Genomic DNA, 56,353 nt, shown 5'->3' on the forward strand with positions numbered 1-56,353 from the left:
GCGCCCGCGCCGCTTGTCAGGCATCAGACATGACATCCGTTGCCCCCCCGCACCCAAACCCCTTGCGACAGGAGAAGAACCACCGATGCGCATAGCCATGCTGCAGCTCAATTCCCGCCACGACAAACCGGCCAATATCGCCGCTATCGAAACATTGTTCGCAGAGCGGATCGCCGGGAGCGGGGTCGATCTGGTCGTCGCACCGGAATACGCGACCTTCCTTGGCGGCACGGTCCAGCAGCAACACGCCGCCGCCGAACAATTCCCCGAGGGCGAAGCCTACCGCGCAATGCAGAGCCTGGCACGGCGATATGCCGTCGCCTTTCACATAGGCTCGATGATCGAAAGCGATGGCGGTGCCTATTATAATACCGCCGTCGCCTTCGGTCCCGACGGGGCCGAACTATGCCGGTATCGCAAGATACATCTGTTCGATGTCGAAACCCCGTCGGGCCATGTCTTTCGCGAATCCGACGTCATTGAACGCGGAAACGAGATCGTCGATTACCCGCTTGGCAGGCACCGCATCGGTTGCGCCATCTGCTATGACCTGCGTTTTCCCGAGCTGTTCCTCGCCCATATGAAGGCAGGTTGCGACATCATCACGATACCCGCGGCGTTCAACCTGGAGACCGGCAAGGATCACTGGGAAGTCATGATCCGCACGCGGGCCATTGAAACCCAATGCTATGTCATCGCCCCGGGACAAATCGGCTTGCACGAGGAACCCGGCGGAGCGCGCGCCTGCTACGGAAACTCCATGGTCGCCGATCCATGGGGCACGGTCATCGCGCGCGCCCCGGCCCAACCCGGCGTCACCTTCGCCGAACTGGACTTCGCCTATCTCGAACATGTTCGCGGTAAACTTCCCTCCAACTCTCACCACGTGATCTCATGATGCTTGATAAATACGCTTTCTGGATGAGCACGCCAAATCTCGATTTCCTGGAAATCGCCGTGAATGCCGGGTTTCGCCGGGTCATACTGGATATCGAGCACAACAGCTTCACCCCCGACCGGCGCGAGGCCTTGGTCGTCGCCGCACGAGCCATGGGAGTGATGGTTTGCGCCAAGATCGAGGCACCGGAATCCGTTTGGGTGCAGCGCGCGGTGGATCTGGGCGTCGATGCTGTAATCCTTCCGCATGTGGAACGATTGCGAGATGTCCATGCTGCACTCTCGACGACGAAATTCCCGCCTCAAGGCACGCGCAGCTATGCCGCTGGCAGATCTGCTGGCTTCGCGGCCCCGGACAACGACTATTTCGCCCGGCAGAACCGTGAAATCCTTTGCCTGCCGATGATCGAAACCGCCGCCGCATTCGACGATCTGGACGCCATACTGGCCAGCCCGCTGGTCGATGGCCTGTTCGTCGGTCCCTTCGACTTGGCTCTCTCAAGGGGGCGCGACAATTACCTTTTCCAAGCGGCGGATCGTGCCGATATCGCTTATATAGCCACACGGGCAAGGGCCGCCGGAAAGCCCTGGTGGATGCCGGCCTGGGGCCCTGCAGAGCAGGTATTCGCGCGCGAGAACGGTGCTATGGTGCAAATTGTCGGTGCCGAGCATCAAGTTCTGGCGGCAGGTATGGCGACGGTGATCTCGGGCATCGCCACGGGCCGAGCCAAGGCCGACGCGCCTTAGTCGCGATCGCGCCGCAGATGATCATACAGGATATCAGCGGCGCTCACGTAATCTCTTGCGGCGATCGCGGCCAGGATATCCAGATGATCCCGTGACGCCTTCTTAACCCGTGTTTCGGTCAGGCTGGTGAACTCGGCGACCTCGGTCATCTGCCGCAGTTTGTTCTGGCGCTCGATCGCTTCGCTCAAAAAGCGGTTCCGGGCCCAGGACACGACAGTCGCATGAAAATGGGCGTTGGCATCGAACCATGCCGCGCCGGAAATTCCGGCAAGCGGCGCCTCCAGCAGTCGTGCCTGCTGTTCGCGCAGCGCATCCAGCTGTTCGGGAACGGGGTTGAAGCCGGGATCTCGCAGGGCACCGCATTCAATGATGATGCGAAAGGCATAGCTTTCGTTAATGGCGGTCCGGTTGTCGAGCGTCTCGGCGAACTGCCAACCATGCCCGGTGCGGCGTTCGGCCAGGCCGGAATTGGCAAAGCGCATCAGCGTGCGCCTGATCGCACCCCGGGTCACACCGAAATGTTGCGCCAACTCGGTTTCCGAGACCTCGCGGCCGATATGGCCGCTGGCCCGAGCGATCATGATCTTCTGGTAAAGCTCCTCGATCTCTGAACGGGGAAGCAATGCTTCGAGTTCCAGGCCCGTCGATGGCGGTGCCTTGAACCGAAAGCCGGCATTCGGAATCCTGGTGAACACCCCGAGTTCTTCCATGAACTGCAGGACATGACGGACCGGCGAGCGCGAGGTTCCGAGTTGGCCGGCAAGCCGCAATTCCGAAACATGCTCACCTTTCTGCCAATGGCCGCTTTGGGCCAAGGCAATGATCTTGCGCGCGAGTTCAACCTGCAAGTCGCTCAACGAACACTGCGTGACCAAGCTTTACTCCATCTCCAATCTACCGGAATCGTCATTGGAACAGCATATCGAAAATCGAGAACCGGAACCGGTTCTCGCGGGAACCCCGCTTCGGTATCACCTATGTTGCGGCATAGAAAGACACGGCGTGGAATGAAGCGCCGACAAGCCCCCCATCTAGGCCATCATATCCCAAGCCATCCGGCCACGGACAGCCTCGGAGATGGCGCGAAGATGCGTATCAGCACGCCGTGGATGCGGAAACGTCATTCTGGTCCGGGATGAATGGCTGCCACCGGAAAATATAAGGGCCCGCCCGTTTCAAGGCGAGCCCTCCGCTTTCCCTCAGGCGGAACGGATCTGTGGCTTGCCCCCGGACAAACGCCGAACGGCCCAATCAAGCGCCAGCATCGCCAGCAGAGACGCACCCACCAGCGGAAATAACAGGCCACCAAGGATCAGGATCGCCATCAGCCCGCGAAACACGCGCGGGTCCGAGGGCACGGGCGGCACACCCAGGCGACGCGCCGGTCGGCGTTTCCACCACATCACCGCCGCCGAGACGGACATGGCGACGATGGCCAGACAGGCGGCGAACAACAGCAGCTGGTTTGCCAGCCCGAATTGCTGGCCCATATGGGTGTTGATGCCGAACTCCAGCCATTTTCCCGCCGGGCCGTAATCGTCATAGCCCATATCCACAAGCGCCGCGCCCGAATACTGGTCCAGGTGCACGACCCGCTGCTGGTGCAGGTCGTCAGGATAGACCGGGCCGGTATAGACGCCGCTTGGCGAGCGGGGCAGGCTGATCACGTAGCCGTCATGCAGCCCAAGGCGGTCGAATGCCGCAGCGGCGGCGTCGATGCCGATCGCCTGTGCCGCACCATCGGCTGCGACGCTTTCGGGAACTCGCGCCTGCTCCAGCACCCATGATGTCTTGAAGGTATCGTTCAGCTTCTGGTCCGACATGGGCACATCCACGCGCACCCCGGAGGGATAGCCGAAATTCGAACCATTCGCCCATTCATTCACCTTGCCGCCCCAGACATTCGACCAGGGCATTCCGGTGATTGCCAGGAATACGATGACCCCACCAACGAAAAGACCCGTCACCGCATGCAGATCCCGCCAGAACACCCGGCGGCGCGGCGTTGCCCGGACCGAGACCACCCCGCCTTTCCTGCCGCGTGGCCACCACAGGAAGATGCCGGTTCCGACCAGCAGGATCGACCATCCGCCGGCGATCTCGATCAAGGCCCGCGCGAATGGTCCGAAATAGCGCAGGCTGTGCAGGTATCGCACCGTCCACATGACCGTCCCCCGATCCGGCAATGCCCCCAGAACCTGCCCGTCATAGGGATCGACATAGACGGTGACTCGCTCATTACCGGCAGTTGTCAAGGTGATCTCGGCCGAGGCGTCGGGGCGCGGAGGATCGGTGAATTTCACCGCCTGGCCCGGCTGCGCGTCAAGCGCCGCAGCAATCATCTGCGAGGGCGCCACGGTTTCGGCATGCTGAATGGCGACGCGCTTCAGATCGGCATGAACGAAGCTGTCGATCTCGTCGCGGAACAGATATAACGCGCCGGTGATCGACAGGGTGATCAGGAAGGGCAGGACAAGAAGTCCCGCATAGAAATGCCAGCGCCAGACGGCGCGGTAAAAGTCGGATTGGCCCGTTCCGGATACGGTGCCTTGCCCGGTGCTTGCCGGATTGGTCATTATGTTGCCCTCGTAAACTGGCCGCCATGATGCGGCGAACCGGCGCCCACAATTGCGGCAGGCGCTCCGATCATTGGAGAAAACCGATTGCGCGAATGCCCCTCCTGACGTGGAGCCGGGATGCGGAGGTTTCGCGAGGCAGATCAGGCCAGTATCGGCGGTCCCCGTGCCGAGGGGGCAAGCACATCGATCCGCCGGGCATGCAGCGGGCGGTCGATCCAAAGACGGTTTGCGAACAGGACCGGCTCGAATGGCGGAAGGGCGGCGGGCTCGGCAGAAATGGCGTTCTGTGCCACCAGGTTCCAATCGCACGGGCCAGGCACGTCATGATCCCCTAGCGGAGCCTCGTCGAGCGGCACCAGGCTGCCATCCTGTGCCCAGACCATCTCGACCTGATCACCGCCGGTGCACAAAACCACGACGACCCGATCATCTCCGGTCTTGGCCAGCATGGTTCCGTCGCCAAGCAATGACACCAGCAGGAACGGCAGGAACAGAACCATGACTGCAAGGCGGCGGAACGACTGCATCATTCCGGCGCCACGTCGGCGATACCGGCCTGCATGGTCAATGATCGTTCGATCGGGCACGATTTTTCCGCTGGCCAGCATGTTTCCGTTGCGCCGGATATTGACAAAGATCACGTTCCTGTCAAATGCCACATTTTGCCGCAGGAGATGGAGAGGAGAATGGCCGATCCTTCATGACTGCAAAGCCGGAAAGTCTCAGATCCATTCCTGGCCCGTTCTCCGGCAGGAGACAATGCAGGGACTGTTCTTACCGCTCGGACGACGCGGCAATCTCAATGCCCACATGCCCGCAAGCGCTGCCAGACAGCAATTCGAGAGGACGCACCATGGGCGGTAAGGCGGTTTCGTCACCCGCAATCAGATACCAGTCGCGTTCCAACGGCATGCCGCCGCCGGGACCGATCATGCCGATCTCACCGCCCGGGCGGACAGGTTCGGCGGATCGGCGGCGAGCGCCTGCTAATATCCCGCAACCACGCTACGCAGCGGCGTTGATGGAGAGGCCATCGTCGTCAACCGGCGAAGGATCAAATCTCGTGCAGATGGTGCCAGAAGCTGTCTCCGGAATATTTTTTGCGAAACAATCCCAGATCGGCGAGCGCGGGAGCCAGTTCCTCCAGCACCATATCAAGGCAAGCAGGAGAGCCTCCAGGGGTCGCTATGAAACCGTCGATAGCTCCGGCATCGACCCAATTGCGAATTTCGTCCACGGCATCGCCGATCGTGCCTATCACCCGCCAATGCGCGGACCCCACCACCTCGGGACGCGCCAGCAATTGCGCCCGGGTCGGCTCATCGCGCAAAATGGCGCGGCGCAGCAACCCGGCATGGGTGCGGCTACGCGGGCTGGCGGGCGGTTCGGGTAAATCCGCCGCACGAATGCGGCGATCTTCGGGCCAGCCGGTCAGATCCAGCCCCGTCGCTTCCAGAATCGTGGCGATCTTGCGAGCCGGATCGGTGCGGGAATGAGTGAAGGCGAACAATTCCTGCGCCTCTGCCCGCGTCGGGGCAAGCCACAGGCTGAAGCCGGGCATCAGCCGGATATCGTTCGGCTCGCGCCCCACCCCCTCGGCCCGGTGACGAAGATCGCGGCGCAGTTCTGCCGCAACCTCCATATCGGGTGTCGAGGCGAATATCCCCTGCGCGACCGAGGCTGCAAATTGCCTGCCTTCGGGCGAAGCTCCTGCCTGGAACAGCGGGATCGGCGGGCCATCGAAGCGGGGCAGGTTCAGCGGGCCATCGACCGAGAAATACCGCCCCCGGTGATCGATGGGCCGGGTCAACGCCGGATCGGCGAAACGCCCCTTTTCGCGGTCGCGCAGCAATGCCTCTGCCGGAAAGCTGTCCCACAACTCGCGGACGACTTGCGTGAACTCCGCCGCGCGCTCATATCGCTCCGCCGCCGGTGGCATTTCCGACAGGCCGAAATTCCCGTTGCCGTCCAAAGCAGTGACAATGTTCCATCCCGCCCGTCCCCGGCTGAGCCAGTGCAGTGACTGGAGCTGACGCGCCACCGTATACGGGGTCCGGAAAGTGGTCGACGCCGTGGTCAGGAGGCCGATAGCCGAGGTCCGCCCGGCAATGGACGCCAGCAGCATCGTCGGATCGAGGCTGGCAAAGCCGCCGCCACTTTCAAGCGCCGGGCGGTTCAACATCTGCACATCCGGCAAAAAGGCGAAATCCAGATGAGCCGCCTCGCCCCGCCGAGCGATATCGGCAAAGAAATCCGCAGAGTAGATATTCTCGATGCCGCTATCCGGCCTGCGCCATCCCTCGCCGCTATGCCAGGTCGGTGCGAGCGATATCCCGATTTTCAGCTTGCGGCCCATAGACGCCCCCTTGAATTCATGACTTTTTTACTATGGATTAAGAGCGACGCAGGCAAGGAGCGATTTGTGCTGGAAGCAACCGGGTTGGAGGCCGCTTATGGCAAGCAGAAAGTGCTGCATGGCCTGTCGCTGCGAATCGCAGCCGGGCGACTGACCGCATTGGTCGGGCCAAATGGCTGCGGCAAATCAACATTTCTGCGGGCAATCATGGGTTTCGTTCCGCTGACCGCCGGACAGGTGACGCTGGACGGTAAGCCCCTGCCGCGCGACCGGCGCGCATTGGCGCGGCGCATCGCCTATCTGCCGCAAGAGGCGCATTGCCCCGATTACCTGACCTTGGGCGAATTGGTCGAGCTGGCCGGTTTCGCCCGCTATGCCACCTTTGCCGGTCCGACCGAACGCGACAGGGAGCTGTTTCGCTCTGCGCTGCGGACGGTGGGGTTGATCGACCTTGCGCATCGCCCGGTCAACTCGCTTTCGGGCGGGCAGCGACAGCGGGCATGGATCGCGATGGTGCTGGCCCAGGATGCCGAGATCATCCTGATGGACGAGCCGGTGAACCATCTGGACATGAAATATCAATATGCCACCCTTGGTCTTGTCCAACGCCTGACTCGCGAGCATGGCAAGACGGTCGTCGCGGTGCTGCATGACCTGAATCTGACCGCCGCCTTTGCCGACGAGGTCGCGATGCTGGCGGATGGCCGGCTGGTCGCGCATGGCCCGGTAGAGCACACCGTGACCGAGTCCAATATCGCCCGCGTGTTCGACCTTGGCGCAGATGTCATCACCCATGCGGGAAGGCGCATCTGCATGCCGCATCTGAAAATACCGGCATGAGATTCATGGCACTCTTCGTCGGTCTCGGGTTATGCCTCTTCCTGCATCTCTGGCTCGGATCCGGCATGCCCCCTGCTGCCATGGCCAAGACATTCCTCGATTTCGATCCCGATGATTACGGCCATTACGTCATCCTCTATCAGCGCCTGCCCCGCGCCCTGATCGCGCTGCATGTCGGCGCGGTGCTGGCCTGTTCGGGTGCAGTGCTGCAGGGTCTGGTTCGCAACCCCTTGGCCGCGCCTTCGACATTGGGCATCAGCGGCGGAGCGATGGTTTTCGTGGTTGCCGGGGCGGTGCTGGGGCTGGGAACTGCCGCGCAGGGTATCGCCGCGCTGGCCGGGGGCGCGGCAGGCGCGGGCGCGGCCATGTGGGTGGCACGGCTTGCCGGGCTGGGTCTTGATCCGCGCGGCATGGTGCTGATCCTCGCCGGAGCATTGGTGACGATGCTGTGCATGGGCGTGGCCAATGCGCTGCTACTGTCCGACCCGGCACTGCGGACGGCTTACCTGGGTTGGATCTCGGGGGATATCAACCATGTCTATGCCGATCGGCTGACACAGTTCTGGTGGATCGGCTGGCTGGCCATCGGGGTCCTGATGGTGCTGGCAAAGCCGCTGACATTGATAATGCTGGGGACCGAAAAGGCCGCCTCGGCGGGGGTCGATGTCCGAAGAGTCAGCCTGCTAGGGCTGGGCGCCTCGGTAATCGCCGCCTCCTCGGCAACGGCAATCTGTGGACCGGTGGGTTTTGTCGGACTGGTCGTGCCGCATCTGGTCCGCCCCTTCACCGGCCCGGCCCTGTGGCGACTGATGCCGGTCTCGGCCGTCGCCGGAGGGCTGGCCTGCCTGATCGCCGATCTGATCGCACGCGAGGCGTTCTCGCCCTACAGCCTGCATAGCGGGGTCGTGCTGGATCTGGCCGGAGGTCTGGTCTTTGCCCTTCTGATCCGCCGCCACTACCTGGGAGCGCAGGCATGAAGCCCGCGCGCGCGACCGATGGGCAAGAGCTGGTCCATTTCGGCCACCTGCAATTTCGCGCGCGGCATCTGCGGGCGGGCCTTTTGCTGTTGGGCGTTGCCGCAGCCCTGTCACTGGTCTCGACGATGATCGGCGTGACCCGGATCGGGGGAAGCGATATCACCGCGCTGCTGCGGGGCGGCCTTGTCGATGACGCCGGCTTTGCCCTGCGCGAGGTTCGCCTGCCCCGGATTGCGGCGGGATTCATGGCTGGCTGGTGCGTCGCCCTGACTGGCGCGATGCTGCAATCGCTGGCACGCAATCCGCTGGCCGATCCGGGGCTTCTGGGGCTCAGCCAGGGCTCCATGGTGATGATCCTGCTCTTGATCCTGTTCGCCCCGGCGGCACCGCCGATGCTGCTGCCATTCGCGGCGATGACCGGGGCGCTGGCCGTGGCCCTTGCCCTCGTGCTTCTGGTCGGGCGCGGGGGGGCGGGCGGTCTGGCGCTGCTGCTGATGGGGATCGCGGTAGAGACGATGCTGTCCTCGGTCACGCAGATCCTGATCCTATATTCCCCGCCAGACATGTCCTATGCGCTGTCGAACTGGCTGGCGGGTTCGCTTTCGGGTGCGGACCCGGCGGCGGTGCTGGCGTTGCTGCCATGGTTCCTGTTCAGCCTTGGCATGGCCGTCTGGCTGGGCCGCAGCCTCTCGACCTACGACCTGGGCCAGGACCTTGCCATGTCATTGGGCGAGAATGTGAACCGCTCGCGTCCTCTGATCCTGGTGGTCTCGGTTCTGCTCAGCTCTGCGGCGGTGACCGCGGCGGGGCCGCTGGCGTTTCTGGGCGTCATGGCACCGCATCTGGCAGGATTCCTGTCTCCGGCATCGGGGCGGCCACGGCTGATCCTGTCAGGGCTGATGGGCGCGGTTCTGGTGATCGCCGCCGATATGCTGACCCGCTCGGTCTCGGGCGAACTTGCGCTGCCCCTGGGGCTGTCACTGACACTGGTCGGCGTGCCGCTCTTCGTGATCTCGCTGCGCCTGCGGGCGCTGAAAACCTTGTCCAACCGCTGAAAGGCCGATCATGCGACTGCTGTTCCTGCTTCCCCCTCTGCTTGCCTCTCATGCCACGCTCGCCGAAACCGTAACCGACGCCATGGGCCGCGGCGTGGAGATCCCCGACGATCCGTCGCGGATCGTAGTGCTGCACGAACCGCTTCTGGGCGTGCCACTGGCCGATTTCGGCGTCGATCCGGTCGGCAGCTATGGCCGCGCCGATGATGGCAGCAGCCTGATGGCCGCCGATTTCTATGCCTCGATCCTCGGCGATGACGCCCCGGACCCGGCCCCGCGCGGCATCGGAGCGGTCGGCGATATCGACCTTGAACGCCTGCGCGCCCTGTCACCCGACCTGATCATCGGCACCGAGCTCGATGCGGACAAGGCCGATCAGTTGACAGCCATCGCGCCGGTCTACTTGCAGGCCAGTTCGTCAGGCAAGGTGCGCGGCTTCGAGACCGAGAAACAGCTTGCCGCGCTGCTGGACCGCACCGACGCATTCGAGGATCGCCGCGCCGAATATCAGGAAAAACTCGACCGCCTCAAACCGATCATCCCACCGGGACAGAGCTATCTTGCGGTGATCGTGCATGACAAGATCAACCTCGTCGGAGAGATGTCCGGAGCAATCCAGGCGATCGAGGATCTGGGCTATAACCGTCTGCCCCTGAAAGCCGATGGCCCGGATAACGCCCTCGGCTCGACTTTCGCCGTGCCGATCAGCAGCGAGGCTTTCGGTCGCATGAATCCCGATCTTCTGGTAATCCTGAGCAGCTATGCCGGCGCCTCCCATGACGAGGCGGGAACCCGCGCCCAGCTGGACCGGGTCATGCCGGGATGGGAACGTTTCCTGAAACCGGCCCGCGAAGGCCGGATCGTCTGGATGGATTCCACCAAGGTCGCCACCCCCTCTATCGCCAGTGCCGAACACGCGCTGGATGCCATCGAGGCATGGAGCGCCCAGGCAAGCAAGAACTGACCGCACCGGAGGGATTCCGGCGCGGCTTAAGCCCTTCTTCTTTATCCAAATACCCCACGGGGGTCGCCGGTTGGAACGCCACTGGTTCGAGAACCAGCCGGCGACGGGGTGTGCCCCCCGTCCTCGCGGGACGCACCCCCATCAGAACCGCAGATCGAGCCCCAGCCCAACTTCGCGCGGCTTGGTCATCGATGCGATGATGCCGCCAATTTGTCGGTCATCGTATTTATAGGTCGGCGCGCGCTCGTCGAATATGTTCTCGACATAGGCATAGAGGTTGACCTTGTCGTTCAGCGCGTGATCGACGCGGGCGTTGGCGATGGTATAGCTGTCGACCTCATAGCTGGCACGGTTCCAGTCGGTCGAGTAATATCCGCCGATATGGCTGACATCGGCCGCGACGGTCGTCTTGTCCGTGACCTGCCATTCCATGCCAAGGCTGATCGTATGGTCGGGCGTCCGGCCGAACTTGTTCCCTTCATAGTTGACACCCGCGGCATCGGTGAATTCGCCGATCTCCGAATGCAGCAGACCAAGCCCCGCCTTTACACGCAGCGTATCGTTGACGGCATAATCCATCGTCAGATCAAGCCCGTAAGCCTTGGCGTCATCCGCGTTCACGACGATATTGCCGCGCGGAAGACCGTCGAGATACTCGGGCAGGACCCGCTGCGAGTCACTGAACCGGGTATAGAACAGGTTACCAGTCAGGCGCATGCGCCCGTCGATCAGATCGGCCCGTCCGAACAATTCGTAATTCGTCGCGCGTTCTGCGTCGAAATTGAAATATCTACCTTGAACAAAGGAAAGGTTGACGCCGCCGGGGTTATATCCCTTGCTGACCAGTGCCCCGACGGTCACGTCGGGCGACACGTCATAGGCGACCGAAATTTTCGGCAGCCACGCATCAAAACTCCTGTCATAATCCAGTTCCTCGCGGGCAAGGCTGGATGTGCCGCTGCGCTCGATGCTGTCGCGCTGATAGCGCAGCCCGGCGCTGACCGTCCAGCGGTCGTCCGGACGCCAGGTCAGTTCGGAGAATACGCCCAGGTTTTCCTTGGTATCCTCGAATTCCGAAACGCCCCGGGTATAGAGCAATTCGTCGGATTCTGTCTTGGCGTAGAACAACCCGACAACGCCACTGAAGCGGCTGTCCTCACCGCCGAAAGTCAGGCGGGTTTCGTTCGAGATCTCCTTGGAGTCGATAAAGGCTTCGCCATTCTCCGCCGGTGCAGCAAGGCGATGGATGGACTGATCACTGAACTGTGTCTGGTTGGACAGTTGCATGCCATTGCTGAACTCATAGCTGACATCGGCAATGGTCGTATTGACCCTCTGATCCCAGCTTGGCATCCCGAGGCTGGTGCTTTCCAGATCGTCGTAAGGCAAGCCCGCCGCCTCGGATGTGGGACGATTGCTCTGCTTGTGCGAGAATGTCAGCATTGCCTCCAGCCCCGGTGCCGCCTGTGGCTGCCACAACAGCTTGAACCGCGCCTCCGACGCTGCGAAATCTTGGTCGGTCTCGCCCTTCTGGAAACCGGGATTCACGTAATCGATGAACCCGTCGCGCCCGGCATGATCCAGCGAGATCCGCGCGGCGAGATCCTGCCCCAGCGGCGCAGAATAGGCCACCGATGCGCGGCGGGAACCGCCGGTGCCGTATTGCAGCCGGGCCGCGCCTTCGGGCGTGAAGCTGGGATCCTTGGTATTCACGATGATCGCGCCGGCGATGCTGTTGGCGCCCTGTGCGATGGTCTGCGGACCACGGAATACCTCGATCGCATCCACATCCCAGATCGACGCCACACCAAACACGGTCTCGTTATAGCTGAGATAATGTCCGTCGACGTTGGTCTTGGCCCGCGGCACGGTACCGCCGAAGAACGCTCCGGCGCCCGAATTCGGACCCTGCGTGTCCTGTCCGCGAATGATCGGCGCGCTCACCGTGTCGGGAAAGACCACATTGGGCATACCGTTGATCGCCTCGGCCACGGAACTCGCACCGACATCACTGGCGATATCCTCGGCCGATAAAGCCGAGACCGAAGACGCGGTGTCCGAGATGCTGCGCAACAGCTTTTCACCCTCGAGGATGATCGGCTCCAGCACGATGACATCCTGTTGCGCCTGTGCCGCAAACGGAGTGATCAGGGCGACACTGCCAAGCAGCATACCCGCAAACGAACGCGTTCTCATGTTCAGTCCCCACCATTTAAGTTGCGTGGCTGGCAGGAACTGCTGGCGTTGATCGCAGTGAGCTATCGCAGAAACGGACCGGCCCATCAAGTATTGTTGAATATTTCCGTCGAGATTTGTCCGCAGGGTTGACAGTGCGCAACACAAGGCTTTGACTGCACCCGTTCCTGATGCCCCAGCCCGATCCGCAAGGCGTGTCATGTAGCCACTCCGGTGGCGCGGTCGGGCAAGGTTACCTCCTTTCCCTCTGCGCAATCCGGCTGGCCACTGACCTTCGGGCCCCATGAACCGCCATTCCGGAAGACAGACATGCCAGACAGTTTCCCCGACATTTCCATCGCGCAGGCCCCTTCGTCCCGCCCTCCTGCAATCCCGATCACCGAAAGGCAGGAACATGCCTGGCTGCGGCAGCAACAGGACCCCGACACGGTGCTGGCCGCCCTGCTAGGGTTTCGACTGACGGGTGGGCTGGATGCGGCGCGCATGATCCGCGCGCTGCATGAGCTTCCCGCCGTGGTGCCGCAACTCTCCCACTGCCTGAAGATGACCGATGATGGCGAGCTGTGCGCCCTACCCGTCCGCGCATCCGTCCGGCTGCACAACACCGCCTCGGAGGCCGAGGCAACCGCATTGCTGCGCGAATTGCAGACCGCCCCATGGGATCCGGAATCCGAGGCGCCGTTCCGCTGTGCCCTGGTTCTGCTACCCGAAGGGGCAATGTTGGGGCTTGCCTTCCACACGCTTGCCGGAGGGCCGGACGTGGCCAATGCAAGCCTGCGCGCATTGGCCGGTATCTACAATGGCAACCCGCCACCGCACCCCGTCAAGATCGCACCTATATCGCCACGGAATACGCCGCGCCCCGGCCTCGATCCGCTGGCAGGGTTGCGCTCCGACACACATGCGACGATTTCGCAGCCGATCCGGCTGGCCCTGGAAACCACCGCCTCGACCGGTGAACTGGCTTGCCAACTCGCCGCCGCGATCACCGAGGTCACCGGCGCTCCCGCCCCCGACATCGCGACGATCGAGCCGGTGCTCCCCGATCTTGCCCTTGCCCTGCCACTGGACCCCCTGGTCTCGGTCGCGCGGCTGATCCAGCCGTCGCTCGTGCTGGACGGAATCTCGACCGCGCGGCTCCCCCTGGACACTGCATGCACCGGATCAGGGCTGCTGGTGGGGCTACGCGAGGGCGAAGGGTTGGAGATGATCGCCGGACCGGATATCTCGCCGATGGCAGCTGGGCTGGTGCTGGAGCGTTGCGCCGCGCGGCTGAAATCGGGGGCGACCGATGTTCCGGCCGTTGCCGCACCCGCTCCCGCCATGCCCGACACCGCGTCCGATCTGCAACGGATCATCCTGAAGGAATTCCGCGCTGCCCTCCGCGACGACACCTTGGGACCAGAGGATGACTTCTTCGATTTTGGCGGTCATTCCCTGACGGCAACCCGGGTCATCGGACGGCTTCTGGACCAGCATGGCATCGAGATCCACCTGTCCGACCTGTTCAGCCATTCGACCGCCGCGGCACTTGCGAAGCTGGCCAATCAAATCGGGCCGGAAGCAAGTGGAGAACCCGCTACCCAGCCAGTCGGTGACCCTCGCCACTCCGCACCGCTGTCGCTGGCGCAGGCTTCGCTGTGGCGCGCCTATGCGGCTTTCGGCTACGGCGATATCTTCAATATTCCCTTCGGCCTCCGCTTCCTCGATCCCCTGGACGAGGCTGTATTCGGGCTCGCCTTCCGCGATATGCTGGAACGTCATCCGATCTTGCGCAGCCTGTTTTCGGAGAATGGCGGCGAAGTCCGCCAGACTGTCGTGCCGATGGCCGAACTGGACCGCTACCGCTGGTTCTGGCAATCGACCGAAGCCGGTGGGGCGAGCCGCAGCAGCGAGGCCGCGCATGTTTTTGACCTTGCCCGCGAATTGCCGCTGCGCCTGCGTTTCTTCATCGAAGATGGCCAGCAGGTCCTGTCGATGCTGTTCCATCATGTCGTGCTGGACGAATGGTCCGTAGGTCTGCTGATGGAGGATCTGGCACGCGCCTATGCCAGCCGCGCGGCCGGATCGGTGCCGGTCTGGACCGACAACCCCGCCCCCTTCCACGAATTCGCCGCTCGTCAGGCCGCAGCCGGGCCGAACGAGGCGCATCTGTCCTTCTGGGCCGATATGCTCGACGGCGCACCAGGAGCCGCACCGCTGTTCGGAGGAACCGCCGGAAACGGTTCTCCGGCGGGAGGCTGGGTCGAGTTGCACGTGGAACCGGAGATTGCCGAAGGGCTTTACGCATTGGCCAAGACCGAGAACGCGTCCCCCTTCAACGTAGTCTATGCGGGAATCGCGGCAACGCTCCACTGGTTGGGCGGCATCGATGATCTGCTGATCGGCACCTCCGCTTCGGGCCGGCTGGAAGCCGAGTTCTTCGATACGATAGGTTATTTCACCACCATGGTCGCCCATCGCACCCTCTTTGCCGAAGGACTCACCGCCCGTTCTCTGGTGGGGCAGGTTCGCGACATGATCAACGGCTCGATGCCCCGGGCCGATATCCCGCTGGACCTTGTCAGCGAAAGGCTGACCGGGCAACCGCAGCCAATGGATCACATCTTTGAGGCATTTATCCAGATCCATGCCCGCAACCCGATGAATGGCCAGTTCGACTTGCCCGATGGAGGCAAGGTCCGATTCCGCCAGATCGACCCGGAAAAGACCGAATCGATCCTTGGCCTGCAATTCGAGGTCGTCGAGGATGTCATTGGCCACGAGCGCAGCCTGCGCGTGATGATGAGCTATCGCTCGGACCGCTATGACGAAGACAAAGTGAAGCGGATCACATCGACGGTCGGCGAAACCTTCCGGCTGCTGGCCGATCCGGCGCAAGCTGGGTTACCGCTGACCGAGCTGCGAAAACGCGCGATGCGGTGATGGGTACAGAAGTTCATGCGCCGCCGGCGGGTCTTTCGTATCCGCGCCCCGGATCGGCGGCGTTTCCCCATGAGCTATCCGACGATGTTGCTTGCGGGACCGCCAGGTCAGGCTGACAACAACAGTCCCTGCCAGAGCCGAGGGCGGCCCATGCGCGGTCAATCACACCCGCCGCCATCTCCTCCCCAGCAACCACCTCTGGAGAATTCGCCTGCGGCGCCACATTGCTCGTTTTCCGCCGCCGATCTTGCTTTCGTCCCTGCCAAAAGAAGAACGCGATTACTCCTGCCACGGTGAACAGGAACAGTTCTTCGACGGTCATGCGGTCCTTCGTTGCCATAGTCCCGTCCTATCAGGCTGCCCGCGCGCGACAACTGACCACAGGCAATATCATTGATGACCGCAGGTCCGATTCCCATCTCTGAATTACTCCCTGCACTGGCCCGCGCCGGCTCTCTTCCTGCCGTGGCGCGGGCTTTCTCATATCCGACCCGTTTCGCCTACCAGCCATCGCAATGGCTTCTGGCGGGTTTTGTCAGGATGCCGGGCAGGAGCAATTCATTCAGAGCCCCTTCAGTCGCAACTCGATTGCAGGGCCCCATCGGCGAGTCCAGAGCCCTTGTTTCGAGCTCGCCGCTCCCACAGGATCCGAAATCATCCGACGCGATCCGCACCTCATCTTTTTAACGGTGTAAGGACGAGGCTTGCGCAGATTATGCCCAATGCACTGAAAATATTTTATAATTTTGCGTCACTCGACTGGGCATTGTTGCACAAACCTGACGATGGAGGATTCACTTCGCGAATCCATGCGGTTAGACGCACTCCATGAGCAAACCATCTCCCGCCCGCTATCGTATGACGAACTGGTCCAGCTCCAATTCATCGCTGCCGAAGCGGGGATCCCTGCTGATCTGGGCCGACAAGGGCATGGCCTGGCGCGCGCCGCATGACGGCCGGCCCCGACCTCCGCCGGTCTTTTCCGATGCGGCCATCCAGTTCTGCCTGTCCATCAAAGTGCCGTTCAAGCTTCCCTTGCGGCAGACCGTCGGGATGGTGGCGAGCCTGCTGAAGCTGGTGGGGCTGGACTGGCCCGTGTCCGACTTTTCTACCCTGTGCCGCAGGCAAAAGACCCTGGCCGTTCAGGTCGCTTATCGCCGCGCGGATGGCCCGCCGAACCTGCTCGGGGACAGTCCCGGGATCAAGTTCCCCGGCGACGGCGAATGGCAGGCGCGCAAACATGGGGTGCAGGGCCGCCGCCAGTGGCGCAAGGCGCATCTCTCGCCATGGACCCGGCCACATCCGACATCCGTGCCGTGGAATTCACGCCAAGCCGGGATGGCGACAGCCCCGTACTGCCGGAGCTCCTCGGCCAGATCCCAGAGGGCGAGCAGGTCGCGCCGTGACTGCCGACGGCGCCTGTGACACGCGCCGCTGCCACAAGGCCATCCTCGTGCGTGAGGCCACTCCGATCATTCCGGTCCGGAAAAACGGCCGCCTGTGGAAAGACGATTGCCCGGCGGCACGCGCCCGCAACGAGACTCTGCGCGCCACCCGTCATTACGGCAGGGCGTTCCGGAAGCGCTGGACCGGATACCACGCCCGCAGCCGGATCGCGGCAAAAATGTCCTCGCAGGTTCCCTTGAACCGGTGGCGTTCACCTGCTCGACCTGAAATCCTTCGGCGAACGCATCATGGCGAGAGACCCGGACCGACAGACCGCCGAGGTCCACATCCGTATCGCACTCATGAACCGCTTCAACGCCCTCGGCACCGCCGAGATCGTCCGCGTGGCATAACGTCCGCGGGGGAAGGGGGAAGTCACGCCTCAGGCGCGAGTCGCGCAACAACGCCCATGGAAATCAGAGAGATATTTGCCCACAACTTAAGAGCGCTACGGAAAACCAAGGGGCTGTCGCAGGAAGAGTTGGCGCATGAGGCCGGTCTGGATCGCACCTACATCAGTTCGCTAGAGCGGCAGATTTATGGAGCGAGCATCGATGTCGTAGATCGAATCGCCAAGGGGCTTGCGGTCGAGGCAGCGGACCTGTTGCGATGTCCAGAGGCCGAGGCAACGAAATGATGATCTGAGCCCTCGAACAGCCGGTCAAGATGCGCATCCAGCGACAGCAGCCTGCCATTGACCAGCCGCAATCCCTCCCACACGCCGTCGCCCAGCACGAAACCCGCGTCGAAGACCGAGACCATGGCGCGGTCGCGATGGACGAAATCGCCGTTCACATAGATCAGCGCATCATCGTTGCGTGGATCGCCGTCATAGCTTTGTGCGCTGGTAGGGGCCATTTCCGTCGCTTTCCTTCTTTCGCGTTTCCGACCGGGCCATCTTACGAAATCCGGACAGCCAATCCAGTGCATCGAAACCGGGAGGAGGTAAAGCCGCGTAGAGCTGCCGGTCGAGTTCGGAAAACCCCCGGACAGGCAGGCCCAGCCAGCGCAGATGCCGCTCTGCCGCGGCGCGCAGGGAGGCCAGGTCGTTGCGCCTCGCGGCCTGTTGCATCATGCGCATATGCGGAGAGGGCAGGTAGCGGCGCAGGCGCATGAGCAGCGCATGCCGGTGCATCGGCGCGCGTCGCCAGAGCATCAGTGACAGGCCGCAGACAAGGGACAGCAGCAGCACGGCGGCGGCGACAGCCCTGTTACCTGAGCCAGCCTCGTCCACCGTCCCGAAATTCGACCCGAAGCCCGCGAAGCCGAAGGGTATGGGATCGAGCGGGGCGATCTCGATCCGGCGATTCGCGGTGTCGAACCACGGAAAGCCCGTGCCGGGCAGGATGGCGGGTTCGCCCGTATGTGGCCGCAATTGCCATTCCCAGACAACGCGGGCCAGCGGTCCCCGATCGGTCATCACCGTTTCGCGCTGCTCGGGGGCGGTAAAGCTGATCATCCATGGCTGGCGCAGGTCGGGGCGCGGAGGCAGGTAATGCGCCAGCGTGCCCTGTGCCTCGATGGTGACGCGGCGGGTCAGGACCTCGTTCTGCTTCAACTGCCCGGGGCTGGCGGACAATTCATCCGTCAGGATCAGCTTGCGCGCTGACAAGGGGCGGTAATCGCCGGGGAACGGCCTGACGTTCAGCGTGACGGCAGGGGCGGTGACCTCGGTTTCCGCACGCTTTCCATCCCCGGTGACATAGGTCAGGCGATGCGTGACCGGGCCGATCTCGACCGGCCCGTCGCGGCTTGGAAAGACCGCCACCTTGCGCTCGAATATCTGCAGCAGACGGCCGTTCACGCGCTCCTTGTGCCAGTCGTCACGGGCGATCTGGATCCAGTCGTAATCGGGGGAGTTGGGGAAGATCATCTCTTCCAGCGAGACGGTCAGGTCATATTCGCCGCGGATCGTCAGTTCGACCATCTCCGAGACGACCGGATTGCCGTGATCATGCAGGACCCGCAGCTTCGTGTCGCCCTGCGCGCCAGCAAGGCCGGTCAAGGCCAGCCAGAGGATCAGCGGCAGCAGAAAACGGCTCACCATGGGTCGGCCTCCTTCGGGCGGATCAGGCCAAGCTGGGCGCGGCGCTCGTATTCGGCGCGGATGCGCAGGCGCAGGAATTCGCCCGGATCGTCTGAAATGGTTTCCAGCCACTCGTCGGTTGCGGCGATTCCCTTGCGGTCCAGCTGCCGATCCCATTTCGGCCCCGAGGCATTGGCCTGCAACCTGGTCTCGACCGGCTCGTCCGACATCCGGCCCCCGGTCCCGGCGAGCCGACCCGGTGCGACACTGTCACCACGCGGAGGTGGAAACATCGAGGCCACGAGGTCGCGATTGGCGCGGGCCTGGGCATCGGCCGAATTGGCGAAAAGCATGGCATCGAAATAGGCCACCGACAGCGGGTAATCCCCGGTCGCGGCAAGGCTGAGCCCGCGATTATAGGTCTGCGACCGCCCGGCCTCGGCAAAGGCCTCGTCGGCGGCGGCATGATCGCCGATGCGATACAGCGCCACCCCTCGCGCGGCTGGATCGGACAAAAGGCGTGCGGCCATGCCATCCCATCCCGCGCGCAGCGCCAACCGCCCCATCGCCTCGGGCCCCGCCACGGCCAGCGCCGCCAATGCGGCGGCAAGGACGATCAGCGGCGCCTTCATTTCCGCCTCCGCAGCATGATCAGCAGCGGCACAAGGGCGAAAGCGGCAAGCAACGGGCCGAGATCGCGATATTGCAGGGCCACCAGCACCGGATCGCGGACCGCCGCTCCGGGCCGGTCCAGCCCTGCCGCCAGCCGGGTCATCTGCTCAGTTGGCAACGCCTTGCCACCGCCCCGGACAAGCCGCTCCAATGCATCATCGGGCGCGGGTGGTGCTTCGGGCGCTGTCGCCGATATGCGCAATGCCGAGATACGCACCCCCTGATCGGCCAGCCGAGAGGCCTCTGCCTCGGCTTGCGCATCCACGCCGCCACCATCCGAGATCAGGATCAGGTCGGCCCGGCGCATCTTGTCGAGCAGTTTTCCGGCCAGGCCGAGTGCATCGGCGGGCCTGCTCCCGGGATTGGGCAGGGTGTCGGGTTCCAGCACGGCGATCTGCGTCTCCAGCGTGGCAAGATCGGCCGTGGGGGCGGCGACGGTATAGGCTTCGCCACCATAGAGGATCATTCCCACAGGACGCCCCGCCAGCGCCTGCAGCAGCCCCGCCGCCGCGACCTGCGCCTCGGCAAGACCGGGGCCTTTTGCGACGGACGGGGACAGGTCGATGGCGATGATGACCGCATCGGTCTGTGCCAGTACCGGCGCATCGCGGCGCGGCAGCGCGGGGCCGGTCAGTCCCAGTATCAGAGCGAATATGGCAAAGGGCGCCAGCATCCGTTGCCAGACCGGCTGCCGTCCGCCCAGGGCTTCGAGCGCGATCATCGCCCGCAGCATCTGGCGCGGCATGACCCGCTGCCAGCCCCCCGCATCGGGCGCGCGCCGAAGGCTCCACAGCATCAGCGCCGACAGGGGCAGGAGGGCCAGCAACCACCAGGGCCGCAACAGGATCAGCCCGCCCATCCCCGCCTCCTGACGGCAAGAAGGGTCAGGCAAGCCAGTGCCAGCGCGGCGGGCCAAATCCAGAGCGATTTCCAATAGCGCATCGGCGGGCGCGAGGACGGGTTCGGCTCCAGCCGGTCCAGCGTGGCGGCCATCCGCTGCAGGTCCCCGGTGGTCCGGACGCGGAAGTTTTCGCCCCCGGCGGCGGCGGCGATGTCGCGCAGGGTCGCCACGTCGACGGCATCGCGAGCGGCGGGCTGGTTCTCCAGATCCTCGGGGCCGAGCGCGATCGAGTGAACCCGGATGCCGTGACTGGCGGCAAGCTTGGCTGCCTCGATGGCGGGCACGTTTCCCGAGGTGTCCACCCCGTCCGACAGCAGCACGATCACCCGTGTCGGCGCCTCGCTGCGGGCCAGCCGCCTGGTTGCCAGCCCCAGCCCGTCCGAAATCGCGGTGCCGCGCCCGGATATGCCGATCTGCGCCTCTTCGATGGCGCGGGCGACGGCATCCACGTCAAAGGTCAGGGGCGAGGCGAAATAGGCCCGTTCGCCAAAGATCACCAGCCCGATCCGGTCACCCCGCCGTGCCGCCACGAAGGCCGAGGCGGTGCGCTTGACGGCCTCGAGCCGCGAGACCGGCTGATCGTCCAGCCGGAAATCCTCTTTCATCATGCTGCCCGACAGGTCCAGCGCCAGCACGATATCGCGCCCCGATGCGGGAATGATGTCACTGATTGCCTCGGTCCGCGGTCCGGCCATGGCGACCACCAGCATCACCCATGCCAGCGCAACCAACCAAGGCCCCTGCCTGATGCGGGGATTTCCCACGTTACGGGCGGCCCGGTCCAGATGGGCGGGCAGGATAAGGGCGGCGCGCCGGATGGCCAGCGGCGGACTCAGCCAACGGATCGCCAGCGGCAGCGGCAGCAGGATCAGCAGCCATGGGACGGCGAAGCTCATCTCCGCCTCCGGCCATGCAGGGCGATGTGTTCGATCTCGGCATCCGCCGGGGCGGGGGCTTCGCCATAGGCGGCGGGGCGCAGGCGCTTGGGCAGGTGGCCGAGGATTCGGGCGATGCTCAGGATACGCTCTTGCGCGGGCAGGCCTCTCGTCGCCCGGATGCGCGCCCGGCGCGAGGGACGGCGCGCAAGCCATGGCGACAGCAGCGCATAGAGGATCAGAGCCGCCAGCAGGCCAAGCCCCGCCAGCCCCAGGGCTTCGCGCCAGCCCAGTATCGCCATGTCGGCGGGCAGGCGGGACGGGGCAAGGGCGGCGAGCATTTCCTCATGCGTCACGGCTGCACCTCTGCGGGGATCGCGCCAAGGACGCGCAGCCGGTCGCTGTCGTCGGACAGGTCGGGAACCGACAGCCGGGCAAGGCGGCTGGCGCGGCCATCGCTGACCGCCAGAACGCCGCTTGGCGCAACGCATTCGATCTCGTCCAGGATCAGCGCGACGGTGAGCTTGCGGCGGCGGGCAAGGCGCGACAATGCGGCCTCTGCCGATTGCCACCCGCCCGGAGCGGTTGCCAGCAGAATCCGCCCGCCCGCAGGGGCGAGACGGGCCGCATGGGCCAGCGCCTCGGTCAGTGAAGGCGTGCCGGGTTCCGCCAATGCGCGGTCATGCTGATGGGCCAGCAGCCGGGAAACGCTGGCCATATGCGCGTCGCCGGTGGCCGGAGCCAGTTCCGCCAGCCCGGCGCCCGAAACGGTCAGCCCCGCCACCGAGCCCCCGCGCAGCGCCGCCTGCCATCCCATCCGCGCGAGATGCCGGGCCGCCCGGACGGATCGCAGCGCCGTCCCGGTGCCCCACAGCATCGGGGCGCGGAAATCGGCGATCAGCAGGGTGGTGTCGTCGCGATCCTCGTGCAGGCTGCGGATATGCGGCTGGCCGGTGCGGGCCGTGGCGGCGGGGTCCAGCCGCCTCGGATCGTCGCCCGCGACATAGGCGCGGATCTCGCGCAGATCCATGCCCGATCCCTCCAGCCGCGCCGGAGCCACGCCCGGACGGCGCGTGGCAGGGCGATGGCGGCCCGGTCCCCGTATCTCGTCACGCAGCGCCAGCAACTCCTCTGCCGTCAACCGGATTCCCGGGGCATCCGGCAGAGCGGCCAGAGTCACCAAGGCCGCACCTCGCGCAGGATGTCGGCGACGAGCGATCGTCCACTGCGCCCCTCGCTGACGGCCTGCCATGCGGGAACCATGCGATGCGCAAGGGCGTCGGCCGCCAGCGCCTCGGCATCCTCGGGCAGGCCGTGATCGCGGCCATGCAGCCAAGCCCGCGCCCGCACGCCCGCCGCCAGCGCCAGTGATCCGCGCGGCGAGACCGGATGCTCGATCCATTCGGCCACCGCGCCGCCCGGGCGCGTGGCCATCACCAGCCGCACGATGAAATCCTTAAGCGCCGGGGCCAGATGCACCTGCGCCACCTCGGCCTGCGCCTGTGACAGTTCCTCTGGCGTCACCGCCGTTGCCGCGACAGGGGGCGATTGCCCTTCGGCCTCGACCAAATCGAGGATGGCGCGTTCGGCCTCGGCCCCCGGCAGGTCAAGTCGCAGATGCAGAAGGAAGCGGTCAAGCTGCGCCTCGGGCAGCGGGAAGGTTCCCTCGTGCTCGATCGGGTTTTGGGTGGCCACGACCATGAAGGGATCGGGCAGGGGGCGGGTGGTGCCGCCTGTCGTCACCTGCCGCTCGGCCATCGCCTCCAGCAGCGCCGATTGCACCTTGGGCGGGGCGCGGTTGATCTCGTCCACCAGCACGAGGCTGTGAAAGATCGGACCGGCCATGAAATCGAAACCGCCGGTCTCGGGCCGGAACACCTGCGTGCCGGTCAGATCCGAGGGCAGCAGGTCGGGCGTGCACTGAATGCGCGCATGACTGCCGGGCAGATGCGCGGCCAGTTGCTTGACGGCGCGGGTCTTGGCGATGCCGGGCGGTCCCTCGATCAGCACATGCCCGCCGGACAGCAGCGCGATCAGCAGCCGTTCGACAAGGATTTCATGGCCGATCAGCGTTGCGCCGACCTCGGCCCCCAATCGCGCGACGGCGTGGGCTTTATGCGATAATTCGTTCATCGCCTCCTCCCAGGGGTGAACATGCACAGTCTGCAAGGAGTCGCGTCGCGGCGCCACCCCGTCTAAAGTAGGAGATGGAAACCGCCCCTGTCGCGCAAAATTTCCACAATGCGCGTTCCAGGTCTTACGAACTCATAGCCCCCGCCGACATTGGTGCTGGCATCGATGTTCACCGCTACCGTCGGCGCCTTACCATCGCCCATCAGAAGCTCGATCAGCTTGAGCTTTACCCTGTCGTCGGTCTTCTCATCGTTCAGCATTTCGGCCGCGACATCGAAAACACGGGCCCGCAATACTGCCCGCTTGCTCTCGACGTCCGTGACAAAGCGCGCCTGGGTATCAGCCAGCAACTCCGCGACCGCAGGCCGCTTGAGCGCCTTCGACAGACCGTAGCGAGACATGCCCACCTCTTCGGCTGCCGCGGTGATTGATTAACCCTTGCGGACACGCGCATCAACAGCAGCGCGGACCTTGGAGGAAAGCTGTGGCTGCGCATCCTTGGCCAGACCCATTGGCAATATAACGAGCTTCCCTTCTGGGTGCTCATGAAGGATCGGGAGCAGATCAGGGAGGCGTTCCCGGTCTTGCAGAAGCTGCTGCGCCCTCTGCAAGACGTTTGTGCCGCCAAGGCAAACATCACGGTCGCCTTCATTACCTTCGAAGGCGATCAGAGATGCAGTCATGGTATGTTCAAAGGGGAGGAGTTTTTCGAAGAGAACGCCATCAGTGATCTCTATGAAGAACCCGGATGCCGTCCTCGAGAGTCGAGTGTTTTCGATGATGCCTATCCCAACGACCCTTGGGCGATGAAGTCGACACATGACGATCCCTGGATCGTGTAGGAACAGGTCTGCGAACCTCACGTCACCTGCGGCAGGGACGGATCGTCCTCATCGACCCGCCTGCATGGCGGTCAAACGGTTAGGAGGCGACGGCCACAACGATCGCCCATAAAAGAAGGCCCGCGCTTTGCGCGGGCCTTGGCTGTACAGATTTCCGGGTTTAGGTCAGATGGTGATTGTGGCCCGTTTCTTTTCCCATATCTCGAAGATTTTCTGGGGTTCAAACAGCTTTTCATAGCTGTCGATCGAGAAGGGGGAATAACCCTCCCGTAATCCTGTTCGTCGAGTGAAGGCCAAGCAGAAATGCTGTAGATCCGGCTCGGCCGCCTTCTGATCCAAGGCGAGAACGAAAGCATCGATCAGGAGTTCGATGACCAAACCCCATCGATTGGCACAGGCACAGGTGAGGCGTTCGTAGAAATCACGCGAGTTCAGGCGGGAAAAATCCAGTCCGGCTTTATCGGCATAGGCATGGCAGAGACTGGCCAATTCGGTAAGATCTGCTGTACGGTGCAAGACGATCTCGGAAAACGAGACCGGTCGCATGAGATAGGCGAGCTGTTCCTCGCTGGTAACGTGAAGAACGAGAGTTTCTACGCCCGAGAGGATCAGCATCAGCGGCCATTCCGGCTGCTTGAGCAGCGATTTGAAACTGTCGAGGATCATTGCCCGCGCCTCTCCAGTCTTCTTTGGGAAGATATGCTGGCATTCGTCATAGTGAATGCCGATCACTCCCTGCTCGCGAGCCTGGGTGATGACCCGATCCCAGACCTCGCGTTGCGTCAGACGACCCTCGGCGGGATAACCCAGACCTTCGCGCAAGGTGTGAATACCCAGGTCTTTCCAACTCAGAAGGCCCTTCAAGACGACCGAAGCGAAACGAGCCGCCCGGCCGTCGGGCATCATGGTGTCGCCATCGTTCAGTGCCTCGAGTTGCTTGCGGATCTCCGTGGTCTTGCCGACGCGCGAAGGGCCGGTAACGAGCAAGCCCCGTGCCTCGAAGGGCCGACGCAGAGCAGATTTGGCATAATAATCGGTGACCATCCATTCCATCCCCTCCCGCAGACGCGTAGCCCGCGGGAAGCTGTAATGCGCTCCCTTAAACGTCGTGATATGTCCGGCGGAGGTGAGGTTGACAAAGCTCATAACAATTTACCCGTCGTGTCCGGCCTGGGCAACAGATTCGAAGCTTTGTCCGTCTCATCATTCGTGTGCTGGACCTGTCCTTCGATGGGAGGCTGAAAACCCGGGCCAATCTTGCGTACGCCTGTGGCACCGGTTTCGCTCGCGACGCTACCGGGTTGCGCCGTTCCGGGAAGCGGCGCTCGACGTGGCGAATGCTGGCCTGCGGTCACAATTTCGGCCTTCTTCTGTGCTTCGGCGATGGTCATATAGCTGCGGGCCAGTTTGTGTTCGACCGCGATGAAATGCATTCGGTCGAAACGTGCGCGGCGAACCCGCGCCAATCGGGCCTCGAAATTCGCGGTTTCCTCCGGATCTTCGGCCCGCGCTGCCTCGGCAATCTCCAGAAATTCGGGGATGGTCAGATCCTTCATCGCGGTCCAAGAGAGATCAGCAAGGATCGGATCGGGGTGACCCTTGATCAGGACGGTTACGTGATTGGTGCTGTCGGGGTCGGAGAAGACGGAAACCTTACCCTCGACGTAATCCCTGACCGCCTGCAATTCCGGCGAGCTATAGGGCAGTCCATAAACCTTAACGCCCTCATCGGTGATCGTGACATCGCTTTTCCAGCCCAGATGGATGCGTCGGTCATGCGGACTCGGCGGTGTGAGCGCACCATAATTCAAATCAATGAATTCCTTCATCTTGATCGGGCGGCGTCCCATCATCGTGACACCGTAATGCCGCTCCGAGGGATATTCATCGACCAAGTAGCGGGTAATCAGCCATAAAGTTCCTCGCAGCTAAGCACACCATTCTTGATCGGATCATAGCCGGGCAAGGCACCGGCCTTGCGACCGGTGTAACCGTGAATCAGATTGATCAGGATGCTCTCCAGGGAGCCAAACATTCTTTCGAGGAAGGGCTTGTCAACACCGTGATAGGTGCGGGCGTCATGACTTTGGCCGCCAATCCCGAGCGTGGCGGCTTTTACCGCGGCGTTCCGGATGCCGTAACCATTGTCGCCCTTGAGACTGCCAATACCCACCGGTGGCATTGGATCGCATTCGCAGCCATACATGACCTTTTCGCGGGTCTTATCTCGCGTTACCATGCGCAGGGCTTCAAGGGTCGCTTCCTTCGACGGATTGCAGGTCAATACCCAGGCCAGCGGCATGCGTGTCGCGACATCGAGCGCCAAAACCAGCCAGAGTCGGGTGCGAATAATTTCCTCGATCTCCTCCAGTGCAGCTTGATCTTTACTGCTCAATCGCTCCCACCAGCCTTTTTTCTTGGCCACGGTGATGAGTGACAATTTGCATTCATCGATTTCGATGAACTCGCCGATCATCAGCGCCCGCGTATCGGTTATGCCGCGAGAGCGGTTATTGGCCACGGCACGCTCACCATCCCGGGCGATGGCGAGGGCAGTTGACCCGATCATCTTGATATGATCGGCCATAGTCTTGTGGGTGACCGGTTTCAGCGGCTTTAGACCGTTCAGCTTGCGCTTCGCATTTTCTTCCGCGGTCAGGGTACGCAGTTGTCTAAGCACGGCCGAGACATTAGGCTTTTTCAGATCGAGATGGATCTGTTCGATGGCCTCGGTCATCAGCTCGCGCATCTTTGTCAGGATGCGCGAAGACCGGTTGCCGCGAAGCCAAGCCTGATCGACGAGCGCCATCTCATCGTGGCCGGACTCGATATAGCGCTGCCGATATTTCAGAATGGTTCGACCATGCGGCATGAACGCAACCAGCCTGGTCGATCCACCGCGCGGTGCCAGATTGATGGGCCGGACCTTGTAAAGCTGACCTGCGACCTCGCGAATGATCCTACGGTTGGAATTCTTGTTGAGTGCAGCTGCTGTGACCTTCAGGCCGGTCTCCACTAGATAATCGACTCCGGCAATAATCGCCTTCCGCAAGTCGATCTGATCCTGCAGTTCCTCCGACAATTGCTGCCGGTAGTGCAGGCCACCTTGTCGAATACGCGCTGCGGCAGGAGAATCGGTGAGCCTGTCGATTGTCGATGTGCCGGGCAGCTTCAGAAGACCCAATAACTCTTTGTAACTCAGGATTTCGACCGATCCGGTTTCAACATGCTCGGCGCGATAACTGCCGTCGCCGTTGGGATAGACGGTGCGGGTGTTGCCCGCAGTTTTAATACGCTGACCAGCGGGAATAATGTAATTCATCTTCATAGCTCTGTTTTCCATATACGGGAGTGTTGACAGATGACGGCGTTCATATCGGCGTTGAGTTTCTTGGCCGCGATCAAGCGCAAGCAGGATCGAAAGATCCGCGCTGGCTGCAGGTCGAGATGCGGGGCGAGATCGGAGATCCGCCACAGCGTTTTGAGGTTGTGGACAGCCTCCTCAACCAGCCGATCCGAAACCGGATCAGGCGGCTCGAAAGCCATCAACCGGTGCATGCGGTGCAGGTTTTCGCGACGCGAACGGGAATAGGCGTCCGCTTCGACTTGTACGAATTCATGGGCTTCGTGATGCGGCACAGCATCTGCGATTGCATCGATCTCTTCTTGAACCCATGGTTTCTTAAGGCTTTCGGCGTTTCGTACGAAAACGAAGCGCGTACGCCCCGATCTGTAGATGAAACGGAGATCAATCGTATGCAGCGCGGTCGTGCCGCATAAGCGCCGATAAGGAAACTGCAACGGCTGGAATTCGACATCGATAATGTCGGGATCGATCAGTGCTTCCTCGGCAACCGCGAGTTCGGCACCACTCTCGGCCAGACCAACCTTCGGCTGCCAGTGATTGATTTCGGTCTTGTAGGTCAGGCTGACCTTGTGCGAAGTATTGCTCGCCGTGATCGGGTTGCGAACGCCTGCGAATGGCAGGACACCATGGATATCTGGCAGTGTGATCTTGCCCGCTGAACGCAGCCTGGGCTGGCCATAATTCCAGGTGTCGTGATCGATTTCCATGAAGGATTCGCTCATGCTGCACCTCCGGCGTCGATGTTGTCGGGAATATTGGGCTCGGCTTCTAGCGGTCGGGCAAAACGTGTATCCTCCACCCCCAGAAGCCGCGCCAATTGTTCTCCGCCAGGTAGTCGGGAGATCCGCTCGATGGCGTGACGTTCAAAAACCGGCTTCACGCCGCGCTCGGCCAGAAGTGGGAATACGCCTTGCTCCTCGATGAAGGCGAGGGTGGTGATATACTGCGCCTTGCGGGTTCCCGAGAGCGCCCGAACGACGACATGGTTTCTGGCGAAGCGCTCGAGATCTGCCCGGGAGATCAAACGCAACGGACGATTGGCAAGCCGGGAGTCAACACTGCGCGATGCGAGATGCCCTGACGTGATCAATGCCTTGACCGTTGGCACATCGGCCGCCAGCAACCTGGCGGCTTCGGTCATGTTCACCATATCCAGCGGGATGGCGTCCAGCAGTTCCTTGATCTCGGAAACCGATACGAGGAACTCCGCGAGTAGAAACGGATCCGGTTGAGAGGAAACCAGCTCTAGGTTGCCCGCGAAGACCTGCTGGATGACCCAGGCTGTGGAGCAATGACAGTTTGCCGCCACCTTAGTGATCGGTTTCCATCGCCGTCCGGGCCGCAGCACATGATGTGTTGCAGCCTGCAGGTTGCGAATGAACCTCATCACCTCATCTTGGTGAAACATCGGCATGCCGCCATCGACAGGGAAGTAGTTTCTGAGCAGTTTCAACTCGCGGAGCCGATCCATGACAAATCGATCGGCTCCGATCACGGCACGGGTTACGCTCATCGATGACAGCTTGCGGAGCTCGGCGGCGATCTTCTCCATATTGTCGCGCCTGAACAGCAGGTTTCGATCAGTATCGTTATTATGCTGCGGATTTGTCAGCAGGCCTTCCATGCGTAGCTTTCGGGTCAGTTGCGAAATCGGGACGTTAAAATGCCGGCTTGCCGTCAGCACCGTGAACATCCGTGTTTCATTGCAAATCTCGCCCAGGATCGAGGTGCCCGGGGCGATCCTGAAATTGTCGAGGATGAATTCGCGGACGATGCAGCGAATTTCGTCGAATTCGGGATCCCTGCGGCGTTCGCGCAAGCAAGTGAGTACCGGCCCGTAAATCTTGCCGTAGCTACCACGATCGGAACCGGCCTGATCGCGTATATCCCCAAGCAGACTCAGTAATGCTTGGGGACCGGATTTGAGGATTTCGAAACCCACATGCCCGGCTGCAATTAAAGCCGCTGCATCCTGGTCGGGGATCCTTGCTTTCGGCCCCTTGGTCAGCAGGATGCCTAAGGCCTCTGAGAACAGCCAGGCGACGTGAAACGCTTGACGATCGATCCATTCACTGCTGATGCCTTTCTGAATCCTGGAAAGGAGGTAATCCTCAAGGGCGTGGCGGTCATTTTGAGCTCTGGTTATCTCACTCGGAGCCCAGGATCTTACAATGGCAGTGAAATCCAGCGATTCTGAATGCCGGCCCGGATATTTGGGCCGTTCCAATACGAGGTCATGTTTTCGGCAGCGGCGGAACGCAGCTACCTGCCATGTATAACGCTGCCATGGACCGAAATGTGGCTCATCCGCCTCATCTTCGGCGACACACAACGGGCAAATCTGTCCGCCTCCGCGCAGGAGGGCGGTGAATTTCAACCGTTCGCGACCGAGCTGGAACCAGTCATGCTCGATCAGCCGTGGTGTGTGAAATAGGATCGGCGCGGAATCACAACCAATCAAATCTGTCACCTGCACAACGGCTTGAGGCACGCCGTGGCATACATCGGCATAGGGAATTGCCATGTCGCGGCACAATGCCCGCATGCTGACGCCATTGCGGAGCGCAATCCGCGACGCAAGCGAGGTGCCGGTCTCGCCTTCTGTTGTTTTAACGGTAAGTGCGAGTTTTCCTCGATCCCGAGGGCGGGATATTTCGGGATGAGTGCCGTCGTTCACCGTCTTGCAACGGTGCTCTACATCAATCTTTATCATGTTTTCTTGGACCTACTGACAGGCCAGAAGAAGCTGGCGAGTCAGTAGGCACTTCTCCATTGTACTGAAAATCGGAGCCCGGCGCCGGTCAGTACGGCGCACATGCTTGACTTTTGAGGCAATTCGGAGGAAGCTCAACTCGTCGGAGGTTCGAATTTCGACAAGCAAGCGACCTCATAAGCAACGCTTTAGGGGTCGTTTCGCTTTTTATGAAATCATCGTTCACCTCTTTCCATGGTGGGATAGCGCTCGGGCCAGATTTCCTCTGGTCTTTTAAGCAACTTGGATGCGATAGCTTCCTCGACCCGCCGTGAGCGCGAGTAACCCGCGCAAGCAGAACCAACGCTGGCATGCGAGATGCCGAGTTCCCGTCCGACCTGTGCCAACGAGGAGCCGGCTATCCGCAATTCCGCTTTCACGAGTTCGTGAGTGCGCATATTTATTAGGCGAGCCATTATATTATGCCATCTGATCGTGCCTTCCAACTAAGGCTTTCACATCCGCCGGTGATTTGGCAACACAAATGATTCGGCGGCTGAATTTTAACTTGGCAGCAGAGTCAATCGTGAAAATCTGGCTTTTGAACTGTGTAGGCGTTTGGTTGTAAAATCGGTATTTGAATAGCGCTGCACGACCTAAGATGTTGATCAAACGCAACCCTCTGATTGCACGCCAAAGCTCCCAAGTTCTGATAAGAAATATTCCGGCAGTTTATTGATTATAAAAAGTGTTTTACATTCGCACATCGAAAAGACGTGCGCCGCTTTGGCAAAGTGAGTGGTCATTCTCCATGTCTGAATATCACGAAAAAGTGATAGCTCCACGGTAAGGCACCCACGAATTGCGTGGCATATGTTTCCTATTTGTTCTAATATTGATACAAGCATCAAGGAACTATCCGGGGAGTCCGGACATATGGAAAAATGGTATTGGCTTCACCCATGGGCGTGAAAGACGGGCGAAAGTTTTCGCCAATAGCGGGTGAAAATTGTCCAAACCTGCAGCAACGTTTGCGATATGCCAGAAGGGTTGCGCGGCACACCCCTACAGAGTTCGTCGTCAATAAGATTGTGGAGTTGGGCGACCAGCCTGTCATGGTCATGAGAGTTGTTGCCGATTTACGCGAAAGAGGAATAGGACTGCGTGCAATTGCCGACGGAATAGATACGATGCAGTCGACGGAGGTCATTGTGCCGCGCCTTTTGTTTATCCTTTCGGAGATGGAGCGGGTGGAGACCAGAATGCGAACAAGTGAAGCCGTCCGACATGCACAATCCGAGGGGATCGTTTGTGGGCGACCATTTACGATGACACCAGAGCGGCAGGCCATTGCAGTCCGAATGCTGGCGCAAGGTAAGTCTGGACGTGAGGTGCTCGATGTTGTCAAAGCGATCCGCGGCCCGAACATTAGCCGGTCGGCGTATTACTTGTGGCAGAAGCGCCGGATGATCGATCAGCAATCACCGGGAGCACGACCAAGTGTTGCATCTTCGTCGTCGTCGACCACGGAAAGCCGCTGCTCCGAATGCAAGTCAAGCCGAAAGTGACATAGGATGCGGGGCGAACGGAGGACCGGGCACCCATCGACGCGAGATGCTTCAGCTGTAATATCCCCATACCTAAGCAGGGATTCTCAGAATGACAGACAAGCAACCCGCCTCACAAGACGTGCTCACCCAAAGGCGTGCTCACCTCGCCACCATCAATGACGTCTTGTCTATTGTCAGCAAGCTGTCTTTCACTGGTGGCTTCCTTGCCGTCGTCTGGTACTGTTGCTTCGCCGAGGGTATCGGCTTTCCGATCAACAGTTTGTCGCAAGCTGTCAGCACTTTTGCGGTCGCTTTTGTCCTGGTGCTGCTGCTTGGCCTGCTGATTGGCGTCAGCTACCTAGTCATTCAGCCTGCTCTATTCCTTCGCGCCGGTTTCAAACGACATTCAAATGGCGAGCAGTTTTGGGCCGCAAGCGTGGATGCGTGGCTACTGCTTGTTATGGGTTCGTCCTTCGCCATCGTTCTGGCAATCCCAATCTCAATGGGTTGGAAAGCAATTGGCATTCCAAACTTGCTCCTTGGCGCAACAGCCGTCTGCGGCTCAGGCCTGCTCCTGCATCGCCTTACTGCACCCCGAGACACGTCTCTCCCACTCGATTTCATGCTGATTGCACCGGGGATCATACTTTCTTTGTTGCTGATGACTTTTGGAGGTCAGCTTATCCCCGCCGCGATGACCGCTCTCGGGATCCGCTCGAAGCCCGGTCAATTGGTTACCATTGCTTCAGATTCTCATGAGCGGGTTCAGGCGCTGGCCAAGGCCGAGGCGCTAACACTTGAGGCCGAGCAGATCGGTAAAGACCAGTGGCTCTACCCAAAAGCGACTGTGCTCTGGAGCGGACTTGGTGGGCCAGCCACGGTCAAGTTCACCGACGAACGCCACGATCTGCGCATTACCCTGCCAGAAGAAGACGTGCACGTCTCTTCTATTGAGACGCGCAGGCCGATGCGCGTAACGGTGCCTCCGGCGAAAGCCGCCGAAGCTACTCCGCAAGCGGTGCAAAGACCCCATGCTTCAATAAAACAATGACTTAGGGATACTGCTGCCACCTGATAATGGAGGTGGTGATGCTCGATGGAGCAGCCAAAGGCCTCCTCGATCCGCTTGCGCTGTTTCAAGGACAGGGCATAGCCCTTGTGCCGGGTGGTGCGGCGATCGATTGCTGAATAACGCGCCTTTCGTGCGACATGCGGTGTGACGCAGGCCTGACGCAGATCGGCGACGAACCCGGCGGCATCAAAGCCCTTGTCTCCCCCAAGTGTCAGTCGCCGGGTCGATCCCGGAGATTGGAGATGGATCATGTCGAGAGCGGCCCGACGCTCGGCTTCGGGTCAGGTCGCCCTCCACGACCAGACCATTTCGGTTCTCCATCAGTGCATGGCCCATGTAGCACAGCATCACCCCGGTGCCGGGGGATTTCTTGTAGAGCCGCGCATCCGGGTCGGTGGTCGAGGCATGGGTGGCGTTGGAACGCTTCTCGCCCCGGAAGTTGACTTCGGCATTGCGGCTCTGGTGATTGCTGCGGGGCATCGGGGCGGTCTCGGGTTCGTTCGGTTCGCCGCCCGCTTGTACGAATTTCGGCACTCGATCGCATGAAGATTCGACAGTTGATCCGGTCAACAAAGTTGGAACCCAAACGGTAGCGAAGGCGAGAAGCGCGTAGACATCAAGTATAGCAGCGCTACTTGCCTTCGCGGTTATTGATCTTGCTGCTCAGAGCCGTGCTCAAGGTGAGTCCAAAGAGTCAGAGTCGATCGCGATGATAAGATCTTCCCGTTTTGGGAAATTCTGCATTGACTTTGCCGCCGTCCTCCCCCATATTCCCAATTCGGGAACACGGAGGGCAGATGCGGATCATTGCTCGCAGCAACATCACCAGGTTCGGCGCAAGGAACCCGATGGCGCGCGCTTCGCTGGAGCATTGGTATCGCATTACTGCCGCATCTTCGTGGAATACGGCAGCCGAGGTGCAGGCGTCATTCACGAAAGCCAAGGTGCTGAACGCCGAGCGCGTTCGGTTCGAGATTAGCGGCGGTGATTTCCGCCTGATTTGTGCGTTCGACTTTCGTCGTCAGGTGGCCTTTGTGAAATTCATCGGCACGCATGCCGAGTATGATAAGATCGACGCGCTGACTGTGGCGCAATACTGAGAGGAACGGAGCTATGGATATTCGCCCCATCCGTACCGATGAGGACCACAAGAAGGCTCTTGAGCGCATTGATGCACTCTGGGGTGCCGAAACCGGCACACCGGAAGGTGACGAACTGGACCTGCTCTTTGACCTCGTGGAACACTATGAAGAACATCACTTCCCGATCGAGCCTGTGGAACCTATCGAACTCCTGACGGCCCATATGGAAGCAACGGGCCGCACTCAGGCCGATCTGGCTGCCGTTATCGGCTCGCGGCCTCGCGCGTCTGAGATCCTCAATAAACGGCGCGCTCTGACCGTAGACATGATCCACAAGATCAATGTTGCGTGGGCCATCCCCGCCGATTGTCTCGTGCGGCCCTATCATCTGGAACCGGCATGACAGTGGTCACCAGCGTCTAGCAGGTCCGTATTCAACCTGTACCCTAAGTACGTTTTCGCCCCACCTTCATCTTCATTGGGTTGCATAGACTTACGTTGAACCATCATAAAGGAACGGTCGGCCCCTCCTGGGCTTGACGACATTGCGCAGAAATTGGGGTGGAGAAAAATGTATACTGCCGAGATCAGCCGGACCAATCCAACGGCATTCTTATTTGTCATCGACCAATCCGGCTCCATGGATGAAATTATGGAAACGGAGCAAACCAAGGCACGGTTTGTCGCTGATGTCCTGAACAAAACGCTTTACCAACTCATCATTCGTTGCACTCGCGCGGAAGGGGTCAGAGACTATTTCGACGTTGGCGTTATCGCATATGGCGACTCAATCCGCTCGGGCTTTGCCGGTGCGCTTGCGGGCAAGATTCTGCATCCCCTTTCTGACGTCGAAGCCAATCCCTTGCGTATCGAAGAGCGGGTGAAGCGCGTCTCGGACGGAGCCGGCGGGCTGGTCGATCAGCCGACTAAATTTCCCGTGTGGTTCGATCCTACCAGTTCGGGCGGAACCCCTATGACCGCTGCCATGCGAACGGCGGCGGAGGCCATTGCTGAATGGTGTGATTCACATCAAAACTCCTATCCACCGACGATCATCCATGTCACCGATGGGGCTTCAACAGATGGCGACCCGTCCGAGATTGTGACTGCACTCAAGCAGATGTCTACCAATGACGGCGAATGTCTGCTTTTTAATCTTCATATTTCCACCGCTGGTGGTCAGCCCTCCGTCTTTCCGTCATCCGAAAGCGGACTCGATGAACATGGGCGGCTTTTATTCCGGCTTTCGAGCGGATTTCCCGAGCATCTGGTGCAGGCGGCGCGGGAAAAGGAGTACGACAGCGTGAGCAGCGAATCTCGCTTCTTCGGTTACAAAGCCGGTTATGAGGCCATAGTTGACTTCTTCGACATAGGCACCCGGGCCAGCAACCTCCGGTGATGTTATGCGCCTTCTGAATCGTTGGACGGTCGGGAAGCAGTTAACCGAGCCCCACCTGAACGAAGATGCGGCTAAGGCCGATAGCCCAAAAGGCATTTTCGTTATCAGTGACGGAGCATCAGAATCGTTCGCATCACGTCGGTGGGCTCGCGTACTCGTTAAGCATTATGCCCGGCGTCCAGTCATAGATGCAGATTGGCTGACTCAGGCTATTGGCGAATATGCGGCCGTCTTCGACCGGGAGTCGATGTCCTGGAGCGCGCAGGCGGCTTATGATAGAGGGAGTTTCGCGACTCTCTTGGGCGTCCAGTTCGATCCTGACGGTGTGTTAATCTTGGGTGTGGGAGATTCTCTGGCCGTGCTAGACGATGGCGTGGAAATCCGCGCAACTTTTCCGTATTGTGAACCAAGACAATTCAGAACCAATCCGCTATTGCTTTCAACGATCCCGGACCGCAATGCCGTGATCCTCGGGGCCGACAATTCGACACGCTGGAACGTGGAGGGGGTAGAGGCTCCCAAGATCTACTGCATGACCGACGCGATAGGCGCTTGGCTATTGTCCGCGCGCGTCGAGCGTATGAACCGCTTGCGGATGTTACAGAATCGGAGAGAGTTCGTCGCCCTAGTTGAAACAGCCAGGGCCGACGGAACAATGCGGCGGGATGACACGACGTTACTCGTGATCGGCTAGGGGGTCACCATGTCTGCATATCCGACCATGGATCAATACAACGACGCGGTTCAGCACCCAAAAGTCGCGTTCAGTGATCCAGTTCTGCAGGTTGCCAAAATCGCGACTAATGGGATGGGATTGCCGATTGCGTTGGGCGGGGGCTTTGCGCTCACCTACACGGCGACATCTCAGGGACGGAAATATGCAGTTCGATGTTTCCATAAGGAAGCGAAAGGCCTAGAAGCCCGATACGGTTATGTTGACAAGGGCCTCCGTGCAGCGGGGGAAACCTACTTCGTTGGTTTCGAGTATCAGCCCACCGGCGTATTGATAAACGGGAAGCGTTTCCCGATAGTCAAAATGGATTGGGTAGAGGGTGACACCCTCGGATCCTTCCTGGAAGATAACTACAGCAACAGGGACCGTATAGATAGGCTGCGCGTGCAGTTTGGAGACCTTGAGCGTTTCCTGCGATCCAAGGGGCTAGCCCACGGCGACCTTCAAAACGGCAATGTGCTGGTGAAGTCGGACCTGAAGCTAATCGACTACGACGGTATTTATGTTCCGAACATGCCCCTTGGGCAAGGTGCAGAGCTTGGACACAAGCATTTCCAACACCCAATGCGAGCGGCGTCCGGCTTTGGCCCCGAAATGGATCGGTTTTCGTTTATTGTGATCGATCTGAGTCTTCGGGCAATTTCCCAAGATCCTGAACTTTTTTCCAAGTATTCCAATGGAGAAAACATCGTCTTTACGGCAAACGACTTCTTTGATCCGAGAAGATCGGCTGCTTTTGCCGATTTGAAGGCAATTCCAGCCCTTGCCCGCGATGCGAGTAACTTCGCAAGTATCTGTGCAGCACCGTTGAAGGGCGTCCCTACTCTTGAAGAATTCCTCGCAGGGCGGAGCATCCCTGCCGCGCCGTTTATCATCCGCTCCCCTGCCGGACCTGAGTATTCCAAGCGATCGACGGCCTATATCGGTGCTTATGATGTGGTAGACGCCACAAGTTTTGCAGCCGTGTCCAAGCAGGTAGGCAACCGCATTGAGCTGGTTGGTCGGGTTAAAAAAGTGCTCACTGCAAAGACGAAATATGGAAAACCCTACTGCTTTCTCTTCTTCGACAACTCCCGCCAGAGCGTTAAGCTGAATATCTGGAGTGAAGGGTTAGCGAAGTTGTCCCAAACCCCTTCACAGACGTGGGTCGGAGCATGGCTAAGCGTACAGGGACTGGTCGATCCAGCATATACCGGAAAGCACGGAACATCGTTGTCGATCACGATCACAGCCAATAGTCAAGTTCGTAAAATCACCGAAACGGAGGCGCGTCACCGGCTTAGAGCCCCTGCCAGTTCAAGATCGCGCGGCAGAGACAACCGATCAATTCTGGATGATATTTCCTCACCATCCGCACCGCGCAGCACTCTTGCAAGAGGCACGGCAGGTATAAGTAGAAGGCCAGCCCCAAATACTCTCGTCACCCCTATGAGTAAGAATCAAGGCCTGCTGAAGAAAATCGGCTCTGCACCCAGTACTTCACCGCGACACCAATCAATATCCACCCGTACTCCCGTTGGTAGCTCTCCGCCAGCAAAGGGTGGATTGCCCTGGTGGGTTTGGGCGATAGGCGGAATTCTCTTGTTTCTCTGGCTTTCTGGATGATGGTCGAAGCGATTTGCATCAGATGTATGGAGATTCATTCCGGAGGAGGATAGAAAATTATGGCCGTCCACGAACGTTCTCCAAGCCACAAGGCAGACCTGAATGATCCTGAAGAGCTAGCGTTGCTTGATGCCGCTATTGTTGCTCTTAGGAGCGTCATTTTTTTTGAAGTCGAACCCGAAAGTCTTCTTCCCGATGTCAACGCTGCTCAGATCTTCCAGAACCTGTGCGCGATGCAGATCGAATATTGTCGCGCGATTCGCCAACTAACAATCGACGGTCACATTCTACCAGCGGCAGCACTGCTTCGTACTGTTTTGGAAGTAAGTACACGATTCGCATGGGCATCTATAAATTTTCCACAGCGCAAGCACTATTATTTGGAACAGAAGAGGTTCGCCGGCATGGCCTCTATGATGAATGAACTCGCGTGGAATGGCGCTTACGAGAAACTATACGGTCCCCTTTGCGATTTCACTCATGCGAATTACGGCATCGCAGATTTGCAAAGAGAGAACGTTAGAGTAGACGCGCTTGATATAGAAGATTTAGACAGAGCGCTGGCGTTTATTCCGATATTTGATGAGGTGGGGAAGATTGATCATTTAAGTGCGGATATAGAGATGCCCCCCAATAAGCTGCTTTCACGGTTTGGACAAAAATTATCTGTTCGAGCGTTTGACTTCGTTGTGACAATGCTTATACGCGGCGCCGGGGTATATGCGGACTCGAAACCGTGGTGGCATAATCGCCTCATGCACGAATGGGATCGGCTTGCTTCCAATTTTCATAAAGAGATGCCCATTCTTTGGTATTGGGAACGCCAGCGTCTCATAGTGCATCGAAAAGAAGGATGGTTCAATTTTGACCCCGGCGCAGCTTAAGCGCGGTTTTCAGAAAAATCCGGGCAGGGACTACGGTAAATCTCGAAGCCAATTGAAGATTAGATTGGATTTTTTACGCGGTCGCTTCCCGCTCGGCCAACTTCAAGGCGCGGCAACCTTATCGAAACGAAAAACGTGGAACAGCAAGAGGCAATGGGTTTTCCTGATGGCTAGAAGTCTCGGCCCGCATGGGGCGTTTAGCCGATTTTACACGTGACAGCAGCGAATTAGCCTGCCAGAGTGCAAAGGGTCATGGCAAAAGCAATAATGTAATGTTCCGCGTTGATCGTCAGAAAAACCGTATGTCGCCGCTGCCCCGTGCCCGCTTTGCGGATTTACAACTTCGCGAGCGTCAACATCTGCAGGAATGGCTGGTGCATCAGCCCGACGCGCTCGGTGAGCCGCTGCTGATCATCACCAAGGAGTTCGACCGTTTCGAGGAAACCAGCGAACGGCTGGACGTGCTTGCATTGGACCGCCATCGCAACCTGGTGGTGATCGAGAACAAGCTGGACGATTCCGGTCGTGACGTGACTTGGCAAGCACTGAAATACACGGCCTATGTCTCAACAATGAGCACAGCGGAACTCGTTCAGGTACATCAGGACTATCTAACCCGCTATTGCAACGGCGGATCGGCTGCGGACAGTATTTGCGCGTTTCTGGGCGAGGATTCAGTGGATGATCTGATCCTAAACCCCGGCAACGGCCAACGTATTATATTTGTTGCCGCCAATTTTCGACCCGAGGTGACGGCGACAGTGCTGTGGCTGATCAATCGCGGGATCGCTGTTCAGTGCTTTACCGTGTCCCCTTATCTGTTTGGAGAAGAGCTGTTCGTCGATGTGCAGCAGGTGCTGCCGCCACCAAACGCTGAAAGCTATATGGTAAAAGTGGCGTCGAAAGAAGTTGAGGAATCAGCAAGCAACGATGCCGGGCAGCGCCGATATGCCTTGCGGCGCGAGTTTTGGGCACTTCTGCTTGAACAGCTTCGACGGGATGGCGTGTCGATGTTCGATGGGGTGAATCCGTCCAAAGAGAACTGGATCACAGCCGGGTCGGGCGTTGGCAGCGCACCTTTCGGGATCGCGTTTACGCAGCGCGAGGCAAGGGTTGAGCTTGTCTTATGGAAAGCCGACAAGGCGGAAAACGTCCGGATTTTCGACGGCCTTGCCGCACGAAAAGAGGAAATAGAGCGGGAGTTCGGCGGGCAGATGGAATGGCTCAATGATCCACAACTGCTGCAGTGTAAGATTCTTGTACGTCATCCTTTCGAAGGCTTCGATCGGGAAAGTTGGCCTCGGATGGCGGAATGGATGTCCTCGACTTTTGAACAGTTTGCGCGAACGTTGAAAGGCCCTCTCAATGAAATCGGCAATAGATACTGAGCGGTTTTCGCCGCATGTATCCTGAAACGAGGCCTTGGAGAGAAACATGCGTCACAGAATTAGTGCCGAAATCGTTCTGAAGGGCGTCCGCCTCGAGGATGCGCAGGAGCAGCTCGGTGATCCGAAGGATTTGGAGGAGGGCAATAATCACATCAGCTTAAACGTGGACAAACTTTATGCAGGGCACGACATAGCTGATGATTACGGCATTCGTAAATTTTGTGGATGGCTGTCGATGGGTATCGTCAGCGGCCCGGTCCCTACAAACGGTTTTGGTGACGCTAGCACGGTCGTTTATGTGACCGTCATGGCTGCAGAGGAGTTCCCGAAGGTGGAGGTCGCGGCAGAGTTGCGCAGGGCAATGCGCGATATCGCATGGTTTTTTCGAAAAGATGCCGTATTTCTCGTCAGTGACAGCGATCGCGATTTCACTGAATACGGCGTGTTTAGCTGCGCACCCGGCTCTGGCTCACGTTATGGCCCTGCACTGTAGAAATCCTCATAATTCTGCCGCCAAGCACGAGGATCATAGAAGCCTTCTGCCCTACTCGAACGATAGGGGCAAGCATCGTCCAAGACAATCAAGGCACGCTTTGCTGCGCCGTCGCCATGCCGAAGTACCAGCCCCCAGAGGGGGAGTGATCAAGCCCCGCTCCCAAACTTTGCGCAGCTATATCACTTAGCCTTTGACCTTTCCTCTGGAAAACCATGCATCTTGAAAAGATCATCCAGTAGTGGTGAAACGTGAGCGTCCGGTGAAGCCGCCCTGCTGGAGTGTCGGGATTGGTGCTGGTGTCCACCATCGATAGTGGACACCAAGATGCACTCTATCGCCCCCCCCCGCACTCAGGCGGCGTCCGAAGCTTGTTCTGTTATGAGTTCGGCGTAATTCCACGGAAGCAGCTCATCGAGGCGGGTCATTTTCTGATCGGCAATGCGCCCCAGAATCCATGTCAGCCAGGCCTGCGGATCAACGCCATTGAGCCTTGCCGTTTATACCGATTGGCGAACTATGCCGAGCCGGGACATTTTTTCTCGTTCAGATAGTGATCTAGCGGTGCCCTGTTCGCCATAGTTCTACGTTTCTCCACCGCAGTTGATGCAAAGGAGAGAAGCTATGGAAGTAATTCATTATCTGGAGCGCAGCCGTCTTTTCCGTACCTTGGTTCATGGTCCGCACGGCGAGTTTGCGCGTGTTGTTGCTGACCGGTTGTTAGCCGATCAGTTGAGCAAGCAGTGCACGATGCGCTCGCTGCGGCTGTTTCGGGAACTCATGGATTGGCATGTAGGCTACGGGAATCGCGCTTCCAACTGCGCAAGCTGCTGCGTGATAGCGTTGGTCATGACCGAGTCTTGGACCCCGCCTAGGACGACATCACGGCCGATCTGCAAGGCGCGTGTCTGTGTCGTCCGTGTCGTATGGGCAGCCGCTTCTACGGCCGCTTCATTCGCTATCGCCCGCAACCTCGGATCGGTGAACGTCGCTGCAATCCCCGCCTCGATGGCCTGCCGTTGGAGGGCTGCCCGACCCGCCGCCGTGGCCGCCACAATCCCCCCATAGGCCGCGAGGGCCTGCGGAACCGAACCTCCTAAAGCGAAGCCGGCAGCACCGCCGGGGATGCCGTGACCGAACCCTGCGCGACCACCCATCCCGCGACCACCCCCGCCAACAACCGGAGCCCCGACCCTCGGGACATTACCCGTCTGAACGACATTAACCCGTTGGGTAATCGGACGGGAAGCTGTTGCCCGCAACTGCCGGAAACGGCGTTCGAGGGCGTCGATGTCCCGGGTTGCCTTCTGCAATCCCATAGGACGGAATTGGATGGAATTCAGCGTCCGGGCAAGAGCCATGCCGGTCCTGTTCAGAGACCCCATTTCCCGGTCCAGACGCTTGATGCCTTGGATGGTCTTTTGCAACTCGGTCCGGTTCAACCGGAGGGTTGCTTGCTCGACAAAACTCGCCATCAGTTAATCCTCCGGGGTTTCTGGGCCATCGCGTTCAAGAGCTCGATTGTCTGGGGGCCACAGCCCAACGCGGTGGCAACCTGCCCGGTAAGCGGTGAAGATCAGCTGTCGGCTATCGAGAGCATCGCGCAGAGGCAGCGCGGTCCTTCGGTCTTGACCCCACGCAGGCCCGTGGTGTTGCCGGTCTAGCAAACAAATATCTGAACCTTGCCAATGCGACAGACGATCTCGCCCGCTCGACAGACATCCTGAACGGCGTGTTTGCCGGGTCAGTCGTCGTCGGCGAATCCTTCAATGCAGCCACCGCCCTCGCGGCGGCCCGCACCGCAGGCGTCGCGACAACGGTTACTGGCGCAGGGCTTGTTGAATTCAGCTTGCTGACTGACGCTCTGGGACAGCGAGCCGGTTCATCGGCAAACGCGGTTCGTAAGCTGTTAACCACACCCCTCGCCCAAGCAGGCGCGGGGGGAGGAATTTCCAAGGGACGAGTCGAGGGTGCGATTGCCGCCGGTTTCAGGACCGAACAAGGGCTGACGCTCGAACAGGAGCGAGCCTTGGGCGAGAACCTGCCGAAGTTCGTTCGAGACTTCATAATCCCGCGTCTTGAAGCCGGAGGTGTTAATCTGGAAGATCGGGCCGCTGTCAGGAAGTTCCTGCGCAACGCAGGGGCCAATGAGACCGCTGAGCGCGCATTGCTCGAGATCATTTCCGCCCGGGATGAATACGAGAAGGCAAGTAAAACAGTCGATCAGTTCGCAGATACCACACAACTTGCAATCACCAACTCCAAGAACATGAACGCGGCTCTTGAGACCCTAGCTGTCGGGTTCAACGACCTGTCGTCATCTGTCCTTGTCCCGCTGCTCGAAACAACGGCCCCGGCAGTCGCATCTCTCGGACGAGGGATGCAGGACGCCGCCATGTGGTTGGACAGCATGTCGGAATCGCAACGCCACACGGTGGCTAGTATCACGGCTCTCGGCACGACTGCTGCCGGGGCCGCTGTTGCCGTCGGGGGTGTTACTGCCGGGTTTAGACTCCTTGCCCCACTGGTTGCGGCAGGTAGCCCGGTTATCGCCGGGCTTACTTTGCTAGGAGCTGCGGCCACCGGGGTCGCCAAGATTCTCGATGGTATCGATGAAAAAGAACGGCGCGATATTGATCGGATGGGACGCGAACAGAGGTTCCGCGAGGGTCAGGCGAAACGGGCCTCCGGGTTGGGCTTCGGATTCAATACAGACTTGATCGACCCTGCCCTGCTATTCACCGACAAGCTAGCGAGGGATTACCGCGCCCCGGCAGGGCCACGCCAGTTCCTCGGTCCGAACCTGCCCGGTTCGGGAACACCCAATATCACCGCGGCTTTTCAGGCTTGGGCGAACGCGACTCGCGGGGCCGGTCTTGATCGCGACAACATTCTTGGTCCCTTGACGGCCGGGGCCGCCGTTGAGTTTGGAAAGGACCTGCTTGGGACCATAGGCACCAACCTTCAGGACCGTGTCATGACCGCCGGGGATACGTGGGAAAAAAGCGTTGAGGAAAGCGGGAACGTCTTCACCAGTGGTATTGAGTCCGCCGCAGTGCGGATGAACGAGCTTATTATCGCTGGAGCCACGGAGGCCCGCAACATCCTGAGTTCTGTCTCTACCGGGCCGGTTCGCGGATTCAGCCGTCCGGACATCGGCGATAGCAGCAGCGGCGATGGCGGGAACTTCTACATCGGACAACCGATCCCATAAGGAATACATGACATGACAAATGATCCGGAATGGTTGATTAACTTCAAGAAGTATCAGGAAGGAGATGCTACGGCGAAGGAACACCACGCGATAGGCGGTGGTCGGGGTTTTGGGGTTGGTGCGGGTAGGGGCAATCCTAACCGCATTCAAACCGCCGAGCAGGTGTGGGAATGGTTTGTGAAATACCGCGAGCATATCGAGTCCAACCCGATCAAAGAGCAGCTTGTTTTCAGCGCCCGCGAAGGTATCCGCAAGACATCAATCGATAAGATGCGGGCCATGACGTGGCAAGGTTTCGCCCGATTCATGGGAGTAACGTTTGACACCGTCATGAAGTGGAAGCAGAGCCGCGAAGACTTGAAGGAGGTCTTAGCCGCGATCAAGGACGAGATGTTTGACCAGAAGTTTACCGGGGCCGCCGCGGGGGTCCTGAATCACTCGATCATCGCCCGTGAGCTAGGGCTGACAGATAAGAAAGAGATCGCCGGAGCCAATGCAGGTCCCGTCAGCTTCACCATTGAGCCGGTCAAATCCGGAACGTTCTTGCCCCCCACGGAGGCCAAGGAAGGCTTGCATCCAAGCGCAACAGATGATCCCGGGTCGGAAGAGGGGTAACACCCTGATTCTGCGATAAAATTCAAACAAATCAAGGTGAATTGGTGGAGCCGAGGGGAATCGAACCCCTGGCCTCATCATTGCGAACGATGCGCTCTACCGACTGAGCTACGGCCCCATTGGGCCGCTATTTGAACCCGGCAAGACGTGATGTCAAGCCGCCCCGCACGCTGCAGCTTCTGCAAGAACCTCGTCCGCACGGCAGTCCGACAGGGTGCCGGCAGCAGGCCCGGCGACCGGGTCTCGCCCCCGATCACCGGCTTGGCATGTCCTTGCGGCGAAAGCCGGTTCCGTCTCCTCAGGCGGCCTGCTCGGGATCGAGCGTGACTGACCACAGCTCATTATCGGCACGGTCCATCAGCCGAACCGTCATCTGTCCGCTATCGCCCGCGATATCGACAAGACCGAAGAATTGCAGCCCGGCAGAGGGCGGCAGGTTCACCTGACCGGCTGGCGGAGCCTTGACGAATTTCACCTCGGGACCGAAGGTCATGTCGAGATCGTTGGGGCCGAAGCTTCCGGAATGCAGCGGACCCGAGACGAATTCCCAGAAAGGCTCGAATTCCTGGAATGCCGCCCGGTCGGGATGATATTCATGCGCGGCGGTATAGTGGACATCTGCCGTCAGCCAGACGGTATTCCTGATCCCCTCGTCGCGCATAAAGCGTAGCAGCGAGGCGAATTCCAGCTCGCGCCCCTTGGGCGCACCAGGATCGCCATTGGCAACGGCCTCGACGAATTTCTGGTCCTCGGACACCTTGTCCCAGACACAAAGCCCGATGGGCATATCGCAGGCGATCACCTTCCACGTCGCCTTTGATGCCTTCAGTTCGGATTTCAGCCAGTCGAGCTGCGCCTTTCCCAGGACCTGCGATTGCGCCGTGACCTCGCCCTGCATCCCCTCACTATTGGCGCCGCGATAGCTGCGCAGATCGAGGAAGAAGATCTCCAGCAGCGGACCGTAGGCAATCTTGCGATAGACGCGCCCCGGCTCGGTCGGGACATAGCTGATCGGCGTCATCTCGTGGAAGGCGCGGGCAGCGCGGGCATGCAGCAGGGCGATGGATTTTTCCGTGTAGCGGTCGTCGCCGGTCAGGTCCTTGCCCGGGGACCAGTTGTTGACTACCTCATGATCGTCCCACTGGAACAATGTCGGGCAGGCCGCGGACAGGGCCTGCACATGCTGGTCCATCTGGTTGTATTTCCAGCGGCCACGGAATTCCTCCAGCGTTTCGGCGACCTTGCGAACCTCGTCGATCAGCACGCTGTTCTTCCACAACCCGCCCTCGATCTCGACCTCGTCTTCCATCGGACCGTCGGCATAGATCGTGTCGCCCGAATGGATGAAGAAATCCGGCTCGTGCAAGGCCATGGTGGCGTAGGTCCGCATTCCCTCGTCATCGATGCCCCAGCCCTGCCCGGCGGTATCGCCCGACCAGACGAAGCGGATGTCGCGGCGCTCGGTGGGGGCGGTGCGGAAACGGCCCATGATGGGTTCGCTGACGGCATTCGAATCCGACAGGTCCGTGGCGGTCATGCGATAGAAGACCGTCTGGTCCGGTGCCATCCCATCGACCAGTGCCTTGACCGCGAAATCGCTGTCCGGCAACGCGTTCATCCGGGCGAGCAGGCGGGCATCCCCGAAATTCTCCGACGTGGCGACCTCCAGCGCGATGCGCGAAGGCCGGTCCGTGCGTGTCCAGACCATGCCCCCCTGCATATTGATGTCACCCGACTGGACGCCATGCGCGAAAACGGGCCGGGCAGCGGCGCGGCTGATCGCGGGCATGGCGAGAACCGATGTGGTGGCAAGTCCCGACATCAGAAGGCTGCGGCGCGTCATGCGGGGGCGGTTGAGGGACATGCGTCTGGCTCCTGTCTCTGGCTGGATTCGGCACAGGGTTAGCCATGAATTGCGACGCTAATATGTCGTGTTCGCTGTGTTTCGGTGACGCGGGAAAATGCAACTCCGCGTGAACTCGGGGAACCCTCACCAATATGCGAGCGTTCGCCGCTGACATCTTCCATCAGACGTGATGTGCAGTCTGAAACGAAAAGGATATTATCGGCGCCATGAACATACGCTCTCTCGCACTTGCGCCCGCCCTCATCCTTGGCCTCGCCTTTCCGGCCCTGGCCGAGAAAATCCCGCTGAACGAGATCTCCAGCTATCTCAACGGCCTCAAGACGGTCACATCCGAGTTCACGCAGGTGAATAACGACGGTTCGATCTCGACCGGTACGGTTTTCATCAGCCGTCCGGGCCGTGTGCGCTTCGAATACAACAATGATTCGACCCTGGTCCTGGCATCCGCGGGCAATGTCGCCGTATTCGACCCGAAATCCAACGGCGGGCCGCAGCAATATCCGCTGTCAAAAACCCCCCTTTCGATCATCCTGGACGCGAATGTCGATCTGGGGCGCGCGAATATGGTCACCGGCTATGCCGAGGCCAAGAACTCGACCGTCGTGACGGCCCAGGATCCCGCGCATCCGGAATACGGCAATATCCAGATGGTCTTCACCGGCGGGCCGACCGAACTGCGCCAATGGGTCGTCACCGATGACAGCGGCGAGAAGACCACGGTTATCCTGGGCGAAATGCGCAAGGGCGGCTCGATTCCGGATGCGAAATTCTCGATCAGGAGCGAGCTCGCGCGCCGCAACTGATCGCTGAACCTCCTGCAACCGGGCCGAAGCATCAGCCCGGTTGATGCATTTCATCACAAATCCGGGCTTGATCTTCCTTGCAGGAGCGTTCAACGCTGGCTGCGAATTTTTGCCGCTCAGGTTCCCAGCATGTCTTCCCAAGCCCGGATTTTCGCCCCCGTCCTGATCGGGGGCTCCCTGATCCTGCTGATCAATTTCGCGATGCGCGCCAGTTTCGGCGTGTTCCAGATCCCCATTGGCGAGGAATTCGGCTGGCCGCGCGCGGAATTCTCACTGGCCATTGCCATCCAGAACCTTGCCTGGGGGATCGGTCAGCCGGTGTTCGGCGCCCTGGCGGAACGTTGGGGAGACCGCTTGGCGATCATCCTGGGGGCGATCCTCTATTCGGCGGGGCTGGTGCTCAGCGCCTATGCGACGACGCCTGCGACCATGCAATTGCTGGAGGTGATGGTCGGTTTCGGCATCGCGGGCACCGGTTTCGGAGTCATCCTCGCGGTCGTCGGACGTGCCGCGAGCGACGATAATCGCAGCCTCGCCCTTGGCATCGCCACCGCCGCCGGCTCGGCGGGGCAAGTCTTTGGAGCGCCGCTCGCCGAAGTCCTGCTGGCCTTCTACACGTGGCAATCCGTGTTCATCATCTTTGGCGTGATCGTGCTGGCCTGCATGCTCTTCCTGCCGATGCTCGGAGATGGCAAGCCCGCCACCCGCTCCGAGTTGGAGGAAAGCTTGGGCAGCGTGTTGCGGCGCGCCTTTCGTGACCCGTCATATCTGATGATCTTCGCTGGCTTTTTCTCTTGCGGCTACCAGCTTGCCTTCATCACGGCGCATTTCCCCGCCATGGTGACCGAGATGTGCGGACCGATCAGTCCGATGGGCACGCTCGCCTCGATCGGGATCACCACGACCTCGGCGCTCGGGGCGGCGGCGATCTCGCTGATCGGGCTGGCCAATATCGCGGGGGCGATCTTTGCCGGATGGCTGGGCAAGCGCTATAGCAAGAAATACCTGCTGGCGGGCATATATACGCTGCGCACCATCGCCGCTGCGGCCTTTATCCTGACGCCGATCACGCCCAGCAGCGTTGTCATCTTCTCACTGGTGATGGGCGGGCTGTGGCTGGCCACGGTGCCGCTGACCTCGGGATTGGTCGCCTATATCTACGGGTTGCGCTACATGGGCACGCTTTACGGGTTTGTGTTCCTGTCGCACCAGCTCGGCTCGTTCCTGGGCGTTTGGCTCGGGGGCAAGCTGTATGACATCTATGGCGATTACACGCTGGTCTGGTGGGTCGGCGTCGGCGTCGGTGCCTTCAGCGCCCTGATCCACCTGCCGGTCCGCGAGGCGCCGTCGCGCCTGCCACCCACCACCCCGGCCGCCGCCTGAACAAGTTTGTTTGACTGGTCAATCAATATTCCTTAGCCTTGTCGCAAGCCCCCCCCGAAGGGGCTGCATGAAGCAACTGGGAGTATTCAACATGACCATCCGTTCCATCAGAACCCCGGCGCTCACCTGCCTGGGCCTGTTCCTTCTTGCCCCGGCGGCATTGGCGCAGGAAGGCGAAGCCAATGATTGCCCGGTCGCCGAATTCACCAAGGGATTGCGCTTCCAGCAGCAATCGGCCGAGATCCGGGCGCTACAGCGGCAAGCCTATAACATCGCGACCGAGAAACTGGACGCGGCGGTCGCAGATGCCGAAGACCCTTCGAAACTGGCCGTCGTCACCGATCTGGACGAAACGGTGATCGACAATACCCCGCTTCTGGCCCGTGACCTGGAGAATTGCCATACCTATGACGCTTGGGACACCTGGCTGCCATGGGAGCGCGACGGCAATCCGGCCCTGATCCCCGGCGCGAAGGAATTTCTCGACCATGCCGACAGCCTGGGCGTGGCAATCCGCTATATCTCGGACCGTGCGGATGAGCAGAAAGAATACACGATCGCGTCGCTGACCGAACTGGAATTGCCGCAGGTCAGCCCGGAAACCGTGCTGCTTCTGGGGCCACCCAAGATCGAACGCCGCGAGCTCGTCTCGGAGGATCATCAGATCGTTCTGCTGCTTGGCGACACGCTGCATGATTTCGACAATGGCTTCCGCAAGACCCCGCTGGAGGATCAAAAAGCGCTGGTCGATGAGAATGCAGGCAAATGGGGCGCTGAATGGATCGCCTTCCCGAATGCCGCCTATGGCAGCTGGTCCGAAGCGCCACTGACCGCATGGGACGCTGAAACCGTCATCGAAGAATGGTGATCGGGTCAAGGTAGATCACGGCCGACGCAAGAGAGGCGCAGCACATGATCGCTGCGCCTCCATCACCCCAAGCCGTCAATATTCGCAACTCCACCCCGTGGCGAAACACGGCGGCGCCCAGTTACGCCCCGTCTGCCTTGTCTTCTCCCTCGGTCGAGGAATCCTCGGCATTCTGCGCCGCACCTTCCGTCCCCGCCAGCCTGCGCATGACCGGGCGCAGGGCTTCGGCTTGCACGCATGCCAGCGTCACGGCGTTGTCATCGGGATGGCGGGACAGATGCTCGGCGATCAGCCTATGACCCAGCCCGTAGCCGGTCCATTTCCGCAGGTCTCCGCCACCGAAAAACCAGCGGGCATGATCGTAATCACGCCGGGACCATTCATTCATCGCGGCACGGACGCTACCTTGCGCCGGGGTGGTCGCATCCCATCGGTCGGGCTCCCCGCCCAGGACCTGCAAGACGAAATGGCCCGCCAGCCCCTCGCTGACCAGAGCCTCCCCCAATGAGCGGCCATAACCCGGCCCGTCCCAACGGATCAGGTGATGCATCTCGTGGATCAACGTCCGGACCAGCATCGGGGCAGCAAAGCGGTCGGGATCGAGCTTGATCTCGATCAACCCGGGAGTCGGGGCGAATCCGCCCACACCCAAGCCGGGAATGCACCCTTCGGGATCGGCCTTCACCACAAGGTCGAAATCGGGCAAATCCGCATGAACGGACGCCTGCGTCACTGCCTCGCGGGCGGCTTGCCGAATTTCCGGAAGGATGCGCGTCAGCTCATGACGCGCATTCAGCATATGAATGTGCCAGGTCGTCAATGAAGTTCTACCCTCAGACCTCGGGCACCAGCACTTCCCGCTTGCCGACATGGTTGGCGGAGGAAACCACCCCCTGCTCTTCCATCTGCTCCACCAGACGGGCAGCCTTGTTGTAACCGATCGCCAGCTTGCGCTGGATATAGGAGGTCGAGCATTTGCGGTCCTTGGCCACGATCATCACGGCCTGATCATAGAGTTGATCCTCGCCATTGTCACTGCCGCCAAGGCCCAGAACCGCGTCGATATCCCCGGCTTTTTCATCATCTGGTCCCTCGACCACGCCGGACTTGTATGATGGCGGCCCAAAGCTTTTCAGATGGGTCACGACCTCCTCGACCTCTTCATCGCTGACGAAGGGGCCGTGGATGCGGGTGATCCGCGCGCCATTGCCCATATAGAGCATGTCACCCTGCCCCAGCAATTGCTCGGCCCCCTGCTCGCCCAGGATCGTGCGCGAGTCGATCTTGGAGGTCACCTGGAACGAGATCCGGGTCGGGAAGTTGGCCTTGATCGTGCCGGTGATGACATCGACCGAAGGCCGCTGCGTCGCCATGATCAGGTGGATGCCCGAGGCCCGCGCCATCTGCGCCAGACGCTGGATGCAGGCCTCGATCTCCTTGCCCGCGACCATCATCAGGTCAGCCATCTCGTCAACGATGACGACGATATAGGGGAAGGCCTCGGGCTGGAATTCCTCGGTCTCGAAGATCGGCTCGCCGGTATCCTCGTCAAAGCCGGTCTGGACGGTGCGCTTGAACAACTCGCCCTTGGCCAAAGCCTCGCGGACGCGCCCGTTATAGCCCTCGATATTGCGCACGCCCATCTTGGACATCTTGCGGTAACGCTCTTCCATCTCGCCCACGACCCATTTCAGGGCGACGACGGCCTTTTTCGGATCGGTCACGACCGGAGAGAGCAGATGCGGGATATCGTCATAGACCGACAGTTCCAGCATCTTGGGGTCAATCATGATCAGGCGGCATTCCTGGGGTGTCAGCTTGTAGAGCAGCGACAGGATCATGGTGTTGATCGCCACCGACTTGCCCGACCCGGTGGTCCCCGCGATCAGCAGGTGGGGCATCTTCGCCAGGTTGGCGATGATCGGTTCGCCGCCGATATCCTTGCCAAGCGCCAGCGGCAGGGGCTGCTTGCCATCGCCAAAGGCGCGCGCCGACAGGATCTCGCGCAGCAGCACCATCTCGCGCTTGGCATTCGGCAGTTCGATGCCGATCACGCTGCGCCCGGGAACGGTCGAGACACGTGCCGACAGGGCCGACATCGACCGCGCGATATCATCGGCCAGGCCGATCACCCGCGAAGCCTTGAGACCCGGCGCGGGTTCCAGTTCGTAAAGCGTGACGACCGGGCCGGGCCGCACCTCGGTGATCTGGCCCTTGACGCCGTAATCGTCCAGCACCGCCTCAAGCATCCGGGCGTTTTCCATCATCGCTTCTTCGGAAAGCTGCAGCCGCTCTACCGTCGCTGGCGCGGTCAGCAATGCCAGGGGCGGTTTTTCATAGGCGGTCTCGGTCTCATCGAAACGCAATTGCGGCTGCGCTTCGGCCTGCGCCTGCCGCGAGGCCGTGGATTTGCGCTGCGGCGGCACCATGACGCGCTTCGTATCCTGTCCGAAAGGTGTGGGCTCGGCAATTTCGTCTACCTCCTCCCCCACGAGAGGAGGCTCGGCGCGGATATCGTCCTCTGCCCCGCCACGCACCAGCCGGGAGGTCACTGCCGCGAGAACCGAGGACTTGGCCGTCCGGTTCCGGATCGCGTCGGTGATACGGCCCCGGACCTCTTCATCCGAGGGGGCATCGCCCTGGTAATCGGAGTCACGATCGATCAGTTCCGGCTCGGGCAGATCACCCGCCAATTCCTGCGGACCGGCATCGGTCTCGGCCATCCTGCGCCGCTGGAACATCCCGCCGCGGGCCCGTGCCTCTTGCGGCTCCGCCGCATTCGCATCCCTGCCATGGCGCCGCTCACGCATTTTCTGCGCAAGCCCGGCCGAAGCCGCGGCCCCGCGCCCGGCGATCCGCATCCCCATGTCATAGGCCGTCACCAGCCCGATCAGGAAACGCCGCCACAGGTTGCGCAGTTCGCGCAGATCGAAGCCCAGCACAAAGGCCGAGACGGCGACCGCCCCGATGACGACCAGCAGGGCGGCGATCTTGATGCCGATCTGCGCCTTGAGCGGGATCACGTTCAGCAGCGCGCCCATCACCATGTCGCCGAAATGGCCGCCCATGCCGTAGCTTTGCTGCCATTCCGCATCCGGTGCCAGGCTGCTGCAATAGACCGAGGCAAGGGCCACGGCGATCGGCAGGAAGATCGCCCGCATGATCCGCTCTTCGCCCCGGTGCAGCATCAGCCGCAGGCCCCAGACAAAGGCGCCGACGACCAGCATCCACGAACCCTTTCCCGCGATCATCATCAGGGGCGAGGACACATATGCGCCAAAACTGCCCAGAAGGTTCTGCGCTGGCGCATCGGTCGCCGCCAGGAAGCTGGGATCCTCGGCGGTCCAACTGCCCAGCATCATCGCGACAAGAACGCCGACAAGGATAAGCCCCGCACCGGCCAGTTCCTTGCCGCGTCGCTCCAACGCGGCCTGCGTGCTCTGGTCGAACAGCGGATCGCGGTGTTTCGCCTGCCAGCTTGCCATTCCGTTACCCTTCCCCACTCTCAATCGTCGCCATACAATACGCCGCGCAACCGGATCAGCGCGGCCTCGGTTTCCTCGGGTGCCGCGACAAGTGCCACGCGCACAAATCCCTTGCCCGGATTGACGCCCCGCACCTCGCGCGACAGATAGGCGCCCGGCAGGACCTGTATTCCCGCCTCCGCCCACAGCTTGCGAGCCGCCGCCTCACCATCCTCGACCGGCAGCCACAGGAAAAACCCGCCTGCGATGGGGCGATAGCCGGGAATATTTCCCAGCACCCGGTCGGCAATCTCGTATTTCTGCCGGTAAAGCGCCCGGCTGGCCTCGACATGCGCCTCGTCCCGCCATGCGGCCTCGCCGACGGCCTGCGAGGGCAGCGGCAAGGGCGCCCCGGCATAGCTGCGCAGCCTGCGGATCTGGGCGATATTCGCGACACTTCCCGCCACGAAGCCCGACCGCAGCCCCGGCAGGTTCGAGCGTTTCGACAGCGAGTTGAAGACGACCACCCGATCTGCCAGCCCCATCGCGGTGGCAACCTCCAGCGCACCGGGCGGAGGGGTATCGCGGTAGATCTCGGAATAGCATTCATCGGCGAAGACCAGGAAATCATGGCGCTCTGCCAACCCGACCAGCGCCTGCAGATAATCCCGATCCGCGATCGCCCCCTGCGGATTGGCAGGCGAGCACAGATAGGCTATCGCCGTGCGATCCAGCAATTCGGCAGGCAAACCCGCATAATCGGGCAGATCGCCGGTCTCAACGGTGGCGGGCACGAAAACCGGTTCGGCCTGCACCGCCGCCGCCGCAACCGCATAGACCTGATAGAACGGGTTGGGGATCAATATCGCCGGTGGCTGGCCGTTCTTCTGCTCGGGGCACAGCGCCAGGGCCGCATTGAACAGCCCTTCCCGCGTACCGTTCAGCGCCATCACACGCCCGGGCTCGATGTCGAGACCATATCGTGTTCCGAGCCAGCCGCAAATCGCGTCCAGAAGCCCCGGCGTTCCCTCATTCACCGGGTATTTGGCAAGCCCGCCGATATGCTCGGCCATCACTTGCGCCACGAAACCGGGCATGGCATGACGCGGCTCGCCGATGGTCAGCACCATCGGAGCCTCTCCGGGCGCCAGCCCGGGCTCGATATCCGACAACAACGCCCGCAAACGCGGAAACGCGTAGTCCGGCAGGTTCGAGAACCGCTCGGGAATTGCCATGTCTGCCTCGCTTTCGGAGTCTTTGCCCCGTTATTGGCATCAACATTAGCGTGATCAGGCGCTTGCGTCCAGTGAAAGCCGGGCCAATGGGCCTAATTGGCGGCCAATGCGCTTTCCATGCCCGCCGCGACGCGCAAAAGATGCCGGTCGCCGCCGACATGCCCCATCGCCATGATCCCGCAACCACGATGCCCGGTGGGCAGCGACACGGCCGGAAGCCCCAGCAGGTTGCCGATCCGCGTATTGCGCAGGGTCAGCAGATTGGCGCGGGCGAAATATTCCTCGTCCTCGTTCAGCCGGGCGGCATCGGGGGGCAGGATCGCCGAAGTCGGCAGCAGGATGGCATCGTATCCGGCGGTTTTCGCTGCCCATTCAAGACGCAGCCGCGCCAGCTTTTCCCATCCGCCGACATAATCCGCCGCGCTGACCTCGGCCCCGCCGCGGAAACGTTCGAGGATCGGTTTGTGCATCAGCTCGGGCGCATCCTCGATCTGCGCGCGCCATATTCCATAGGCCTCGGGCGCGAACAGAAGCGGAGACAGATCCATGGCGCGCCTGACGATCCCGGGATTGCCGTGGGTAATGGATGCCCCCGCGCGGGCCAGCCGGTCAACCGCGTCGTGAAAGGCCGAAACCGGGCCTTCCTCGGCCTCTTCGAAGGGCAGGCCATCCAGCACCATCAGCCGCAACCCTGCCGCCGAGCAGCCTTTGAGATCGACGGCGGGCCTGCCGGTCAGCACCGCCATGATCTCGGAGCAATCCTCGACCGAGCGGGCCAGCGGCCCGGCCACGTCGAAACGGCGGCAGAGCGGCACCACGCCCTGCGACGAAACCGCACCATGGGTCGGCTTGAAGCCGACGATGTCGTTCCATGCGGCAGGCACCCGGATCGAGCCGCCGGTATCGGACCCGATCGCCGCCGCCGCCAGCCCCAGTGCCACCGAAACCGCCGCCCCCGACGAGGATCCCCCGGGCGCCCGGGACGGATCCCGCGAGTTGGGAGGCGTCGCCGTCATCGGGTTCAACCCCAGACCGGAAAAGGCCAGTTCCGTCATATGCGTCTTGCCCAGGCAGACCAGCCCTTCGCGTGTCGCCTGCGCCAGGGTTTCGGCATCGCGCCGCGGCACCCGCCCTTCCAGCAGGCGCGAGCCCGCCTCGGTCACCGTGCCGGCACTGTCGATATTGTCCTTCCAGCTGATCGCCACACCGTCCAGCACGCCCCGGCGCAGTTCCGCCTTGACGCGGTCATGGGCGGCGATGGCCTCGGACCGGGCGCGGGCCTCGGTCAGCCGGGCATAGATGCGCTTGCCGTCGGGATGCGCCTTGATGGCGGTCAGGTAGGCCTCGGTCTGATCCAGCGGGTCGAGCAGGCCGGCGGTGATCGCCCGGCCTTGCTGAACCGCCGACGCCCTCAGCCAGTCCATCTCAGAAATCCACCGCGAGGCCGTTCTTTTCGTAATCGCCGAAGCGCACGGGTTCCGGGCCGTCGCGGCCGCCATATTCCTTGGGCAAAGCCGCCAGTTTCGCTGCAGCCTTGCGGCGCTCCTCGGCCTCGGCTAGGGCGCGTTGGGCGGCGGGCGGCAAATCGGGTCGATCGCTCATGGAAACATCCCCTGATTGGGCGTATGGATCACGTCAGTCTTGCGACAAGACTTAGGCGAAGGAAAGCGATTTGGCAAAGCCGACTGGTGATTTGGCACGAAAAGGCGCGTTGCGGCTGCTTGCAGGCGTGCGCGAGGGGCTCAGCCTGTCCGATCAGGGAACATCGCTGAAATCGATGTCCCCGGCGGATCAGGCCCGCGCCGGTCGTCTTGCAGCCGAGGTGCTGCGCCATCAGTCCCGCGCGGATGCAGTGATCGCCTCCTATGTCAGCCGCAAGCCCACCCCGCAGGTCGCCGATGTCCTGCGCCTCGCCACGGTCGAGATGCTGGAACTGGGCGGCGCGGCGCATGGGGTCGTGGATGCGGCCGTCACCCTGACCCGAGGGCTGGGCAAGCGCGGACAGGCGGCAGCGGGCATGGTGAACGCGGTGCTGCGCAAGATTTCGCGCCACGAGGACTGGGCCGATCTGCCGCCACAGCGCATGCCCGATTGGCTGCGACTGCCCGTCGCCGAAGCCTATGGAGAAGATACGACACGGGCCATCGAGGCCGCCCATCAGGCGGGCGCGCCGCTTGACCTGACGGTAAAGCCTGATGCGCCCCTTAT

Annotated in this window: 54 protein-coding genes, 1 tRNA gene and 3 pseudogenes (1 of these 58 cut by a window edge); 26 read left to right on the forward strand and 32 right to left on the reverse strand. The window is 61.0% G+C overall.

The genetic code is table 11. The features are described from left to right. The first annotated feature begins 85 nt into the window (after positions 1–85). Both A7A09_RS06805 and A7A09_RS06810 read left to right on the forward strand, forming a co-directional pair. The gene (locus A7A09_RS06805; RefSeq protein ID WP_106690647.1) at positions 86–898 is read left to right on the forward strand and encodes a carbon-nitrogen hydrolase family protein; all 813 of its coding nucleotides are present in this window, start codon (positions 86–88) and stop codon (positions 896–898) included. Then, positions 898–1,644, forward strand: coding sequence for an HpcH/HpaI aldolase family protein (locus tag A7A09_RS06810; protein ID WP_245999196.1), 747 nt, complete (start codon positions 898–900; stop codon positions 1,642–1,644). The genes A7A09_RS06805 and A7A09_RS06810 overlap by 1 nt, the downstream gene beginning before the upstream one ends. Here A7A09_RS06810 and A7A09_RS06815 read toward each other — a convergent pair. The 5 genes from A7A09_RS06815 to A7A09_RS06835 form a co-directional block, all read right to left on the reverse strand. Then, entirely contained in the window at positions 1,641–2,501 is an 861-nt protein-coding gene (locus A7A09_RS06815; RefSeq protein WP_211341063.1) for a GntR family transcriptional regulator, read from the reverse strand. The genes A7A09_RS06810 and A7A09_RS06815 overlap by 4 nt on opposite strands. A 342-nt stretch (positions 2,502–2,843) precedes the next feature. Further along, a complete protein-coding gene (locus A7A09_RS06820) occupies positions 2,844–4,220 on the reverse strand; it encodes a PepSY-associated TM helix domain-containing protein (RefSeq protein ID WP_106690649.1) in 1,377 nt (458 codons plus the stop codon). Between the two features lie 143 nt (positions 4,221–4,363). Next, positions 4,364–4,753, reverse strand: coding sequence for a hypothetical protein (locus A7A09_RS06825; protein ID WP_148043617.1), 390 nt, complete (start codon positions 4,751–4,753; stop codon positions 4,364–4,366). 244 nt (positions 4,754–4,997) lie between these two features. Next, complete coding sequence (locus A7A09_RS06830) at positions 4,998–5,156, reverse strand: SIP domain-containing protein (RefSeq protein ID WP_106690651.1); 159 nt, start codon at positions 5,154–5,156, stop codon at positions 4,998–5,000. 121 nt (positions 5,157–5,277) lie between these two features. Then, complete coding sequence (locus tag A7A09_RS06835; RefSeq protein ID WP_106690652.1) at positions 5,278–6,579, reverse strand: NtaA/DmoA family FMN-dependent monooxygenase; 1,302 nt, start codon at positions 6,577–6,579, stop codon at positions 5,278–5,280. Positions 6,580–6,645: 66 nt separating this feature from the next. Here A7A09_RS06835 and A7A09_RS06840 point away from each other — a divergent pair, with 66 nt between their 5' ends. Genes A7A09_RS06840 through A7A09_RS06855 form a run of 4 tightly spaced genes read left to right on the forward strand, consistent with a single transcriptional unit; the run spans position 6,646 to position 10,415 of the window. Next, positions 6,646–7,419: an ABC transporter ATP-binding protein gene (locus A7A09_RS06840; protein ID WP_245999197.1), complete on the forward strand. Its 774-nt coding sequence runs from the start codon at positions 6,646–6,648 to the stop codon at positions 7,417–7,419. Between the two features lie 5 nt (positions 7,420–7,424). Next, on the forward strand, positions 7,425–8,396 hold the full coding sequence (locus A7A09_RS06845; protein WP_245999198.1) for a FecCD family ABC transporter permease: 972 nt from the start codon (positions 7,425–7,427) through the stop codon (positions 8,394–8,396). After that, complete coding sequence (locus A7A09_RS06850; RefSeq protein WP_106690655.1) at positions 8,393–9,451, forward strand: FecCD family ABC transporter permease; 1,059 nt, start codon at positions 8,393–8,395, stop codon at positions 9,449–9,451. Before A7A09_RS06845 ends, A7A09_RS06850 begins: the two co-directional genes overlap by 4 nt. 10 nt (positions 9,452–9,461) lie before the next feature. Next, entirely contained in the window at positions 9,462–10,415 is a 954-nt protein-coding gene (locus A7A09_RS06855; RefSeq protein WP_106690656.1) for an ABC transporter substrate-binding protein, read from the forward strand. 141 nt (positions 10,416–10,556) lie between these two features. Here A7A09_RS06855 and A7A09_RS06860 read toward each other — a convergent pair whose 3' ends face one another. Beyond that, positions 10,557–12,611 carry a TonB-dependent receptor gene (locus A7A09_RS06860; RefSeq protein ID WP_106690657.1) on the reverse strand — a complete coding sequence of 685 codons (2,055 nt, stop codon included), beginning with the start codon at positions 12,609–12,611 and terminating at the stop codon, positions 10,557–10,559. 309 nt (positions 12,612–12,920) lie between these two features. Between A7A09_RS06860 and A7A09_RS06865 the strand changes: the two genes are divergently transcribed. Then, positions 12,921–15,536, forward strand: a complete 2,616-nt coding sequence (locus A7A09_RS06865) for a condensation domain-containing protein (protein ID WP_106690658.1) — start codon at positions 12,921–12,923, stop codon at positions 15,534–15,536. A gap of 13 nt (positions 15,537–15,549) precedes the next feature. On the opposite strand, the gene A7A09_RS20500 is transcribed toward A7A09_RS06865, so the two are convergent. Beyond that, positions 15,550–15,876, reverse strand: a complete 327-nt coding sequence (locus A7A09_RS20500) for a hypothetical protein (RefSeq protein ID WP_148043618.1) — start codon at positions 15,874–15,876, stop codon at positions 15,550–15,552. Positions 15,877–16,364: 488 nt separating this feature from the next. On the opposite strand from A7A09_RS20500, the pseudogene A7A09_RS06870 reads away from it, so the two are divergent. Both A7A09_RS06870 and A7A09_RS06875 read left to right on the forward strand, forming a co-directional pair. After that, a pseudogene (locus tag A7A09_RS06870) lies at positions 16,365–17,335 on the forward strand (IS5 family transposase). A 56-nt stretch (positions 17,336–17,391) separates the two neighbouring features. Further along, positions 17,392–17,619, forward strand: coding sequence for a helix-turn-helix domain-containing protein (locus A7A09_RS06875; RefSeq protein ID WP_106690659.1), 228 nt, complete (start codon positions 17,392–17,394; stop codon positions 17,617–17,619). On the opposite strand, the gene A7A09_RS06880 is transcribed toward A7A09_RS06875, so the two are convergent. From A7A09_RS06880 to A7A09_RS06920, 9 genes are all read right to left on the reverse strand, one after another. Next, positions 17,520–17,840, reverse strand: a complete 321-nt coding sequence (locus A7A09_RS06880; RefSeq protein WP_211341067.1) for a hypothetical protein — start codon at positions 17,838–17,840, stop codon at positions 17,520–17,522. The two genes, A7A09_RS06875 and A7A09_RS06880, sit on opposite strands and share 100 nt — an antisense overlap. After that, the gene (locus A7A09_RS06885) at positions 17,812–19,029 is read right to left on the reverse strand and encodes a BatD family protein (RefSeq protein WP_106690660.1); all 1,218 of its coding nucleotides are present in this window, start codon (positions 19,027–19,029) and stop codon (positions 17,812–17,814) included. Before A7A09_RS06885 ends, A7A09_RS06880 begins: the two co-directional genes overlap by 29 nt. After that, positions 19,023–19,640: a hypothetical protein gene (locus A7A09_RS06890; RefSeq protein ID WP_106690661.1), complete on the reverse strand. Its 618-nt coding sequence runs from the start codon at positions 19,638–19,640 to the stop codon at positions 19,023–19,025. The genes A7A09_RS06885 and A7A09_RS06890 overlap by 7 nt, the downstream gene beginning before the upstream one ends. Continuing rightward, complete coding sequence (locus A7A09_RS06895; protein ID WP_106690662.1) at positions 19,637–20,539, reverse strand: vWA domain-containing protein; 903 nt, start codon at positions 20,537–20,539, stop codon at positions 19,637–19,639. Before A7A09_RS06895 ends, A7A09_RS06890 begins: the two co-directional genes overlap by 4 nt. Next, on the reverse strand, positions 20,527–21,477 hold the full coding sequence (locus A7A09_RS06900; RefSeq protein WP_106690663.1) for a VWA domain-containing protein: 951 nt from the start codon (positions 21,475–21,477) through the stop codon (positions 20,527–20,529). The genes A7A09_RS06895 and A7A09_RS06900 overlap by 13 nt, the downstream gene beginning before the upstream one ends. Beyond that, positions 21,474–21,812: a hypothetical protein gene (locus A7A09_RS06905; protein ID WP_106690664.1), complete on the reverse strand. Its 339-nt coding sequence runs from the start codon at positions 21,810–21,812 to the stop codon at positions 21,474–21,476. The genes A7A09_RS06900 and A7A09_RS06905 overlap by 4 nt, the downstream gene beginning before the upstream one ends. Beyond that, complete coding sequence (locus tag A7A09_RS06910) at positions 21,809–22,636, reverse strand: DUF58 domain-containing protein (RefSeq protein WP_245999199.1); 828 nt, start codon at positions 22,634–22,636, stop codon at positions 21,809–21,811. The genes A7A09_RS06905 and A7A09_RS06910 overlap by 4 nt, the downstream gene beginning before the upstream one ends. After that, positions 22,633–23,589 (reverse strand): AAA family ATPase, encoded by a 957-nt coding sequence (locus tag A7A09_RS06915; RefSeq protein WP_106690666.1) that lies wholly within the window; start codon positions 23,587–23,589, stop codon positions 22,633–22,635. The genes A7A09_RS06910 and A7A09_RS06915 overlap by 4 nt, the downstream gene beginning before the upstream one ends. Positions 23,590–23,651: 62 nt before the next feature. Then, a complete protein-coding gene (locus A7A09_RS06920) occupies positions 23,652–23,990 on the reverse strand; it encodes a hypothetical protein (protein ID WP_106690667.1) in 339 nt (112 codons plus the stop codon). 183 nt (positions 23,991–24,173) lie between these two features. Here A7A09_RS06920 and A7A09_RS06925 point away from each other — a divergent pair, with 183 nt between their 5' ends. Further along, on the forward strand, positions 24,174–24,431 hold the full coding sequence (locus tag A7A09_RS06925) for a hypothetical protein (protein ID WP_148043619.1): 258 nt from the start codon (positions 24,174–24,176) through the stop codon (positions 24,429–24,431). Between the two features lie 165 nt (positions 24,432–24,596). Here the strand turns inward: A7A09_RS06925 and A7A09_RS06930 are convergent, their stop codons facing one another. From A7A09_RS06930 to A7A09_RS22060, 6 genes are all read right to left on the reverse strand, one after another. Next, a complete protein-coding gene (locus A7A09_RS06930) occupies positions 24,597–25,577 on the reverse strand; it encodes an ATP-binding protein (RefSeq protein WP_106690669.1) in 981 nt (326 codons plus the stop codon). Then, complete coding sequence (locus A7A09_RS06935) at positions 25,574–26,326, reverse strand: hypothetical protein (protein ID WP_106690670.1); 753 nt, start codon at positions 26,324–26,326, stop codon at positions 25,574–25,576. Before A7A09_RS06935 ends, A7A09_RS06930 begins: the two co-directional genes overlap by 4 nt. An 11-nt stretch (positions 26,327–26,337) precedes the next feature. Continuing rightward, positions 26,338–27,759 carry a TnsB C-terminal domain-containing protein gene (locus A7A09_RS06940; protein ID WP_106690671.1) on the reverse strand — a complete coding sequence of 474 codons (1,422 nt, stop codon included), beginning with the start codon at positions 27,757–27,759 and terminating at the stop codon, positions 26,338–26,340. Then, positions 27,756–28,520 carry a hypothetical protein gene (locus A7A09_RS06945; protein ID WP_106690672.1) on the reverse strand — a complete coding sequence of 255 codons (765 nt, stop codon included), beginning with the start codon at positions 28,518–28,520 and terminating at the stop codon, positions 27,756–27,758. The genes A7A09_RS06940 and A7A09_RS06945 overlap by 4 nt, the downstream gene beginning before the upstream one ends. After that, positions 28,517–30,511 (reverse strand): TniQ family protein, encoded by a 1,995-nt coding sequence (locus tag A7A09_RS06950; RefSeq protein WP_106690673.1) that lies wholly within the window; start codon positions 30,509–30,511, stop codon positions 28,517–28,519. Before A7A09_RS06950 ends, A7A09_RS06945 begins: the two co-directional genes overlap by 4 nt. Positions 30,512–30,726: 215 nt before the next feature. Beyond that, positions 30,727–30,966 (reverse strand): helix-turn-helix domain-containing protein, encoded by a 240-nt coding sequence (locus A7A09_RS22060; RefSeq protein WP_106690674.1) that lies wholly within the window; start codon positions 30,964–30,966, stop codon positions 30,727–30,729. Between the two features lie 486 nt (positions 30,967–31,452). On the opposite strand from A7A09_RS22060, the gene A7A09_RS06960 reads away from it, so the two are divergent. Further along, positions 31,453–32,058: a recombinase family protein gene (locus tag A7A09_RS06960; RefSeq protein WP_170167035.1), complete on the forward strand. Its 606-nt coding sequence runs from the start codon at positions 31,453–31,455 to the stop codon at positions 32,056–32,058. Positions 32,059–32,149: 91 nt separating this feature from the next. Beyond that, entirely contained in the window at positions 32,150–33,091 is a 942-nt protein-coding gene (locus A7A09_RS20760) for a hypothetical protein (protein ID WP_170167036.1), read from the forward strand. Between the two features lie 53 nt (positions 33,092–33,144). On the opposite strand, the pseudogene A7A09_RS06965 reads toward A7A09_RS20760, so the two are convergent. After that, positions 33,145–33,610 (reverse strand): annotated as a pseudogene (locus A7A09_RS06965) (transposase); the annotation flags it as partial. 299 nt (positions 33,611–33,909) lie between these two features. On the opposite strand from A7A09_RS06965, the gene A7A09_RS06970 reads away from it, so the two are divergent. The 8 genes from A7A09_RS06970 (at position 33,910) to A7A09_RS07005 (ending at position 40,696) form a co-directional block, all read left to right on the forward strand. Next, positions 33,910–34,212: a type II toxin-antitoxin system HigB family toxin gene (locus A7A09_RS06970; protein WP_106690676.1), complete on the forward strand. Its 303-nt coding sequence runs from the start codon at positions 33,910–33,912 to the stop codon at positions 34,210–34,212. 13 nt (positions 34,213–34,225) lie between these two features. After that, entirely contained in the window at positions 34,226–34,597 is a 372-nt protein-coding gene (locus A7A09_RS06975) for a helix-turn-helix domain-containing protein (protein ID WP_106690677.1), read from the forward strand. A 168-nt stretch (positions 34,598–34,765) separates the two neighbouring features. Next, entirely contained in the window at positions 34,766–35,593 is an 828-nt protein-coding gene (locus tag A7A09_RS06980; RefSeq protein ID WP_106690678.1) for a vWA domain-containing protein, read from the forward strand. A gap of 4 nt (positions 35,594–35,597) precedes the next feature. Further along, positions 35,598–36,287, forward strand: a complete 690-nt coding sequence (locus tag A7A09_RS06985) for a PP2C family serine/threonine-protein phosphatase (RefSeq protein ID WP_106690679.1) — start codon at positions 35,598–35,600, stop codon at positions 36,285–36,287. 9 nt (positions 36,288–36,296) lie between these two features. Next, complete coding sequence (locus A7A09_RS06990) at positions 36,297–37,931, forward strand: protein kinase family protein (protein ID WP_148043620.1); 1,635 nt, start codon at positions 36,297–36,299, stop codon at positions 37,929–37,931. 59 nt (positions 37,932–37,990) lie between these two features. After that, positions 37,991–38,815, forward strand: a complete 825-nt coding sequence (locus A7A09_RS06995) for a hypothetical protein (RefSeq protein ID WP_106690681.1) — start codon at positions 37,991–37,993, stop codon at positions 38,813–38,815. A gap of 188 nt (positions 38,816–39,003) precedes the next feature. Further along, complete coding sequence (locus tag A7A09_RS07000; RefSeq protein ID WP_106690682.1) at positions 39,004–40,203, forward strand: DUF4268 domain-containing protein; 1,200 nt, start codon at positions 39,004–39,006, stop codon at positions 40,201–40,203. A 46-nt stretch (positions 40,204–40,249) separates the two neighbouring features. Next, positions 40,250–40,696 carry a hypothetical protein gene (locus A7A09_RS07005; protein WP_106690683.1) on the forward strand — a complete coding sequence of 149 codons (447 nt, stop codon included), beginning with the start codon at positions 40,250–40,252 and terminating at the stop codon, positions 40,694–40,696. 353 nt (positions 40,697–41,049) lie between these two features. Here the strand turns inward: A7A09_RS07005 and A7A09_RS07010 are convergent. Both A7A09_RS07010 and A7A09_RS07015 read right to left on the reverse strand, forming a co-directional pair. Continuing rightward, positions 41,050–41,196, reverse strand: a pseudogene (locus A7A09_RS07010) (transposase domain-containing protein); the annotation flags it as partial. Between the two features lie 297 nt (positions 41,197–41,493). Then, complete coding sequence (locus A7A09_RS07015; RefSeq protein WP_106690684.1) at positions 41,494–42,171, reverse strand: hypothetical protein; 678 nt, start codon at positions 42,169–42,171, stop codon at positions 41,494–41,496. Positions 42,172–42,428: 257 nt separating this feature from the next. Here A7A09_RS07015 and A7A09_RS07020 point away from each other — a divergent pair, with 257 nt between their 5' ends. Continuing rightward, positions 42,429–43,910, forward strand: coding sequence for a hypothetical protein (locus A7A09_RS07020; RefSeq protein ID WP_106690685.1), 1,482 nt, complete (start codon positions 42,429–42,431; stop codon positions 43,908–43,910). 12 nt (positions 43,911–43,922) lie between these two features. Further along, entirely contained in the window at positions 43,923–44,525 is a 603-nt protein-coding gene (locus tag A7A09_RS07025; protein ID WP_106690686.1) for a terminase small subunit, read from the forward strand. 42 nt (positions 44,526–44,567) lie between these two features. On the opposite strand, the gene A7A09_RS07030 is transcribed toward A7A09_RS07025, so the two are convergent. Together A7A09_RS07030 and A7A09_RS07035 are read right to left on the reverse strand one after the other, a co-directional pair. Next, positions 44,568–44,643 (reverse strand) — tRNA-Ala (locus A7A09_RS07030). A 180-nt stretch (positions 44,644–44,823) separates the two neighbouring features. Next, a complete protein-coding gene (locus A7A09_RS07035) occupies positions 44,824–46,389 on the reverse strand; it encodes an alkaline phosphatase D family protein (RefSeq protein ID WP_106690687.1) in 1,566 nt (521 codons plus the stop codon). Between the two features lie 209 nt (positions 46,390–46,598). On the opposite strand from A7A09_RS07035, the gene A7A09_RS07040 reads away from it, so the two are divergent. The 3 genes from A7A09_RS07040 to A7A09_RS07050 all read left to right on the forward strand — a co-directional run bounded on the left by A7A09_RS07040 (position 46,599) and on the right by A7A09_RS07050 (position 49,446). Next, on the forward strand, positions 46,599–47,195 hold the full coding sequence (locus A7A09_RS07040) for a LolA family protein (RefSeq protein WP_106690688.1): 597 nt from the start codon (positions 46,599–46,601) through the stop codon (positions 47,193–47,195). A 129-nt stretch (positions 47,196–47,324) separates the two neighbouring features. Then, positions 47,325–48,578, forward strand: coding sequence for an MFS transporter (locus tag A7A09_RS07045; RefSeq protein ID WP_106690689.1), 1,254 nt, complete (start codon positions 47,325–47,327; stop codon positions 48,576–48,578). 91 nt (positions 48,579–48,669) lie between these two features. Beyond that, complete coding sequence (locus tag A7A09_RS07050) at positions 48,670–49,446, forward strand: 5'-nucleotidase, lipoprotein e(P4) family (RefSeq protein WP_106690690.1); 777 nt, start codon at positions 48,670–48,672, stop codon at positions 49,444–49,446. Between the two features lie 121 nt (positions 49,447–49,567). Here A7A09_RS07050 and A7A09_RS07055 read toward each other — a convergent pair whose 3' ends face one another. From A7A09_RS07055 to A7A09_RS07075, 5 genes are all read right to left on the reverse strand, one after another. Continuing rightward, entirely contained in the window at positions 49,568–50,245 is a 678-nt protein-coding gene (locus A7A09_RS07055; RefSeq protein WP_170167038.1) for a DUF2268 domain-containing putative Zn-dependent protease, read from the reverse strand. Positions 50,246–50,279: 34 nt separating this feature from the next. Next, entirely contained in the window at positions 50,280–52,931 is a 2,652-nt protein-coding gene (locus A7A09_RS07060; RefSeq protein ID WP_106690692.1) for a DNA translocase FtsK, read from the reverse strand. Between the two features lie 20 nt (positions 52,932–52,951). After that, on the reverse strand, positions 52,952–54,145 hold the full coding sequence (locus A7A09_RS07065) for an aminotransferase class I/II-fold pyridoxal phosphate-dependent enzyme (RefSeq protein ID WP_106690693.1): 1,194 nt from the start codon (positions 54,143–54,145) through the stop codon (positions 52,952–52,954). Positions 54,146–54,237: 92 nt separating this feature from the next. Beyond that, the gene (locus A7A09_RS07070; RefSeq protein WP_106690694.1) at positions 54,238–55,569 is read right to left on the reverse strand and encodes an amidase; all 1,332 of its coding nucleotides are present in this window, start codon (positions 55,567–55,569) and stop codon (positions 54,238–54,240) included. Position 55,570: 1 nt separating this feature from the next. Next, positions 55,571–55,747, reverse strand: a complete 177-nt coding sequence (locus A7A09_RS07075; protein ID WP_106690695.1) for a DUF1674 domain-containing protein — start codon at positions 55,745–55,747, stop codon at positions 55,571–55,573. A 70-nt stretch (positions 55,748–55,817) separates the two neighbouring features. Here A7A09_RS07075 and A7A09_RS07080 point away from each other — a divergent pair, with 70 nt between their 5' ends. Then, on the forward strand, positions 55,818–56,353 hold the 5' end (the start) of the coding sequence (locus A7A09_RS07080; protein ID WP_106690696.1) for an RsmB/NOP family class I SAM-dependent RNA methyltransferase. 721 nt of this gene lie beyond the right edge of the window; 536 of the gene's 1,257 nt are visible here — the first part of the coding sequence; it begins with the start codon at positions 55,818–55,820; its stop codon lies off the right edge, out of view.

It is taken from the genome of Paracoccus methylarcula (genome assembly GCF_003007735.2).
Taxonomy (GTDB): Bacteria; Pseudomonadota; Alphaproteobacteria; order Rhodobacterales; family Rhodobacteraceae; genus Paracoccus; species Paracoccus methylarcula.

What these genes read in the sequence shown, in the direction of transcription:
- A7A09_RS06805 (WP_106690647.1), top strand. Translation starts at nt 86, where the DNA reads ATGCGCATAGCCATGCTGCAGCTCAATTCCCGCCACGACAAACCGGCC.
- A7A09_RS06810 (WP_245999196.1), top strand. Translation starts at nt 898, where the DNA reads ATGCTTGATAAATACGCTTTCTGGATGAGCACGCCAAATCTCGATTTC.
- A7A09_RS06820 (WP_106690649.1), bottom strand. Translation starts at nt 4,220, where the DNA reads ATGACCAATCCGGCAAGCACCGGGCAAGGCACCGTATCCGGAACGGGC.
- A7A09_RS06825 (WP_148043617.1), bottom strand. Translation starts at nt 4,753, where the DNA reads ATGATGCAGTCGTTCCGCCGCCTTGCAGTCATGGTTCTGTTCCTGCCG.
- A7A09_RS06830 (WP_106690651.1), bottom strand. Translation starts at nt 5,156, where the DNA reads ATGATCGGTCCCGGCGGCGGCATGCCGTTGGAACGCGACTGGTATCTG.
- A7A09_RS06835 (WP_106690652.1), bottom strand. Translation starts at nt 6,579, where the DNA reads ATGGGCCGCAAGCTGAAAATCGGGATATCGCTCGCACCGACCTGGCAT.
- A7A09_RS06845 (WP_245999198.1), top strand. Translation starts at nt 7,425, where the DNA reads ATGGCACTCTTCGTCGGTCTCGGGTTATGCCTCTTCCTGCATCTCTGG.
- A7A09_RS06850 (WP_106690655.1), top strand. Translation starts at nt 8,393, where the DNA reads ATGAAGCCCGCGCGCGCGACCGATGGGCAAGAGCTGGTCCATTTCGGC.
- A7A09_RS06855 (WP_106690656.1), top strand. Translation starts at nt 9,462, where the DNA reads ATGCGACTGCTGTTCCTGCTTCCCCCTCTGCTTGCCTCTCATGCCACG.
- A7A09_RS06860 (WP_106690657.1), bottom strand. Translation starts at nt 12,611, where the DNA reads ATGAGAACGCGTTCGTTTGCGGGTATGCTGCTTGGCAGTGTCGCCCTG.
- A7A09_RS06865 (WP_106690658.1), top strand. Translation starts at nt 12,921, where the DNA reads ATGCCAGACAGTTTCCCCGACATTTCCATCGCGCAGGCCCCTTCGTCC.
- A7A09_RS20500 (WP_148043618.1), bottom strand. Translation starts at nt 15,876, where the DNA reads ATGGCAACGAAGGACCGCATGACCGTCGAAGAACTGTTCCTGTTCACC.
- A7A09_RS06875 (WP_106690659.1), top strand. Translation starts at nt 17,392, where the DNA reads ATGGAAATCAGAGAGATATTTGCCCACAACTTAAGAGCGCTACGGAAA.
- A7A09_RS06880 (WP_211341067.1), bottom strand. Translation starts at nt 17,840, where the DNA reads ATGGCCCCTACCAGCGCACAAAGCTATGACGGCGATCCACGCAACGAT.
- A7A09_RS06885 (WP_106690660.1), bottom strand. Translation starts at nt 19,029, where the DNA reads ATGGTGAGCCGTTTTCTGCTGCCGCTGATCCTCTGGCTGGCCTTGACC.
- A7A09_RS06890 (WP_106690661.1), bottom strand. Translation starts at nt 19,640, where the DNA reads ATGAAGGCGCCGCTGATCGTCCTTGCCGCCGCATTGGCGGCGCTGGCC.
- A7A09_RS06895 (WP_106690662.1), bottom strand. Translation starts at nt 20,539, where the DNA reads ATGGGCGGGCTGATCCTGTTGCGGCCCTGGTGGTTGCTGGCCCTCCTG.
- A7A09_RS06900 (WP_106690663.1), bottom strand. Translation starts at nt 21,477, where the DNA reads ATGAGCTTCGCCGTCCCATGGCTGCTGATCCTGCTGCCGCTGCCGCTG.
- A7A09_RS06915 (WP_106690666.1), bottom strand. Translation starts at nt 23,589, where the DNA reads ATGAACGAATTATCGCATAAAGCCCACGCCGTCGCGCGATTGGGGGCC.
- A7A09_RS06920 (WP_106690667.1), bottom strand. Translation starts at nt 23,990, where the DNA reads ATGTCTCGCTACGGTCTGTCGAAGGCGCTCAAGCGGCCTGCGGTCGCG.
- A7A09_RS06930 (WP_106690669.1), bottom strand. Translation starts at nt 25,577, where the DNA reads ATGAGCTTTGTCAACCTCACCTCCGCCGGACATATCACGACGTTTAAG.
- A7A09_RS06940 (WP_106690671.1), bottom strand. Translation starts at nt 27,759, where the DNA reads ATGAAGATGAATTACATTATTCCCGCTGGTCAGCGTATTAAAACTGCG.
- A7A09_RS06945 (WP_106690672.1), bottom strand. Translation starts at nt 28,520, where the DNA reads ATGAGCGAATCCTTCATGGAAATCGATCACGACACCTGGAATTATGGC.
- A7A09_RS06950 (WP_106690673.1), bottom strand. Translation starts at nt 30,511, where the DNA reads ATGATAAAGATTGATGTAGAGCACCGTTGCAAGACGGTGAACGACGGC.
- A7A09_RS22060 (WP_106690674.1), bottom strand. Translation starts at nt 30,966, where the DNA reads ATGGCTCGCCTAATAAATATGCGCACTCACGAACTCGTGAAAGCGGAA.
- A7A09_RS06960 (WP_170167035.1), top strand. Translation starts at nt 31,453, where the DNA reads ATGGGCGTGAAAGACGGGCGAAAGTTTTCGCCAATAGCGGGTGAAAAT.
- A7A09_RS20760 (WP_170167036.1), top strand. Translation starts at nt 32,150, where the DNA reads ATGACAGACAAGCAACCCGCCTCACAAGACGTGCTCACCCAAAGGCGT.
- A7A09_RS06970 (WP_106690676.1), top strand. Translation starts at nt 33,910, where the DNA reads ATGCGGATCATTGCTCGCAGCAACATCACCAGGTTCGGCGCAAGGAAC.
- A7A09_RS06975 (WP_106690677.1), top strand. Translation starts at nt 34,226, where the DNA reads ATGGATATTCGCCCCATCCGTACCGATGAGGACCACAAGAAGGCTCTT.
- A7A09_RS06980 (WP_106690678.1), top strand. Translation starts at nt 34,766, where the DNA reads ATGTATACTGCCGAGATCAGCCGGACCAATCCAACGGCATTCTTATTT.
- A7A09_RS06985 (WP_106690679.1), top strand. Translation starts at nt 35,598, where the DNA reads ATGCGCCTTCTGAATCGTTGGACGGTCGGGAAGCAGTTAACCGAGCCC.
- A7A09_RS06990 (WP_148043620.1), top strand. Translation starts at nt 36,297, where the DNA reads ATGTCTGCATATCCGACCATGGATCAATACAACGACGCGGTTCAGCAC.
- A7A09_RS06995 (WP_106690681.1), top strand. Translation starts at nt 37,991, where the DNA reads ATGGCCGTCCACGAACGTTCTCCAAGCCACAAGGCAGACCTGAATGAT.
- A7A09_RS07000 (WP_106690682.1), top strand. Translation starts at nt 39,004, where the DNA reads ATGGGGCGTTTAGCCGATTTTACACGTGACAGCAGCGAATTAGCCTGC.
- A7A09_RS07005 (WP_106690683.1), top strand. Translation starts at nt 40,250, where the DNA reads ATGCGTCACAGAATTAGTGCCGAAATCGTTCTGAAGGGCGTCCGCCTC.
- A7A09_RS07015 (WP_106690684.1), bottom strand. Translation starts at nt 42,171, where the DNA reads ATGGCGAGTTTTGTCGAGCAAGCAACCCTCCGGTTGAACCGGACCGAG.
- A7A09_RS07025 (WP_106690686.1), top strand. Translation starts at nt 43,923, where the DNA reads ATGACAAATGATCCGGAATGGTTGATTAACTTCAAGAAGTATCAGGAA.
- A7A09_RS07035 (WP_106690687.1), bottom strand. Translation starts at nt 46,389, where the DNA reads ATGTCCCTCAACCGCCCCCGCATGACGCGCCGCAGCCTTCTGATGTCG.
- A7A09_RS07040 (WP_106690688.1), top strand. Translation starts at nt 46,599, where the DNA reads ATGAACATACGCTCTCTCGCACTTGCGCCCGCCCTCATCCTTGGCCTC.
- A7A09_RS07045 (WP_106690689.1), top strand. Translation starts at nt 47,325, where the DNA reads ATGTCTTCCCAAGCCCGGATTTTCGCCCCCGTCCTGATCGGGGGCTCC.
- A7A09_RS07050 (WP_106690690.1), top strand. Translation starts at nt 48,670, where the DNA reads ATGACCATCCGTTCCATCAGAACCCCGGCGCTCACCTGCCTGGGCCTG.
- A7A09_RS07055 (WP_170167038.1), bottom strand. Translation starts at nt 50,245, where the DNA reads ATGCTGAATGCGCGTCATGAGCTGACGCGCATCCTTCCGGAAATTCGG.
- A7A09_RS07060 (WP_106690692.1), bottom strand. Translation starts at nt 52,931, where the DNA reads ATGGCAAGCTGGCAGGCGAAACACCGCGATCCGCTGTTCGACCAGAGC.
- A7A09_RS07065 (WP_106690693.1), bottom strand. Translation starts at nt 54,145, where the DNA reads ATGGCAATTCCCGAGCGGTTCTCGAACCTGCCGGACTACGCGTTTCCG.
- A7A09_RS07070 (WP_106690694.1), bottom strand. Translation starts at nt 55,569, where the DNA reads ATGGACTGGCTGAGGGCGTCGGCGGTTCAGCAAGGCCGGGCGATCACC.
- A7A09_RS07075 (WP_106690695.1), bottom strand. Translation starts at nt 55,747, where the DNA reads ATGAGCGATCGACCCGATTTGCCGCCCGCCGCCCAACGCGCCCTAGCC.